Genomic DNA, 56,676 nt, shown 5'->3' with positions numbered 1-56,676 from the left:
CGCGCGACGCATGACACGCATGGCCGTCGAAGATGTTGGTCTCGCGGAGCCGCGCGCATGGCGCATGGCGCTGGATGCGTGGGATACCTACGAACGCCTTGGCAGTCCCGAAGGTGAGCTGGGGCTCGCGCAGCTTGCCATCTGGCTTGCCATCGCACCCAAGAGCAACGCTGCGTACAAGGCCTATAACCAGGCCCGCGCAATCGTGTGCGAAACCGGCACGCTCGACGTGCCCATGCACTTGCGCAACGCACCGACCAAGTTGATGAAAGGCCTCGGCTACGGCAAAGGCTATCAATACGACCATGATGTCGAAGGCGGCGTGGCACTCGGTCAGCAATGCCTGCCCGATGCGCTGGAAGGAACCGAGTTCTATCACCCCGTCGAGCGCGGGCTGGAACTGAAGCTGCGCGAGAAACTTCAGTCGTTACGCGAAGCGCGCAAACAGGCGCGGAAGCCCTAGCCGCATCATGCGGCGCGATCCCTTGCAGCCACCTGCGGGGGCGCCTAGATTGCATCTCACATCCAACCGGGGAGGGGCTGTCTATGCGCGTACTCGTTGCGGGGATCTTTGGCGGTATCGTCCTGTTCTTCTGGGGTTTCGTCGCCCATATGCTGCTTGGGCTAGGCAATCCGGGCATCCATCAACCGATCCATGAAGACGTTGTCCTCAGTTCGTTGCATGAGGGATTGGGTACGCAGCCCGGTGTCTACATCCTGCCGTCCATCGACCCGAATCAGATGGGCGATCCGGCGGTCAGGGCGGCATACGGCAAAAAAGCCGCGACTTCGCCTTACGCCTGGGTGGTTTACGAGCCGCAGGGCATCGATATGACGCAAATGGGCCCGCAGCTCGTACGCGAATGGGCCTCCGATACGCTGTCGGCACTCATGTTGGCTTGCCTGATGGGTATGGCCGCGTTCGGCTTCACCAAGCGCTTGGGTATTGCCGTGGTCGCCACGCTTTTCGCATGGCTAAGCATGATGATTCCCTACTGGAACTGGTATCGCTTCCCGACGGCGCTGGCGACGGCAGCACTCGTCGAACAAGTGATCGGGTGGCTGCTGGCGGGCGCCGTGATGGCCTGGTGGCTTGGGCGCCGCGAAACCAAGACGGCCTGATCGAGGCTATGGGCGCGGGCAGGGCGCTCCCGCGTTGCGGTGGCGCTAGCCCGGCAGCCATAATCCCCGATCCTTGTCATCCATTCGGATCCGAACATGCTGGACCCCGTATTGCTGCGTTCGCGCCTGGCCGAAACCGCCGCGCGCCTGAAGGAAACCCGAGGCTTCGCGCTCGACGTCGTCGCCGTGGAGGCATTGGAAAGCCAACGCAAGCAGCTGTCTACCGAAACGCAGGAATTGCAGAACCTGCGCAATACGCGTTCCAAGGCGATCGGTCAGGCCAAGGCGAAAGGTGAAGATGTCGCGCCATTGATGGCGGAAGTCGCCGGCATTGGCGACAAGCTCAAGGCAAATGAACAGGCCTTGGCCGATGTGCAGGCCAAGCTGTCCGACATCGCGCTGCGTATTCCAAATATTCCGCATGAGTCCGTGCCGGTTGGCAAAGACGAAAACGACAACCGCGAAATCAGCCGCTGGGGCGCAACGCGCAGCTTCGAATTTCCGGTCAAGGATCACGTCGAGCTGGGCGAGCGTCATGGCTGGCTCGATGGCGACGCCGGCGCAAAACTTTCCGGCGCACGCTTTACCGTGCTGCGCGGTCAGCTAGCGCAACTGCATCGTGCGCTTGGCCAGTTCATGATCGATCTGCACACGCGCGAGCACGGCTATCTGGAATGCAACGTGCCCGTGCTGGTCAACGCCGACACGATGTACGGCACGTCACAGCTGCCGAAGTTCGAAGAAGACCTCTTCGCTACGCAAGTGGGCGATTCCCGTCGTTATCTGATTCCGACTGCTGAAGTCTCGCTCACCAATCTCGTTCGCGACACCATCCAGGATGCCGACGCGTTGCCGCTGCGCCTCACCGCGCACTCGCTCTGCTTCCGCGCCGAAGCGGGCAGCTATGGCCGCGACGTGCGCGGGATGATTCGCCAGCACCAGTTCGAAAAAGTGGAAATGGTGCAGGTTGCGCGTGCGAGCGAATCGTATGCGCAACTGGAAGAAATGGTCGGTCACGCGGAAAAGGTGTTGCAGAAACTCGAACTGCCTTATCGCAAGCTACTGTTGTGCACGGGCGATATGGGTTTTCAGTCCACCAAGACGTATGACCTGGAAGTGTGGCTGCCTAGCCAGAACACGTACCGCGAAATTTCCAGCTGCTCCAATTGCGAAGATTTTCAGTCGCGCCGTCTGCAGGCGCGCGTGCGCAATGCGGAAACCAACAAGCCGGAACTTGTGCATACGCTCAACGGCTCGGGTCTAGCCGTAGGACGCACGCTTATCGCGGTGATGGAGAACTATCAGAACGCCGATGGTTCGATCACCATTCCGGCAGCGCTGCGCTCTTACATGGGAGGCGCGGAGAAAATCGCATGAACACCCAAGCCCGCAGCTCATGGGACAAGGTGGAGTTCTACACCAGCTACTTCCTCATGTTCGTGCTTGCGTCCGTGATCGGTACGCGGCTGAGCTTCGCTTCGGTATGGCAGCTGCCGCCGATCGATCTGGTGTTCAATGTCATTGCGTTGATACTGGTGATCGCGAGCTTCTGGATCGCTCGCCGTCGCCGTAGCTGGCGCCTTTGGATCATTGCTTTCGCGACGGCGACGCAGCTGATACCGATGGTGATCCGCTATCCCGCCACACTGTTTCCACTGCTTGGCGGCCTGATCCCGGTAGTCATCATGGTTTGGGCGCTCATCGCACTGTCCCGCAAAGGCTCGCAAGGTCCGCGAGTTCGCGGTTCCTGATACCATGTCGCCCTCGCTGGTGACGCTGATACGCGCTCGCCAGCCGCTAAATCCGGAGAGATGGCCGAGTGGTTTAAGGCAGCAGTCTTGAAAACTGCCGTAGGTGTAAGCCTACCGTGGGTTCGAATCCCACTCTCTCCGCCAGTAAAATCAAGGCCCTGATTTTTCAGGGCTTTTTTATTGCTCGGGAGAAAATCAATCTTAGCGTTTGGTCAATTCGAGCGATCACTTGGATCCGATTTCGCAACAATGAGTGGACAGCGATTGAGCGACTAAGCATGCGATGTGCGTTACGCCTTGAGGGTGAGCGGTGGGCCAAACATGGTGGGCAGGAATGTTTGCAAATCGGAACCTATGTTTGGCGGCCCTTGAGTAGATGTCAAAAAAAGGGCGCGGATAACCGCGCCCCTTCGTTTACTCAAAGTCCTCTTCGAATCTCTCGTTGGAACAATTACTGAGCCAGGTTGTTGATCAGCGCAGCTTGTGGGCTGCCCCATCCAGTGACGAGGTCATAGCCCTTTTCAGTCGAGAACTTTTCGTTCTTGCCACTCGTGATGTCGTGGAACGTTGTCGTATAGGTCGTTCCTTCGGGTGCATTGTTGGCATAGACCGTTGGGTTCAAGAAGCCCACATAGGCGGTGCTGCCGTTGTTGGCAATCTGTTGATCGGCCAACGCCACAAACGCGGCCCACATGGGTGCTGCGAAGCTCGTACCACCATACTCATTTGCCTGGCAGCTGCCGTCGGCGCAGGTATAGAAGGTGAAGTTTGCATTGGCCGAAATATCTGGACCGTTGCGATATTTCGTTGAGCCCTTATTGGTTGAGGTGATGACGCCGGAGATCTGCTGCCACGTGGGAATGGCGATGTCGTTGGGGGAAATACCACCCGATGAATCGCTCCACGCTGTTTCCGACTTCCAGGGACCTGCGGCGCTCGATGTCACCAGATCGGTGCCACCGACGCTGATGATGTGAGCATCGTCAGCAGGCCACGATTCTGCGTTGCCGGTCTTTGTCCATTCACCCGAATCGCCGGACGCGACAAAGAAGCTCTGGCCTTGTGCGGCCATCTTTTCAAAATAGGGATCGAGTGTAGTGGCGTCTTCCGGCGTCCAGCCCCACGAACAGCTGAGCGTCAGCGGCAACACTCCGTTGGAATCGGTTGTCGTTGTCATCGCGCTAATGATGGCGGTGTCGGTGGAGCCGACATACATGACGACGCTGGAAAGCCCTGGCGCCATGCCTTGTGCTTGCGTCACGTCGAGCGCTTGTTCGCCATCGTCACAGCTACCGGTGCAGCTCGTGGAGGTGCCGTCGGTAGAAACAACGGTGAGGTTATTCGGATTGGTTTCCTTGGCGTTCTTGTAATACAGCGTGATGTCCGCGGTATTGATGCCATAGTATTCAAAGAGACCCAACGTCTGACCTGCACCGGTAAGCGAGCCGTTACCGTAATATGCCGCGCGCATGTCGCTGCCCAGGAACGAAGAAGACGGGCCCGAGCCGGTGGTCGCATGCGACACCACGGCGTCTGGCGAAATGCCGTGTGCGGCGGCGTAATCGCTCTTCTTCTCATACTGCGGATGCGGAATCGAATAGTTGTCGAGGCCCGACACGTGCCACAACGAAATGGCAAGCGAAGTGGTCGGCTCACGATCTGGCGCGTAGAACTGGCGATTCTCAGTCGGATGCTGATACATGCGCATCTTGACGTTGAAGGCCGTTTCCACGGCAGAAACCGGACCTACAGCTTGCACGTCCATGCTGTCACGGGTTCCACCGGTCACCGTGAAACCGTTTCTCGTCAAGTATTGAACGACGGTGTCATAGTCACTTTGCGAAGGCCCAAAGCGTTCGGTGAACTCTTGTGGTGTCACGTATTGCCGATACTGCAGGCTTGCCGGGTTGCTGACGGCCGCCACGAACTGATCAAGGCTGGCCTGATCGCGTACGGGCAGCACAACATCAATGGCCATTAGTTTGCTGGAAGGAAGCGTGCCTACTTCTTGCGCTGTGGCCTGAGCGACTGCCGCTCTCACGTGATGCGTGTAGAACTGCGCTGCATTGGCAGCGCCGCTTGCGCCAACTGCCATCATGATTGCCAAGGGCAGCGCGCAGAGCTTGCCGCGCGAATTGAAAATCCCCTTCGCCGAAAACGATTTCATCAAATCTGTTCTATTCATTTAAACCTACTCCCAAGGTTAATAAGAAAGAAGAAAAGATTGTGAGGAAACTAAATTGATGCCCCCCTCCCCAGGGGTGCCAAGTGGCTGCAGGAGCGTAGGGTGATGTTTGTGCTCACGCGGTGAAAATTTGTGACTTGAAGTTCAGTCGCATGGTTGTTTTCTGCCGCTACGCAAACGGGAAGCCAATCGGAATGACTGACGCTTCCCCTATGTTGAAAACGTGATGTTGATCACGTGCACGCGACGTCGACATAAGCCTTCGCGAGAGTAGTGCAAGCCCATCGCTCGCTGTCTGACGTATGCAGAAGCAGCACGTGCTGCGCTGAGAGATAAAACCAAAGCGTATCCGTTGACGATGGTGCGTAGTGACTCGGTGGAGCAACGCGAACTCGACTATCTCGCGACGATGGTGCTCGAAGTTGCTGACCACCGCGGTCACATCCCGAAGTTCGATCGAATCCGGTAGCGCAAAAGCATCAAACCTGGTGCTTGCGCAAGAAAAAACGATTGTGTGCCTCAAGTGAGACAGGGTGCCCAGAACCGGCAGCTACATCGGGTTAGTAGGTGTAGGTGCTTGGCACGGCCTAGACGTATCTGGGGCTACCGTGCCGAGGGCAATCCGCACCACAACCCAAAAAGGGGATTTTTATGTTCTGCAAATCATCCAAATTCGTTTCTCGTCTGACCATCGCAGCAGGCGTCATGGCTCTTTCGCTTTCCGTATCGGCGCTGGCTCAAGCACCCACCACCGGATTGGGCCAATCGTGGCCGAACGCTACCGATGTGAGCGTCAGTCCGCACTATCACGTTTATGTGTTCGTGCGTGACGGGATCCGCTACATCCAAATCAACGACGCCAACGGCACAGTGCGTGGCGCTGTCGCGACGGCGGGAGGTCAGACGCTGGTGTTGCCGATCGGAACGGATGCTTCGTCCGTGCAGGTATCGCAGGGCAGTGTCCAGAACGCTGATGCTTCCACTGCAGCGACAACCGAGACGGTTTACAACGACAGTGCAACGCAGATCACGGCTACGCCTCAGAGCACTGGAGCAGTAACCTTCGCCATCTCCAACAGTGCTGGCCTGTGTTCTGACCCAACGAAGTGCAACATCGGGACGATCTCCATTAACCAATGATCGGCACTGTTTAACGTTGCCTGTCAACGTATGTAGAGTTCGCGTGCGGGAGCGCCGGTTGTGGCCTCCCGCAATGATTCGTAGGCGTCATGCATCAACGCGGTAATCTGGATATTGCCTTGCATGCGACGTACATGCAGACCGCCGTCATACAAGCGCACATGATCGCGCATAGCCTCGATGCCCATTCCGTTGGTGCCGAGTTTAAGTGCGACCTGACGGCTGTCGCATTTGGTGTAAAGAGGATCGTTGATGTCGGAAGGGTGCGTAGATCCTTCAACGCGCAGCGTCGCCCATTGCTGTCCGTTTGTAAGGCCGCCACGTAGTGTAATGGCTACCGAGGACCATTCTTGTTGTTCGCAGATATAAACGACCGCTTCGCATGCGAAGCGGTAGATGGCGGCGTGCACGCTGGACGAAAGTTGGCTCAGTCCACGACCTTTGAGTTGGAAGCGATAGGCAATGCCACTTTCATCCAGTGAGCGCGCTATGGTTTCTCCTAAGGCGGCGGGCAGACCACGTTCACGCCACGCTATCGGATGCATGGACTCCGCCAGTCGATAGACTTGGTTTTGTGTCGTGGCGACTTGCTTGAAATACGTCTGGCCTTCCGCCAGCGGGAGCATGTGTTTGAATCGGTTAAGCAACCTGGTTTGCGTCAGCTGTAGCGTACCGCCGATCTGTTCCAGCGCCTGGGCGGTTTGACGCATGCGTACTTCGCATGCATAGAGCCCTTGCTGTGCGAGTTTTACGGCTGCTTGCGCATCGAGTTGTTCTTGTTCCTCTCGCGCATTCTGCGCACTGATGCGCACACCCAGCGCAAATAGGCTGGTGGAGGCGAACGCGATGAAGGCCTGCGTTTCGACCAGACCCAGATTCGGGTCTGCCGCATTGCCTATGAAGATGCAGAACATCACAACCGTTGTGCCGATCGCGGCAGCTCGCCAGCCATGTTTGGAAGTGAGCCACGCGACAGGGAGAAACATGGCCATCTGAATGACCTGGCGGATGTCGACCGACACATCTCGATACATCCATACAAGTACTGCCAGCGTCGGCAGCAACAGCATGGCTGTATCCAGCGTCAGACGACTCTTGGTCCATTCATCCCATTGCGCACGCCACGGCAGAGGTTTGCGTAATTTGAACGCCAGGGCAAGCGGTACGATGGTGAGGATGCCCACGTATTTACCGAGCACTGCATAAGGAATTTCTATCCATTGGTAATGGTGGAGGGCTCTGGCGGAAGCAATGGCAGTGAGTCCGCTGGCATACCCCATCGCGACCCAAATCAGCGACAGCGTCGTAATGCAGATCAGCAGCGCCTTCAACTTGACTGTTCGCTTCGAGGGAAACATCCCGAGTTTGCGAGTACTCCACCAAACGATGGGCGCTGCAACAAGCATCGGAGGTATCGAGCTGACAATGACCCATAGCGTGCCAAAGCGTTCTGCCATGGGGTAATAAAAAGGAATGATGGCGGCGCATTCACCAACGATCAGCGCTGGCCAATAGCGAGGGGGAAATAACAACAGGCAGCTAAGACGCAGGCCGGCGGTCACCGTCCATACACCGCCCGAATAAGGCCGCAGCACGGTGTAGACGAGTGCATATCCGAGCGCCACGGCAATCTGGCGCACCCACCTATTTTCAGCGATTGATTTGATCATCCCCGCGTCCCCTGATGTCGAGATAACCGCACCCCAGCCATCCCTGAGCGGTGTAACTCGCCGATAACGCTGTAAGGCAATTCATGAAGCGTGCCAACCGTGCAGTTCGGTCAAAGACCAGGGCGGCAAGCGGTGACAGTCCTGAAACAAAGAATCGCAGCGTTACGCTCAGGCAATCATATGAAATGGCGTGATTCAAAACGTGAAGGGCGACACATCGGTTTTCCGCTTGTCTATCCGCGATATCGGCACGAGCTTGCCAATCATTAAGCCGTGATCGAGAAAACTTGCGCTGCCCATGGCTGGCGGCCCTAACAAGCCCAGCGTCTATGAGATAATCGGGGCTCCCTGCAGCACCCCCACGTTGCCATGACACTCCCCAAAGACGCCTTCCGCCGCTTCCAGGAAGAACTGGCAGCGCTCGACAAGCAGAACGAACAGCGCCCACCAAGCAAAAAACAGGCGGCCTTATCCGCTATGGAAAGGGCGAAAGGGGAATTTCTTGCCCTGAAAGAGCGTTACAAGCTCTCGGTTGCCGACGTGGTGTCCTTCTTTCCGGAGGAAGAAGGCATTGCCTACCTGCAGGGACTGATTGCCCAGGCAGAAGCCAAACCGCGCCGGGGGCGCAAGCCCAAAGCCAGCGTTTAACGCCTACGGCATCATCGAGCGGATTAATGCCACGAGCTGCTCACCCGCCAGCATGCCGAACAGGCCAACCAATGCCACGGTAGGCGGTGCCGGGGATTTGACGCGCAAGAAGCCGTAAATCAGGCCAACCAGTACGCCCACGGCTACAGATACGAGGTAAGGCTTCATCGCCGCTCCTGAATGATGGGGTGGGTGCTGACGCTCAAGGGACGATTACGACGCGCCCGGTCGTACCACGGGCCACTGCCTCATAAGCTTCGCGGCCCTGAGCCAGGGTGAACCGCTGGGCGATGACTGGGGCATCGAACTTGCCCTCGTCAAAACCAGTGGCAATCGCCTTCATCAGGCGCGCCGACTCGGCCACGCCCAGTTTGGCGCTGTCGGCGCCTAGCAACTGTGTTTCGTTGTGGTAGAAGTCGATCAGGTCGAACTCGACGCGGCGCTGGCCTGTTGCGCTGATTTCCACGACGCGGCCGCGCCGCTTCGCCAGCCCAAGCGCCATGTTGAAAGCGATGCCGCCTACGCTGTCAAAAACGACATCGGTACCGTCAGCCAAACCATCCAGTTGCCGTACGCGAGTGACGGTGTCGTCATCGAACATCACGAAGGTATCCACACGCCGGCCCGCAGGTGAATTCGGATCGAGTGGACCGCGATTGATTCCGATGACTCGGCATCCAAGCGATTTGGCGATCTGCGTCACTGCACCGCCCACACCGCCGCCTGCGCCGATCACGGCGATGGTTTCGCCTTGACGCAATTGCGCGAAATCGATGGTACCGAGCCATGCAACCACAAAGTTCACGCCTACCGACGCGGCTTCTTCATGACTCAAGCTCTTCGGTTTTCGCACCAGGGCCGCGACAGGTACTTTGATGTACTCGGCATGCGTGCCATCGCGCGTGAAGCCGATATCGCCGCCGGTTCCCCAGACTTCCGCGCTGATCCAGTCCTTTGGCCCTTGTTCCACCACACCGCTGAAATCTCGCCCGGGAATGCGGGGCAACGTCGTTTGCGAAAAATGTCCTGAAACGTTCTTCACGTCACTGGGGTTAACCGACGCCGCGCGAACGCGTACCAATGCGCTATCGGCATCGATAACCGGGGTAGGGACATCCACGTACTCCAACACATCGGGTTTGCCAGGATGGTCAAAGCGAAGCGCTTTCATAAATGTCTCCGTCATAACGAAGGCTTACGTTGAGGGGAAAGTGTAGATGACCGCCGCGCCGACGATCGGTCAAAAGCATTCGAATTTCGGCCAACTGCTGCAGCTTAAAAATACGTTTACTGAGCGGATGCCGCGGGTTGGTAGGCTACCGGTGAAACACCCAGCTCGCGACGGAACATGTCGCTGAAACTGCTGGGCGAATAGCCGAGCGATCGCGCAATGGCATGAACGGCGTGGCCTTCCGCAAGGCGCGACGTCGCAACGGCCAGCTGGACCTGCCGGCGCCATTCGGCGAAGCCCATGCCGAGCTCCTGTTGGAAAAGGCGAGAGAGCGTTCGTACGCTAGCGCCAGCCTGATCGCTGTAGTGTTCGAGTGGAATATCGAGCGATGGATGGTCGATCACGGCACGACACACCGTTTCAAGACGCCGATCGGTTCCGGCGGGAAGCATGATTCGCAACGTACTGGTCTTCGCCGCAGCGAGTTCCAGCACGATCAATCGGTTCGCTGCATCGATGTATTCCTGGCTACGATGCTCACCCTGTTCGGCCATCACCACAATCAGCTGCCGCAGCAAAGGACTGACTTCAAATACTTCGCCACGTTTACCAAGCGCTTCGGTCGCCTGCGGATGCAGATACAGATTGCGCATGCGCACCGCACTCATCATCTTGATCGAGTGCAATGTTTCTGGTGGCACCCATACCGCGCGCTGCGGCGGCACGACTAGCGCTTCAAACCCGATTTCCACCCACATCACGCCTTCGACGGCATAAAGCACCTGCGCCCACGTGTGGGAATGCGTTTCGACATACGTGCCGCGCGGATACTCACGTTGCAACGTAAGCAGGTGGCGACCGTCTTCGCCGAGTGGAGGAGGGGCTGCACGTGTCATCACGTGCATAGCATATGCCCGCGCGAGGCATGGTGCTGCAGAAGCAGCTGCCGGCTCGTGAGCCGGCAGCTGGATGGGCGTCAGGCTTTGCCAAGCTCCGCCTTGAGTTTTGCCAGTTCGGCGTCGATGGCGCTATTGCTGCGCATGGCGTCGAGCTCTTTTTCGCTGCTGCTTCGATGATCCAGCGGATCATTGAGAACGCCGGCTTTCAGCAAACCGTCCATTGCGTCGGCTTTGGCCTGGGCACCAGCAACCTTATCTTCGGCGCGACGCATGGTATCGCCGACATGGCTGAGGTGATCGCCCACCCCCGTCAACGACTCGGTGACCTTCACCTGCGCCTGAGCAGCCGCGTAGCTGCTCTTCATCACTTCTTTCTGCGTGCGGAATTGTTCGATGCGGCCTTCCAGTGTTTTCTGGTAGCCGATGAGCTTTTCGACCTGCGCGCTGATGTTGTCATGTGCCTTGCCAAGCGACTGCAATTTTTCCTGCGCGGCCTGACGTTTCACAAGCGCTTCGCGGGCCAGATCCTCGCGCGACGATTGCATGGCAAGTTTTGCATTGTCCTGTGCTTGATCGGCTTCCTGCGTGGCCTGGTCCATCTGCCGCTCAAGCAGCTTCTGTTCTGTCACGACTTCCGCCAGATGCTGCTTGGTTTCCTGCAGGCCGGAAATCATTTTTTCATACGAAAGATCGAGCTGCTCGTTCGGATCTTCCAGCTTGTTCAACAACGAATGCGTTTTGGCCTGAAGCAGATCGGCTACGCGTCCAAGAATGCTCATGTCTGTACTCCCGTTCAATTGTTGACGGACAACACCAATTGCGGATCGGGAATGGTGGAAGCATCCCGTTCGGTCGTAATCGGTGTCACCGCCGTGCCTACGGCAAAGAATTCGATTATATGCGGTTGCCAGTTGTGCGAACCCTCGTGGAGGTCGACGCCGACGACGCCTTCTGCCTTCACGGCGGTCGCTTCATGTTGCATGCGTTCCATGGCAATTTCGCGTGCGTCGTAGAGCGCTTGCGAGAAGTTGGTCAGCTCGGTGTTGTTGCCAACGTTGCCAAGCGCCTTGAACATGCCTTGATGTGCGACGTGATACACGCACGATCCCATCACCATTTCCAGCGGGCGATAACCGGCCTGCAAGAGTGTCCAGAAATCCTGCCCGGAAAGATCGGACGTAAAGGGTTTGCCGTTATGCCCTTTATAGCCCGGGTGTCCCTTGGCGTGTACCACGCCCGTTCCGATGGCGATGAATTCCAGGATCTTGTCATCCCATTCCATGCGCTTGACGGTGAGTTCCACGCCCACGATACCGTCGGCACCCATGCTTTCGGCTTCCGAGCGCATGCGCGACATCGCGAGTTCGCGCGCGTGATACATCGCTTGCGAAAGCACGTTCATTTCCTGGTTCTGGCTCCAGCTCGAATACTGGATGCCCAGGTGGTAAATGCATGAGCCGACGCACAAGCCGACCGGTTCAAAACCCGCCTTGCGCACCAACAGGAATTCGTTGACTGAAAAGTCCGAGGTGAAGATGCCACCCGGATGTCCTTCGCTGCGCAGGCCCTTGAGCCGTTCAAGCGCGTGTTGCGGAATCGCCGTGCCGTCACTCATATCGAACCCTCTTCCTGATTGGTGTCATAAGCGTTGTGTCCATGCTGGCGTTCTTCGAGCATCGGCGAAGTGCCATCACACATATCTACAACATGTCGGATGTCATGCGGCACAGCGCCGTAGCGTTTGCTATCCACCACGGTGCCGATCACGATGTGCCGGCCCAGGTAACGAGCGGCGTTCTGCTCTTCAACTTTCAGCAATTCGCCGAAATGCGTATGTGCAAGCACGCCATTGCCATCGCGCTGCGTGTCCTGGCGAAGCTGGAGAAGTGCCTTGCGCCGTACGCGTTCCCAGAAGTTACCCAGTTCGGTAAGCGGCTGATTGATCCAGCCGCCCTTGGCGTCGAGATTGGCCCATGAGTAAGAATTCAGCCATTCGTAGTGCGCGCCAATCGCAATGCCCGTCGGCACGATGTCGGCCTCGAGCAAGCGCATGAATTCAAGCGCGGTCACCGTCGCGACCACCGGCTCGGGATTGGGCGGCAGGCCTTCGACGCGAATCGCGGTGCCCATCACGGTGAAGTCCATGCTCGCGCCCACGTGCAGATTGATTTTGCGCATACGCACGTCGACGATGGCGTTGGCACCGGCAGCGACGGCTTCCTGCTGCATGCGCTTGAGCGCCTGATGCCACCCTGCTGTGTGTCCATTCGTCCAGGAATAGCCATAGTGATACCAGCATGTGCCGGACACCATCGCGATGGGGCGAACCTTGTAGCGATGCGTTTGCGCAAGCTCCGCAGGCGTCATCGTGGAGATCCACGGAAGTTTCCCGCTGGATGCGTCACTCAGACGCTGTTTGACGAAGGCGGGAAGGCGATGATGATGCAGCGCACTTTCCCATTCCGCCTGCCGCTCGGCATTGCTGCCGGCAAAATCTTGTTGCGGTGCGCCCTGGGAGGACGGGGAAGGGGTATTACCTTTGAACCGATCAAACCATGACATTCGAAACTCCAGGCTGTAATCCTTGCAGCGGGATTCGAGCGATAAACGGTTGAGCCGCCGGACACGCGGACATCATCGTCAGGACATCAGGAAATCGTGTAGTACGTTTTGCGCGGAACCGGCGTGTTCGGCGAGCGCCTGAATTTCGTCGTGGAGAGCGGCAAGCCATGCCGGCACATCCATCTGTTCGGTACTTAGCGTCACACCGTGTACGCTCTTGCTGCGCTGTGCCAGAAGACGGCTCTTCTGCAGCGCAAGCACGTATGTGTGGTTATGTGCATCGACCGAGATCTTGACGGCGTGACTGATCTTGGAGAACAGGCCGTCCTTCTGGCGCTCTACCGTCACGCGTCCGGGAATGGCGCCTTCCAGTCGCACCGCGAAGGCCTCCATGAATGCCTTCAGATCGCCTTGCGACTTGCGAAACCATGCCGCATTCAGATCGAAATCGTTTGGAAAACTGCTCAACGCCCACGCCCCCGCAGTGCCGTTTTACACCACGTGACGCCTTGCCGCGGCCATCCGTGGTCCGTGAAGCCGTATCACTATGTTCGCGATACCGAAATAGCGTAGCACGGCTTCTTCCGGCTCGGCATGGGTCGAAAGAAAGGCTGCTTTTTGCGTCTGGAGGGCTTGAGAAGTGCGTTGCTTCCAAAGCGAGGTCTACTTCGATGACGCCTTGAAAATGTGTGGCAGGTTTGTGTCACGTGCTTGAATCGCCAGGGTGTTTTGAGCCCTTCCGATCGTCCTTAAGTCTCATTGGTCCGCACGCGACCGTTGGGCTGCTCATGCTCCTTGTTGTTTCGGAACATACAAGCCTTTGGAAAATCTCGAATAATCGCCGGCAGAAGCTCGTCTTGGCCAATTAGGGGCGTGACTGGAGAAAGGATAAGTAAGACCACCCTAAGTTAATCTCTGCACAATCGCTTGCGAGGGTACGCCCGGCGATAGGGTTCAGAAGGTCATAACGGTATGCACATCATCCTGGTCGAAGACGACCTTCAGCTCGGCACCGCGATTCAGAACGCGTTGGAAAAGCTTTCCTACGCGGTTACGTGGTTGCGCGATGGCCGCGAGGCGCTGGTGGCGTTGCGCGATCAGACGGCGGACCTCGTCCTATTGGATCTGGGCTTGCCGGGCAAGGACGGGCTGGACGTCTTGGCCGAAGCGCGCCGCGCGCATGTCAACACGCCGGTGATCGTGATGACGGCGCGCGATGCGCTCGAAGCACGCGTTCGCGGTCTGGATGCAGGTGCGGATGACTATCTGGTGAAGCCGTTCCATGTCGATGAGCTTAGTGCGCGCATTCGCTCGCTGACGCGGCGCGCACAAGGATTAGCCGCCAACCGCATCGACGTCGGTGTGATCAGCCTGGATATCGGAACATCCGAAGCGGAATATCGCGGCAAACGCATCGAGCTGACGCGTCGCGAGTTCTCGTTATTGCGCATACTGATGGAGCGGGCGGGGCGCATCGTGCGGCGCGAGCATCTGGAGAATTCGCTTTACGGCCTCGACAACCCCGTGGGCAGCAGCGCCTTGGAGGTTCAAATCCATGCACTGCGACGCAAACTCAGCTTCGATGCGATCCGCACGATTCGAGGCGTCGGCTACATGATTCCAAGAGACCCAACGTGAAGCCACTAAGCCTGCAGGGACGCCTGCGTTGGATGATCGTCACTTTGCTGTTCGCGGTGTTGCTGCCATTAGGCCTCTACAGCTTTCGGCGTACGCTGATCGAAACGCACGAACTGCTGGATGGCCGTCTTGCCGAATCCGCACGCACGCTCGATGTATTGATGCAGCACGAGGGCATCGATGCATTGCGCCGTCCGGAGCAGGGGCCACTTATCGTACCCGTCATCGGCCGCAAAGCCGAAGAAGAGCTGATGCATGGGCGAACCTACGAGTCCGAAGTGGGCTATCAAGTGTTCGACATGCACGGTCACGTACGCCTGACAACCGCCAACCTCGCGCAATTACCGCTGCCGCAAACACCGTTATCGGGTTTCGAGAACTATCAGTTCGATGGTTACGGATGGCGCGTGTTTACCTTCGTGGATGATGCCAACGGCTTTGTCATTCGCATGGGCGAGCGCGATGACAGCCGCCGCGGTATTTCGCATGCCTTGTGGCTGGATCTTGGCATGCCACTGCTTATCGGGCTCCCGTTGCTGGCACTGCTGATCGGCTGGGCTGTGCGCCGCGGGTTGCGTCCGCTGGAACGTCTGAGGCAAGCGCTTGCATCGCGCGCACCGGGTAGCCGCCGGCGCATCGAGCTGGAAAGAGCGCCGCAGGAATTGCAACCTGTTATCGAAGCGCTCAATGCGCAGTTGGAACGTCTGGAAGATGCCCTGGAACGCGAGCGGCGTTTCAGTGCCGACGTCGCACATGAATTACGCACGCCGTTGGCATCGACGATGATTCACCTGGACGGCGCGTTATCGACGAGCGAGCTTCCGGCGACCAAGGCTTCTCTCGCTAGCGCTCAGGTTGGTCTTTCAAGACTTGCCCGGCGTATCGAACAACTGCTTGCCTTGGCGAGATTGGAAGCGGGCGCTGCAGCAGGACAGCGCAGTGAGGTCGATCTTGTTGTCGTGGCGATGAATGTCATCGATGAACTGGCGCCTTTGCTGGGCGAAAGTGGCGTCGAGTTCGCGTTTGTCGGTCACGAAGATACGTTGAAAGTACAAGGATACGAAGCGGCTTTGGCCGCATTGCTGCGTAACCTTATCGAAAACGCGATGCATCATGTTCCCGCCGGCGGCAGCGTTCAATTGTTGTTGAAGCGAGCGACGGAAGCGGCCGTGATCGAGGTGATCGATAACGGACCTGGCATTCCTGCGGAGCGTCGCGCCAGCGTCTTTGCACGCTTCCATCGTGAGGCGAGCAGCAGCGGAGACGGCTACGGACTGGGACTGTCGATCGTGCAACGCGCCGCGCAGTTGCATAACGCTGCGATCGAACTGCTCGATGCGCCTTCCGGTCGTGGTCTACGAGTAAGCGTCGTGATTCCCACACATTTTGTGCGTGGCGCATCTACGGAATCGGTATGACGGTTGCCTAACCGCCGGTGTGCTCAGGCACTACCGGCGGTTATTCAAGCGATGCTTTTAGGGCTTGCCGACGGTAAGAATGGCAAAGCTATTCGCTACAGGTTGCTGGCGACCATGCGCATCTTTGTCGGTGCCGAGCTTGGCCGATGACAGATATACGCGGTGCTTTTGTGTATCCAGTGCCTGCGTGCGAGCACTGATCTGTGTAGGAACATTGGCGACGACCGAGTAGTGATCGGGATCGTCTTCATGCACAACCGTCAACGTACCGCTTTCGCCATTCGAGCTGTAAATAAGCGCTTGCTCAGGATCGAAAGTCACTGCATCTGGGCCATCACCGATGGGTAAGGTTGCGACGACGTGACCATTCGTTGCGTCAAGTACCGCCATCTTCTGGTTATCGCAGACCGAGAAAAGCCGCTTATGTACAATATCCATGGCCAGACCGCTGGGCGATTCGCACGGTGCGAGCGACCATGTTTGCAGCACTTTGTTCGTGCTTGTGTCGATCTCTGAAAGCTCGGATTTGTCTTCGAGGTTTACATAGACATGGCCCTGACCATCGGCGGCCGAGAACTCCGGTTTACCGGGTAGCGCGATCGTGGCGACAACTTTGGCGGCGGTGGGATCGATAACGCTAGCATCACCACTTTTACCGTTGAACGTCAGCACATGATGCGACGCGCTGTCATAGATGATCGAATCCGGCTTCTGCCCCGTGCCAGCAATGGTGCCGACAGTCTTGAGCGTATCCAAATCGAAAACGGTCACAGAATTTGCCTTACCGTTGCTGGTAAAGCCACGATGCAAATCCTGCGCGATGGCAATGCCATGCACACCACTGGTGCCTGGAATCTCGCCAATCTGCTTATTGCCATCGACATCGATAACCAACACGCGATCGCCGCGACTAACAAATAGATGACGACGTTGTGAATCAAAGCTGAGGTAATCCCAGCCGCCGGTGCCGCCAAGCGTCAGGCGACCGATCACTTTATAGGGGGATTGTGCGGCTGCATCGGCGGCTGTCGCAAAAGGAGCGGCAGCAACGCAGGCTAATGATGCAAGCAAGGCGATGGCAAGAGATTGGCGCATGGGCAAGCTCATGATGAGGGGTTTGCCAAGCTTGCCCGGTGTTACTTATTGCTTGCTTAGGGACGCTGGTGAGCGTTCCGTTGTTTCAGCACGTCAGCGGCCTTCTCGTCGGCAAGGTCTTCGGTCATTTTCAGGCATTCCTGTTGAACTAGCTTCGGGTCGCTACCGATCAGCGCCCGGGCATAACCCGTCACGACTTCGCCCACGATGTATTGCGGCCGTCCTGTGTTGTTATAGGTGTTGCTGAATGCAAGGGGCGTGGAGCGGGGCGAGCTGTCCCCGTAATACCATTCAAAGACCGCGGCTTTCCGGGCAGTGGCATCGCTCTTTACCTGTCCCTGGCTGGAAGAGGTAATGCCGTTGTCGGCGTAATTGACGGCTTCCCCACAAAACACAAATCCATTGGCGCGGTTGGACGATGATTCCATCAACAAGCGTGCATCCAATCCGTAGCCGCCGGCATTGCAGAATCGAAATTCACCCTCGAATAGGCGATAAGCCGCCATCGACGTGGCGACTTCCCTGGTCGCGTCCGTGCTTAGCGACTTATAGATAGGCCAAGCCGGTGTGTCGGCCGGACAGCTATTCGTGGGTGTCGTCGCCAGGGTGGCTACCCCGGGCCGGTCCGTTGTGTCAGAAGGAGCCTGCGCCGAGTACGACACGGAAATCGCACAACAAAGCATTAGGTAAACGGTGGCAATAACGGCGAACTTATTCATCGAGTAGACCCCTGCCTCCAGTCAGGCACGCTATCGATAACGCACCGCTGCCCTTTTCGACTACACGAGACTGGGACTGTCAACCACGCTTCGTTGATGGCATGCATATGAACAGCCGCTCATTGACGTCGATGCGTTTTTCACATGAGCACGACTTTGAGATGGCGGTCCTTCCTGCACCATGAACCCACCTCCACGAACAGAGAGCACGACCATGGATAAGCATCGCACTGAAGGCACCAAGCATGAGATCAAGGGCGCTGTGAAGGAAGGCATCGGCAAGGTCACCAATAATCCGGCACGCGAGGCCGAGGGCAAGATCGAAAAGCATGCTGGCAAAGCCGAGAAGGAATACGGCAAGGCCAAGGACGAAGCTCGCAAGAATCACTAAGCATGATGGGCAGATGTTAGAAGTCCGGATATTTCGCTATGGACGGATGAAGAAAAGACGCTAGGTGGCGTCTTTTCTTTTTACATGCCTGTAACACGCGCCCGGACTGTCAAGCGATCGGAATAATCATCCCTGCACAGTGTGAATGGGTCGACGAATAACCTGTGGCACAGCTTCGGACCCGCCTTTGGATCTGAACTCTTCAAATGCACTTCCCACGAGGCCGAGGACTTCCATTCGTCCACAGGGCTTGCGCAACATTCGGGTGTCGGGAATGGTTTTTTCAAGCGCTTCCCAGTCGCCGGATATGAGAATGAATTGGGCGAATGGCAGCCGATCGCGCAGCGATTTTAGGATTTCCAATCCCGTCAAACGATCGCCCAGATGAACATCCACCAGAACGACGCCGATGTGATTATTGAGTCGTGCTAGTCGCAGACCGTCAGAGACCTTCGACGCTTGAAGTACGGTGTAGCCTGCATCTTCAAGCATGCAACTAAGGACATCACGCGTATCGCGGTCATTTTCAATGACCAGCACATGCATAGTTCGCTCCTATGCGGTAACCCCCGACCGCATTGTCAATGCTTTCACAGAGCGGATGAGACGAGCGTGAAGCGTATTTGGCTTGCCAACGCGTCCATGTGATCTTTCATCGAAATATCTGCGCCGGTGCGCCGTCGATATGGGTTGACATAAAAAAGAGGGATCCTGGCTCCCTCCTTGTGCAAGCTGCACCTAAGTACTCGAGGCCCGATGAGTTGAAGACTGACGAGATCGCGACCATGCGAAATTCTCATCAAGTCCCGGTTACTTTTTATTAGCAGTTGCTTCCTGTTTATACAAACTAGAAAAAATATAGAACGAAAAGCAAAAAAAGCGTGCGCATCTGTCGAATAGCTGAAGATCGATTTTCTGACTCACGCCGCTGTCACGCTCTCCCCCTCTAGCCTGAGAAGCGGACGGGCACGCCCGTGGAGGACGAATGATGGAAAACGAAAGCACAGCGACGATTCTGCTCGTTGAAGACAATATCGAAATCGCTAGCGTCATTAGCGAATATTTGGAAAAGATTGGCTACCGTGTAGAAGTGGCCCATGATGGTATTACCGGGCTGCATCTCGCGGTCAGTAAACCCTACGACATCATCGTGCTCGATTTGATGCTTCCGGGTATCGATGGTATCGCTGTTTGTCGCAAGCTTCGTGGCGACGCAAAAAATTCGACACCTTTGCTCATGCTTACTGCTCGCGACACCATCGAGGAAAAGCTGGAAGGTTTGGAAGCTGGCGCTGACGACTATATGGTCAAGCCCTTTGAGCTTCGGGAGCTGGACGCGCGGCTTCGTGCCCTGATTCGCAGACAGCGTCGTCAGATGTCTTCCGAGACGCTGGTCGTCGGCAATCTCAAATTCGACAAAGCGTTGCTTAAGGTCTCCCGCAACGGCAAGGAGATCAGTGTGTCGCCACTTGGATTGCGCCTTCTGGAGATATTGATGCGGGAATCGCCCCGCGTTGTGGGGCGTGCAGAGATAGAGAAGGAGATATGGAGCGATACGCTGCCTGATTCGGACACGTTACGTTCGCATATGTACAACCTGCGCCGTGTCATCGATAAGCCCTTCGATTATCCGTTGCTGCATACCATTCCAGGCACGGGATATCGTTTAGCCGATATGGGTCCGCATGTATCGGAGCCGGATCCGACCCCGGGTTAGGGCGACCAGTAAATATCTTCCAGGCAACGTGCTTGTTTCGGCGAGGGCCCCATTAATGGCCCTCGCGCGCATGTAAGAACATCAGTGAATGTAGTAGTGCCTGACCTGATCGATGAATGCGGTATCGGCAAAGTTCGGCCAATGATCCTTGTCAAAGCCCGGGGCATCTTTGAGCCGTTCTTTTTCCACGTCGAGAATCAGCTCTTTTTTTCCGCCATCCACTTGCAGCGCTTCCCACGGCACAGCGAATAGTTTTTCGCCTAACCCCATCACACCACCGAAGGACAACACGCCATAGGCGATGTGGCCGGTGGTCGTGTCGATCATGATGTCTTTGAGGTCGCCCAGTGACTCGCCCTTGCGATTTTTGACTTTATCGCCGGTCAAGGTTGAGGCGGAGAGGAAATGGGGTGATTGAGTCATGGTATGGATTCCTGGCTATGAGTAGAAAATGAAACAGTGTGCCCGGACGGCAAACACAGGATGTTCCAAGCCGCGTGATTGAAGTGACCCCGTCGAGTGATTTTAGAGTCATCGGCAAGACGAGGTCAGGCACAACGCGTTGGGCGTCCACGGATGCGAAACCGGGTGCCAGATGAGAAATCGTGGTTTAGGCTGCCGTTAAGCGATGAATCGCCACCGAACGCTTGCATCGTGTGGCCTACGAACACTGCGCATATTTCGTCACGCGGTCTCCCGTTGGCGCTTGTTATAGTCTCAAAGTACCCGCGGCGCCGCGAGGAGCAACCTATGGTCGCCAAAACGAGTGAGCGTCATTCCCTGGAATTCCTTTCTGCGCAGGAATACCGGGCGCTAGTGGAGGCGATTGCGGATTTTGCCATCTACATGCTCGACCCCCGCGGCAACATCATCAGCTGGAATCTCGGTGCCGAACGCTTCAAGGGCTATCAGGCTGACGAAGTTCTGGGTAAACACTTCAGCATGTTTTATACCGAAGAAGATCGCGCGGTAGAGTTACCTCAGCGAGCTTTGTCCATTGCGCATCAGGACGGCCGTTTTGAGCATGAAGGTTGGCGGTTACGCAAGGATGGAACCCGTTTCTGGGCACACGTCATCATCGATCGCATCACCAACGATGAAGGCGCCGTTATCGGTTATGCCAAGATAACGCGCGATGTCACGCCTCAAAAGGAAGCCAACGAGCAACTTGAGCGCGCACGCGAAGCACTATTCCAGTCGCAAAAACTCGAATCGATTGGAAAACTCACAGGTGGCGTCGCGCACGATTTCAATAATCTGTTGATGATCATCCACAGCTCGCTCGAGATGATGGAGATCAAGTGCGAACAACCCGATCAGGTTGTCAAACTGGCGAGCCATGCCAAGGCCGCCGTCAAGCGAGGCTCGGCTCTGACGCAGCGTATGTTGGCTTTTGCACGCAAGCAGGAGCTTCGCCTCGAGGTGATCGACCTCAAGGATCTCATCGATGGCATGACCGATATGCTGCAACGATCTCTTGGGCCAAGAATTCGTCTCACCACGAATTTTCCAAACGCGTTGGGCCAAGTATCTGTCGACGCCAATCAGTTTGAGCTGGCGGTGATGAATCTGGCGGTGAACGCACGCGATGCGTTACCTGACGGCGGTAACGTGACATTTTCCGCTCATAGCGTAACGATCGATCGCGCACATTCAACGAAGCTCGAACCTGGCGACTATGTTTGCGTGGCGATATCCGATGACGGAATCGGCATGGATGAAGTCACCATGGGTAAAGCAACGGAACCGTTCTTTACGACCAAAGGCATCGGCAAAGGAACGGGACTGGGTCTGTCGATGGTGCATGGCCTGTTAGAGCAATCCGGTGGCCGCATGGTGATCAAAAGCAGCAAAGGCATCGGTACGCGTGTCGAGTTGTGGCTCCCAAGCACCAAAGTTGATCGCGTCCGGGACCTCAAGCCGCCGACTACTGGCAACGCTTCTCTATCATTGGCTAACAATTCGCTTTGCGTGTTGGTCGTCGACGACGATTCGCTCGTTCGTGCAACCACTGGCGTGGTGCTCGAGAGCCTGGGACATAAGGTGATCGAGGTGTCTTCGGCGGAGGAGGCGATTGCCGTTCTCGAAGGTGTCAACGATGTCGATGTCCTTTTGACCGATCATGCGATGCCCGGCATGACCGGTGCTCAGTTGACCAATGAGGCGAACATCCGCTGGCCAGCATTGCCGGTTGTGCTCGCCAGCGGCTACGCAGAAATTCAGGAAGATCTCTCGGACGGTGCAATACGGCTGACTAAGCCGTATGGACGCGACGATCTGATCCGAGCCATCAACGAGGTTCTCAACAAAAGCGTAGCGTGAGCATACGGTATGGGTGACCGCTTTCTCTTCGGCGCGGTATGTCGTCTGTACGCAATCGAATAGATGGTCTTATCGGCCACGGAAGATCACTATCGGTTACGGCAGTGCTGCGCCTGGTCTATTAGCGAATTGGGATAATCGGAGCCATGGCGTTGCCATGGAGACCTGGTGCGAGCAGGGGCTGGAAGCTTGCCGAAATGCCTTAAGAGATTGGTGCTCGGAGCCGGAATCGAACCGTCATAACCGTGCATTTGAGAGATTTTAAATCTCTCAGTATCAAGTTCGAAGCGATCTATGCTTATCCATGGCTAACGTTTAAATGCATAAAAGGCTAGTTTTGTCCTCCGTATCAATCCATCCTAGTCCCGGCGAATACTGCAGCACTGTCCGCTCCGGCAACGCGATGTGCCGCTGTATGAAGACGGGTTTTACTGCCAGGGCGGCGCAGCGGTGTTGTTGAAGTACGCACCCACCACCCACCAACCAACTGGATAACTCCAGCTGCTGCTTCCTGCGGAATAGTCCACGGGAGTCGTTGGCGCGTTTCCTGTTTGAGCAGGCACGCTGCTGTTGTACAAGCCCCCGGTGTGAACAACCATGTTGGTGGGGTCGATGTCATAGACACCGGTGTTGTTGAGTTTGTTGCTGACGATCACGTAACCGGCGGCGGCAATGCGAGTACTGCCTTGCGTAGCGATCGCGGAATCCTTCCAAGTGACGCCTGTCTGATTGCCGCTGGCATCAAATGTTCGCGAAAAAAGCCAGCCACCTGCTACCGCCAAGCCGCCTTCGGCACCTTGCGTGGTGTTGAACTGCACACCGATATTCTGTCCCTTATAACCGCCACCCATCGACGTAAAGTGGCTGCCTGCCGGTAAGCTGTTATTGAGGCCAGTGGTCAGGTCGTAGGCCTTGAATGTGCCATCACCGTTGCTATCCCAGATATACAGATCATTCGCCGGACTCGTCCAGATAATGCTCAATCGATTTGATGGCGAGTAATAACCAATGCTGATTGGGTAATAGCCACACGCAACGTTGACGGTGTGATAGCCCGTGACCGTACTTCCGTTCATCGTCCAATAGCCGAATTCGCAGTCGGACGGATCCAGCCACAGCAGATCGTCGTAACCATCCCCATTGACATCACCGGCGCCGATCAACTGCCACTGGCTCGGATAACTGCCACCGTTGATGCGCGAGGACGTCCAACCCCCTTGCTGGTTGTTCGTCCACAACCACAGATCGCGATTGGCGCTGGTAAATACCAGATCGGCGTAGCCATCGTTGTTGAAATCGCCAACCGCCCCGACGAAATAGCCCGGCGTGACGTCGTAACTGCTAAGCCCGGTACGCGTGACGTTGCCGGTGGCCGTGCCAGTATTCGACGTTGCATTCATCGTCCAATAACCGATCTGGCTGGACGTCGGGTTGAACCACAACATATCGGATATGCCGTCGCCGTTGAAATCACCCGGCGTATGTGTACTTCCCGGAATCGGCGTCGTAGCTTGCAGCGCGGGCAAGGTACCAAACGATACGGTCGGTGCACTGGCATTGACAGCCGCCATGCTGGCGAACTGGTTCACCACGATGCTGCCCCAACCGGTTAGGTAATCCCATCCCAAGCCCGCGTTCTTTGTATTGTTCGTGCCGGAGACAACATCGTGAAAGGCATTGCTGTAGTTGATTTGCGACGACTGCGCCACTTGGTAAATGACTGGCGATGCAAAGCCTAAGCTGAGACCATCGGCCTGCAACACACGAGCCCAAGCACCGGCGGCGAGCGGCGCGGACAAATTCGTGCCAGCGCCCTGATGATTTGCCTGACCATCTACTGTGATCAGAATGCCGGGAGCGGCGTCGAACGCGATATCCGACGTGGCGCGATAGGTAAAACCTTGGTCGTAACCGTTGTCGTAAGCAGTGACGTTTTTCTGCCAGCTCGGTAGCGGCTCGAATTGGCTCTGAGCACCACTCGTGGCACCTCCGTGTTGCGGGATATCGTCGAACGCCACTTCGCCCTGCCACGTGGTGTTGGAACTGGTATAGAGCTCGGTGCCGCCCACCGCCGTGACGTACTGCGAACTCGCCGGCCACTCTGGCATGGTATAGGTGATGCAGCCGTCTCCGGATGACGCAAAGAACGTTTGTCCCTGCGCAACGGCTTGCTTGAACGAGGTGTCCATGGCTGACACCGCGCCATCCTCCTCCGCGGAACTTTCGCATTCGCCGAAGGATAGGGCGATCACCTTCACCAGGTTATCCGACACGACTTGTGATATCGCCGTTTCCAGACTCGCATCCGTGTTGTAGGCGGCAACATAGAAGTAATACTGCGAGGCACCGGTGAAGGCAATGATGGCTTGGCTATCCATGTCCCATAACGCATCGCCACCGCTGTTGTCGCTGCCATAACCGGCGCTGGTGTCACCCTCCAGGGTGACCGTGACATTGGGATACAGCGACTTCAAATCCGCCAGCACATTGGTCATCGATCCGACAGAAATGGAGCCCACCGGAACGGAGGTGACGGCGGGCATGCCGCTGGCACCGTAAATCATCGGGAAGTCGGAGGGTTGATGTGCCACCGCCGATCCCGCGGATAGGTCCATGGGCTGCATGGCATGGGGAATAAGCGGGTCGGGCGCGCTGGCAGAGCCGCTGACGGCATGCACGGTTTGCAGGCCGAGCACCGCGTGCACCGTGTCTTGCAGAGCTACCGGAATCTGTATCGCACTGTTGTTGGCAAAGGCATCGCGACCATCGTGGGTGGCCACATGCACGAGCGACGTATGAAAAGCTGCCTGCACCGTGTCAGCACGGCCGTCGGCTTGCACCAGTGCATGATCGCGCGAAATGGTTACATTGCTGAAGCCGGCCTTCGTCAAGTAGTCGGCGACGGTCTGGGCCTGTTGACTCGTCGGGCTGTACAGCAACTGGAATTGACCGGATGTCAGTGGCCGAAAGCCGGGCTTCGCAATGTAATCATCAAGCTGTTGCTCGTTGCGCAGCTTTAGCGTTACGACAACATGTATCGGCTGCGAAACGGCCACCGGTCCGAGCACTGTATCGCCTGTCTGCAGACTGACTGCGGGATGCAATGTTACTAGCGGACTGCTAGCGGCTGTCTTCGTGCCGCGTGCCGCTTGTGCCATAGCACTGGTGGATATGCTGCACGCAGCAAGCATCATCGCCGCCGCGAGTTTCTTCATGCGCAGATTATTTCGCACACCTCGTCCCCTTAGCTTTGTCTCACATTCGGAATCGCTTCCGAGCCCCATTTACGAGCTTGCAGACTGCGTCTACAAGCTCTCCCTGTTTTTAAAAGCGCTCGACGTGTCGCCCGTTATTTTTACATGAGCGGTTGCGCGCATGGTACGAGTAACTATCCGACAGCTTCGCGATAGATGCGTTGGTGTTTGTCACTTTGGCGCGATCAGATGGGTACCGCTGATAAACACGCTCGCCTAGCGCTGCGGCAAGTTCATTTACTTTGCATCTAGCTGCAAGGGTAGGGCTCAATAGCGTGAGACCGAATCGTGCCTACTTAGCTTGACGCCAAAGGGATTTACTCTGATTTGCCCGATGAAATTTCTGCAGGCCCCATTGATGCCACATATCAAACGGCAAATAAGCCACAAACAGCGAAGTGGTATGGCAAGAGATCTGGCCGGCGGCGAGGCTAACTTATTGTTTTTATTGGTGCCCGGAGCCGGAATCGAACCGGCATAACCTTGCGGTTGAGAGATTTTAAGTCTCTTGCGTCTACCTATTTCGCCATCCGGGCGGGGATACTTGCCGGACGACCGGCTGCAGGCGCGCGATCGTAGCATGTGAGGCCGATTCCAACGAGCGAATGGCCTGATTGATATCGATAACGTCAGGCCACAGCGCTTTCGATCGGCATGCCGGGGCGTGCGTACTGGGCGAGACGGATCGTGGAACTGGGGCCAGGCATTTCAACGCAGGTGCTGCGGCCGGAACGCGTGTGTTCGTCGCGGGCAGCTTCACGAGCTAATTGAATGGCAGGACCCAGGCGAAGCTGGCTAAACAAAGTTGCCGAATCTCGGCGGATGCTCCAATCACCATCGGGCGATTGTCTGAGCGAGTAGATCACCATCGAAACGCTCCATTCCGGTTAGTACGACTAGCCTTACTGGGGTGTGCGATACGAGCTACAACTGTGTTACTTCGCTAATAATGACATTGATTTTTAGTACTTGCATGTAAGCAATTTCTGATTTGTTTTGTGAGCTTAGGAGTTATATAAAAAATCCTTTTAAAACTAGAGCTTACGAGCTTGCAATGTGTCAGTGACAGGCCTACTTTGCGTAGGCACATTACCTTTTTAGGAAGAGCGCGAGATGATCGACGTCGTACTCGTGGACGATCACGAGTTGGTTCGCACCGGTTTCAGGATGATCCTGCAGCAACCGGATATACGTATTTGCGGCGAGGCTGGGACCGCTGAAGAAGGGCTACGTCTCATCCGGGCGACCAAGCCGCATATCGCGCTGGTCGACGTCCACATGCCAGGGATGAGCGGTATCGAGCTCACCGAGCGTGTGGCGCGCGCCAACCTGCCCACGCACGTGATCGTGGTGACCGTGGTCGACGATGCCCGCTTTCCCAAGCGTCTGCTGGATGCCGGCGCGCATGGTTACCTGACCAAGAGCTGCGCTGCTGAAGAATTGCTCAACGCGGTTCGCCAGGTGGCTGGTGGGCGCCGCTACCTGGCGCCTGCTGTGGCGCAGCAGCTGGCATTAGCCACGCTGGATGGCGAAGGTTCGCCGTTCGACGTGCTTTCCAGCCGCGAGCTGGAAGTGGCGATGATGCTGGTGCGCGGCAAGGCGCTGACGGCTATCGGCGAACAACTCAATCTCAGCCCGAAAACGGTGTCGACGTACAAGCAGCGTCTGATGGAAAAGCTGCAGGTAGATCACGTGATCAGCCTGGCGCATCTGATGACGGTGCATGGCTTGCTGGATACGCACAACAATCAGGTCGGAAACTGACTCCGTTCTTCGACTGCGACAATGCAAAAAGGCCGCACATGATGCGGCCTTTTCTTTGCGTCGCGTACGGAGTTTCCCTTACGAGAGACGACTATCCCGATGTTCGGAATGCGTATTCTCTTCGTCAGACTCCGGTTCTTTCGTTTCCTCGATGTGTTCGGCCGGGGAAGCGTGATGCTGCAGCGGCGAGGAGAGCAGGTCACCTTGTTCCGGCTGATGAATCAGCGGCGTGGGTGCAACGACAACCGCCTCGGGTTCCGGATGGTGAATCACCGGTTCCGCAGCGGTTGTTGCAACTTCCGGCACAACGATCGATTCGATGGGTGCCGTAACGTTCGCTTCGTTGGCGGCCGGTTCGGCGTCCTGATGCACGGTCACCGTGACGGTCTGCGTCTGTGGCGCAGGTGTCTCGACATGTGCAGTGGCTTCAACGCTGCTTTCGCTTTCAGATGTCGCGACCGTTTCGTGAATCACCGGAATCGGCGGCAAAACGGGGAGATTGAACGAAGCGGGCACCGGCGCAGGGGCGATGATGACCGGCGCCGCGGGGTTTTCCTCCGCGAGGATCGACGGACGCACACCTGGTTCGACCGAAACCGTAAATGCATCGGTTTCCGTGGTCGGCTTGGCGAAATGCTCATGATTTTCATGGGACGGCGCTGAGAACGACGGCGCAGCGATTTCCGGTTCCGGTTTGAACACTGGCGCAGGCGAGAGAGCGACAGGCGTCGTTTCGACAACGTGTGCAGTTTCCGGCTCGCGCTTTACTTGCGGCGTTTGTTCGATGGCGAAAGGTGCGTCGTCATCGCGATCTTCGTCATCGACTTCAGCCGCGTTGATCTGTTCGTTCGTCTCCATACCGGGTGCTGCGACGGCACCATCGTGACGGCGACGGCGACGGCCACCCCGGCGACCGCGGCGGCGGCGCGACTGACTGCTCTCGTTTTCAGCCGTAGCAGCGGCTTCAACGCCTTCCGGCACGGCAATCACGGGCGTGCTTGCTTCGGCAGGTTTCGGCGCTTCGGCTGGCTTGTTCGCGGGCTGCACAGCGGCTTGCTGGGGACGCTCACCTTGCGGTGCGCGTTGTTGTTGTTGCTTGTTGGCGTTCGGCTGTTGCGACTTGTTGCGCTCGGTAGCTGCTGCGTCAGTCGCCGGCTGTGCTTGCTTGGGCTGACGCGGTTCCTGCTTGTTACCGGGCTGCTGTTGTTGCTTGTTCGGATTCGCCTGCTGCTCGTTGCGCTGACGCTGATTCGGGTTCTGATTCTTGCTTTGCTGCTGGGCACCGCGCGTATTGCCATGCTGCGCATCGCGATCACGCTGCTGGCCTTGACGCTGCTGCTGGCCATCGCTGCGCGTACGATCGTTGCGGCGGTTGTCCTGCGGCTTGCCGCGCGAGGAGTCCTGACGATTTGCAGCAGGGGCCGGTGCAGGGGCGGGCGCTGCGGCAGGTTCACTGCGGAACATGCCGAAGAGTCGGGCAAGGAAGCCGCCACTTGGCGCGGGCGCTGCGGCAGGCGCTGCAGCGGGTTGACGCTTCGCGACTGGGGCTGCGGGAGCCGTAGCAGTGACATCTTCTTCGCGCACAGGGGCCGGACTTGCCGGCACGATGCCGCTGACAGCCGGTTGCTCGTTGCTGCCGAGCATCTGGCCCATCTTCGGCACGGCCGTTTCTTCCTGCGCGGTGAGGCGCTCGTAGCTCGGCTTGCTGTGCTCGCCCATGTCCGCTTCGCGGATGCGCTGGATTTCGATGTGCGGCGTGTCGAGCTTGTCGTCCGCCACGATCACCACGTGCACCTTGTTGCGCAGTTCGATCTCGACCACGCTCGCACGCTTTTCGTTGAGCATGAAGTTGGCGACGGTCGGCGGCGCCTGCACCAGCACCTGGCCGGTGTTGTCCTTCATCGCGTGTTCTTCGATCAGACGCAGTGTCGACAGCGACAGCGATTCCACGCTGCGGATGTGGCCGTGGCCATCGCAACGCGGACAAACGATCTGCGTGGCTTCGCCCAGCGACGGGCGCAGGCGCTGACGCGACATTTCAAGCAGCCCGAAGCGCGAGATACGGCCGATCTGCACGCGGGCGCGATCCAGTTTCAGCGCGTCCTTGAGGCGCTCTTCCACCTCGCGCTGATGCTTGGGGCTGTCCATGTCGATGAAATCGATCACGATCAGGCCGCCGGCATCGCGAATGCGTAATTGGCGCGCGATTTCGCTCGCGGCTTCGAGATTGGTGTTGAACGCGGTCTCTTCGATGTCGCCACCCTTGGTGGCCTTCGAGGAGTTGATGTCGACGGCGGTGAGCGCTTCGGTCTGGTCGATCACGATCGAACCGCCGGAGGGCAGGCGCACGCTGCGGTCGAAGGCGCTCTCGATCTGCGTTTCGATCTGATAGCGCGAGAAGAGCGGGGTGTCGTCCTTGTACAGCTTCAACTTGCGCAGGGCATTGGGCATCACCTGCTGCATGAAGTCGCGCGCGTCCTGATACAGCGACTCTTCGTCGATCAGGATCTCGCCGATGTCGCTGCGCAAGTAATCGCGAAGCGCGCGGATGAACAGCTTCGATTCCTGGTAGATCAGGAACGGCGCTTTCTGGGCCTGAGCGGCGCCAGAGATCGCCTTCCACAACTGGAGCAGGTAATCGAGGTCCCACTGGAGCTCTTCGGCATCGCGGCCCATGCCGGCGGTGCGCACGATGAGGCCCATGTCGTCCGGAACGGTCAGGTGCTCCAGCGCTTCCTTCAGCGCCTGCCGGTCTTCACCCTCGATGCGACGGGATACGCCGCCGGCCTTCGGGTTGTTCGGCATCAGCACCATGTAGCGGCCGGCCAGGCTGATGAAGGTGGTCAGGGCGGCGCCTTTATTGCCGCGCTCTTCCTTCTCGACCTGAACGACCACTTCCTGACCTTCCTTGATCAGGTCACGGATGTTCGACTTGTAGGGATCCAGACCCGGCGTGAAGTACTCGCGGGCGACTTCCTTCAGCGGCAGGAAGCCATGGCGCTCGGCGCCATAGTCGACAAAGCAGGCTTCAAGGGATTGTTCTACGCGAGTGATGCGGCCTTTGTAGATATTGGCCTTTTTTTGTTCGCGGGAAGGGATTTCGATATCAAGATCGTAAAGCGTTTGGCCATCCACGATAGCCACACGCAACTCTTCACGCTGAGTTGCGTTGATCAGCATTCTTTTCATTGTAATTCCTCGGCTTGGCCGCTCGTCGCGCGCCGCGGTGGCGCCTGGTGTGGCGGCCGTTCCGGGGATCGCGCCGCTGCGGTAAAGCGGCAAATAAACGGTAACGTTCCCGATACCGGGGGTGATTCTTGGGCACGCACGCCGATTTGTCTGTCTACATGAGACCGGACAAGCGGCTACCCGAACCGTTACGATACATAAGGTGTTTGCAAACCGGCTGCCGTGATGGCGACCGGCCCAAACCTCGCCGGTGTAACAGGCGGGCGCCAGGCCCTAACAACAACGTCAGCGGACCCGGCTGAGCGCTGTACGAGTATCCTCTCTACCCAGGTTTTTTTCAATGCAGACGGCAACTTCCCCCGATGTACCTCATGGGGTGCGTCAAGTCGAGATAGGCCCGGAACGCGACGGCCAGCGCATCGACAACGCATTGATGACCATACTCAAGGGCGTGCCCAAGAGCATGATTTACCGCCTTTTGCGCACCGGGCAGGTGCGTGTGAACGGCAAGCGGGCCAAGCCCGATACCCGTCTCACCCAGGGCGATATGCTGCGCATTCCGCCGGTTCGGGTGGCCGAGCGTACGGCTGAACAGGAGGCCTCGCAGGGGGCCATGGCCGCGGCCGCCGAGGCAGTCATCTTCGAAGACAAGCACTTCCTGGTCATCGACAAGCCGACCGGGATGGCCAGTCACGGCGGCAGCGGGGTGAGTCACGGGGCGATCGAGTTGCTCCGGCAGGCGCGCCCGAAAGAGCATCTCGAACTCGTTCATCGGCTGGACCGGGACACCAGCGGCGTGCTGGTTTTCGCAAAAACTCGCGCCGGGCTGACCGGTCTTCAGGCTGCGATCCGCGCCAACGAGGTGACCAAGCAGTATCTCTGCCTGATGGTTGGGCATCCGCCCAAGGCACGTTTTGACGTGAATGTACCGCTGCAGAAATCGATCCTTCAGGGCGGCGAGCGGATGGTTAGGGTCTCCGAGGGCGGCAAGCCATCGCTGACTTTTTTCCATGAGATGGAGCAGTACTCGGGCGCCCGTCTGATGCAGGCGACGCTGGGTACCGGGCGCACGCATCAGATTCGTGTCCATGCTGCCCATATCGGCCACCCGCTCGCGGGCGACCCAAAGTACGGTGACAAGGAGGCCAACAAGCGCTTCCGCAAGCTGGGCCTGAACCGGCTTTTTCTGCACGCCTCGCACATGTCGTTCGAGTTGGATGGCCGTGCGTACGGGTTTTCGGCGCCGCTGCCCGACGATCTGAAAGACTTCCTCGATGCCTTGGCGGCTAAAGGAAGAAGCGGGCGCTGACTTCCAGCGAGCGCACCAGTCCGCCCACCAGTCCCGATTCGACCAGCAACGCGCAGGCCGCATGCGCCAGCGCGATGGGCAGCACGCTGCGCGAACGCAGGAAACACCACGCCCACCAGAGTTCGCCAACGAAGCACAATTGCATCAGCATGCCGTTGGGCGTGTGGAGCAGCGCGAAGACGATCGCTGTTGCGATCACCGCCCAACCGGGGCGATAAAGCACTTGTTCGAAGCGCCGCATGATCACGATCAGCATCAGCCATTGCTGCACCCATGCCCAGCCGAAATAGGCGAACGTATGACCAAGCGGCAGTAGCGACAGCGTGTGACCGTAAAGAATGGTCAGCAGCACGGTGAGGATGAGGGGCGCGAAGGGCCATAGCCAATCGCGCCATGACGATGGCCATCGCCACAGCCGAGGCAGATGCCGGCGTTCGATAACGAATGCAAAGAGCAAACCCGCACCGAATGCGGTAAATCCGAGCGGCGTGGGATAAAGCCCCCAATGCACGCCCGCGATCAACCACAACGGACCCAAAAGGCATCCGGCGATTTCAAGCCATGCGCGCCAATTCCCTTTGAAGGGTCGGAAAGCAAGCCAGACCAGCGTCAGCACGTAAACGACGCACGCAGCCCACCAGATGGAATGGTGCGATGAGGGCGTGACTGCTTGCGGTGTTACACCTGCGGGCACGATCAACGCAGCCGGCCAGCGCGTGCGCAGCTGATCGCGCAAGGACAGCATCGCTTCGGCATCGATGCCAGCGGGCAAATGGAACAGCGGCATGGCCACGTTTTGTGCGCCATCGACAAATCGATCAACGCCCGTGCCCGTCGCTTCATCCGGCAAATCGATGGTGCTTTGTTGCGACAGTTGCATCGGCTCGGTCGTCAGCAGCGACACCGACGCAAGTCGTAGCGTTGCGTGTTCGGGTGCCTGAATGCGTAGGCGCAACATCTGCACGACGCCAGGCGTTGGACACGGCGCGCCGCTGGTGTTCTTCCATGTCAAACCACGCAAATCGATACGCAGTGAGGCGGTGTCTGGTGAAAGCGCACCAGCAGTGAGCGCCATGCACGATACGCCGGAAGGGTTCGTTACCACCAATCCAAGCTCGCCGCGATCGGAACTTTTGAGCTCGAGTTGCAACAAGGGCCAATGGGCAAGGTCCAATGACCACGCGACAGGCAGGCCAAGTTCGTAAGGCGTGCCGTCGCTGCTGGTGATCGTCAGCGCATCGTCGTCGACGGAAACCTTTGCGTTTCCGAATGCGCGACCCGCGATCAGATCGTGCGGTTTGCGAAACCGCCATTCCCAAAGCGGTTCACTGGCTTGAACGCGTGCAAGCTGCCATTGCGCCTGATCTTGCAATTGCCCGGCCGTCATCCGCGCTGCCAATACGCTGAGCGCCACACAAACAATAACCGCAGCCAGCAGATAACCGGCTGCGGTCCATACTGTCGACAGGCGCCGCGTCGCGTTCAACGGGCGAACAGGGCGTCAACGCGCGCGGCGCAAATGAAATCGTTCAACGACAAGCCGCCGACGTCGTGCGTCGACCAGCGCAACTTGCAATGGCCGTAGCCCGCCTCGATATCGGGATGATGATCTTCGTGATTGGCCATGAAGCCGACCGCGTTGATGAATCCCAGTGTGTGATGGAAGTTTTCGAAGCGGTAATCCTTGACCAGCGCATCGTGCTGCTCCGACAGTTTCCAGCCGGGAACCATTGGTAACAGCGCGCCTACAGCAGCCTCGTCGAGCGCGTGCTCCTTCCCCTTGCGTGGCTGGCAGTGTTGGGCGGCGAGCGGAAGGGCGGTCATGGTGGTCTCCATTGGCAGGCGCTAAAGCGCCGAAACTGTACGCGAAAAATCGGAAATCGAACATTCGTCGCGAAACAGGACTAAAATGGTGCTGTATGGCCCGGCACACCGGGCAATGATGGCAGTTCCGGAGCAGGCATGATCGAGATTTCCCAACGCGCACAAGACCATTTTCTGCGCCTACTTTCGCAACAGGGTATCGAAGGTTCGGGTATCCGTTTGCGGGTGACGTCACCGGGAACGCCTGCAGCCGACTGCGAGCTGGAATTTTGCGAGCGTCATGAGCTGACCGGCGGCGAATGGACGATCGAGTGCAAAGGCTTCGAATTCCACATCGACGGAGATAGTGCGCCGTGGCTCGAAGGCGCGACGATCGATTACGAACCGAATCAGACGGGTGGCCAGCTAAATATTCGCGCGCCACGGATCAAAGGCGAGATTCCAGGCATGGAAGCGGGTTTGGTCGAGCGCGTGCGTTACGTGCTCGAAGCCGAAGTCAATCCGCGCATTGCTGCACACGGCGGTCGCGTGAGTCTGCTGGAAATCGATGCAAATGGCGTCGTGCTTCTGCAATTCGGCGGCGGTTGCCACGGCTGCGGCATGGTGGACGTCACCCTCAAGCATGGCGTGGAAAAAACGCTGCGCGAGCGCGTGCCGGAAATTACCGAAGTGCGCGATGCCACCGATCATGCGGGTGGCAGCAATCCGTACTACAGCAAGAAGGAAGGCCAATCCGCGATGGGTTGATTGCGCGATGGTTGATTACTTACCGCGTCGAATCAGCCAGATAAACACGCCGGCTGAAACAACGCCGAGTAACAAGCCGATACCCGATCCCCACAGCATGCCGTTGTCTCCGCCGATAAAGCGGCCAATCAGCGCACCCAGCACAAACAGGATGGGTAAAGGTAGGCAACCCATTCGGGTGTTCTCAAGGAAATTCCGCAGGAATCATCGCCCGGAAACACAAAAGCCCGCAATGTGAGTTGCGGGCTTTTGCTTTTGAGTGAGTGATTCGGGTGGAATCAATCGCCCTGGATATGTCCCTTCAGCGTATCCAGCTTCGTTGGCATCGCGGAGAAGTAAGCAGCGATGTCTTCGATATCCTGATCGGAAAGATTGGCAACCTGCGTTTTCATGACGGTGTTATTGCGGCGGCCGTCTTTGTATTCGTGCAAGGCCTGCTGGATGTATTCGTTGTACTGACCGGCCAGCCGTGGATATTGCGGGTCGATGGCGTTGCCATCGGCACCGTGGCAGGCCACACAGGTCGCTGCCTTGGTTTTGCCGTTGTCGGCATCGCCGCTGGCAAATAACGGAGCCGAAGCGAATGCCAGGGCGATACCAAACGAGAGCAGCGTAATAGCGCGTTTCATGCAGTTGGAATCCTTGGCAATTACTTCGGACTGATGCTCGACAGGTAGGCGGCAATATCTTCGATCTCTTGATCGGAGAGGCTTTGCCCCTGCGCCATCATGGTCGGATGCGTGCGATCGCCCGACTTGTATTCATGCAGCGCGCTGATGATGTATTGCGCGTTCTGGCCGGCGATTTTCGGCACAGGATACTGCGGGTACGCGTTGTTGGTGCCCGGCACGCCGTGGCAACCATTGCACGTATAAACGAGTGTGCGGCCATTGGCTTTGTCGCCAGCGGCATGGGCGGTGCCCGTTAAAGCAAACGCAGTGGCTACAGCCACGCCAACCAATTGCAATCGAGTCATCAAGAGGATCCCCACGGTTCCAGCGGACGCATGCAACGTATTCCCCGGAGTATAGAGGTTGCCACAGAGCGCTCACAATATCGCGCGACAGTGGGTCGCAGGCCCCGCCCGCGAATGATCAGAAAATGCTCTTGATGATATGGATGCCGGCGGCGTACTCGCCGATCACCGTGCCCAGGCTGACCAGGAAGAAGTTCAGCAGCGTGCGCGCCACGCGGTTCCTCCACCAGCCGCTCCAGTGCACGATGTCGTCGCGCAGCGTTTCGAAGTCCACCACGCGCGGGCGGCGTACCCAGGCTTCCACCATGGCGCTGATGCCACCAGCGGGAATGCCGGGCCGGAACGGCTTGATCGGTGCGGCAATAAACGCCGCGAGAATGCTTAAAGGATGAGCGCCAGCCACCACAGCGCCCAGCGCGGCAAAGCCGCCGGTGAACAGCACCCAATCGCGCAGTGCTTGCGCGCCCAGCGCTGTGTTGCGATGAAAGGCGTAGGCAATCGCGCCGAACACGGCCAGCACCAGGGCGACCGCCACCCATTTGGGCCAGCGCGCTTTCGGTGGCGTGCGCGCGAGTTCTGCCGCGGTGTCCGCGGCGTCGCCTTGCTGCACGCGTAAGTTTTCGCTTAGACCTTTGAGGTGTCCGGCGCCTATCACCACCAGCACCTTGCACGGATTGGCAGTGATGGAGCTACCCGCTTCCTGACGCAGACGCGCCGCCATGAATGCGTCGCGTTCGGCGATCAGGCTGCGATAGAGCGGTGCGGATTCGCTGGCGAACTCGCTGAAGGCGCTTTCGAGCATGTCGCCTTGCTTGAGCTTTTCGATCTCTTTTTCGTCGATCGTCTCGCGCTCGAACACACTGGCCAGCATGCCGCCAAGCAAGCTGAAACGCTGCCAGAAGCCGACGCTGTGCCACGCGCGCTTAAGCGTGGTGCCCACTTCGCGATCGATCAGCCACAACGGCACATTCCGTTGCTCTGCGCCTTCCATCGCCGCTTTCATTTCGGCGCCCGGTTCGATGCCGTATTGATCGGCCAGCCGCTTCTGGAAGGTCGACAGCACCAGGCTGGCCGCCACCATGCCGGCTTTGCCTTGGCGAATCACGCGAAACAGATCCATCTGTTTGAACGCTTCCGGATCGCGCATGCCCTGGGCGCGGCTTTCGCACAGTTCCACGGCGATGGCGTCGAACTTCTCTATTGAAAGTAGCGTGTGCACCGCTTCCACGCTGCTGCGCGACACGTGCGCGGTGCCGAGCACGACATATTCCACCCCGTCGCGATGCACGCGTTCGATCGGCTGGTCGCGCAGGTCGTGCGAGGGAAGGAGGTCGGACTCGGTCACGCTCATGCAGTGGTTGCGTCGGCTATGGGGATAGGTCCCAGCATGGGGATACCGGGGATGGGGTGCAAGCCAGTCGATTTTGACAGGTTTGAGCCTGAACGCTTAATCGCGGAAACGACGCAGCAGATCGTTGTAGGCGTCGATGCGACGATCACGCAGAAACGGCCAAATTCGGCGAACGTGCTCGCTACGTGCCATATCGATCTCGGTCACGAGCAATTCGCGCTTGTCCGTATTCGCCTTGGCCAGGAACTCGCCTTGTGGGCCGGCCACGAAACTGGTGCCCCAGAACTGAATGCCGGACCCTACATTCGACGGATCGGCCTCATAGCCCGTGCGATTGCAAGCCAGCAGGGGCAAGCCATTGGCCACCGCATGACCACGCTGCACCGTGACCCACGCTTCGCGCTGGCGATCTTTCTCGGCCTGATCGTCTTTCGGATCCCAGCCGATAGCCGTCGGATAAAGCAGTAACTCCGCACCGGCCAGCGCCATCAGGCGAGCGGCCTCCGGATACCACTGATCCCAACACACCAGCACGCCCAGACGGCCCACCGAGGTATCAATCGGTTCAAAACCAAGATCGCCCGGCGTGAAGTAGAACTTTTCGTAGAACGCAGGATCATCCGGAATGTGCATCTTGCGGTACTTGCCGGCGATGTTCGCCGAGCGGTCAAACACCACCGCGGTGTTGTGATACAGGCCCGCCGCGCGTTTTTCGAACAGCGACGCAACCACCACCAGCTTCAATTCCTCGGCGAGTTTGCCGATGCGCGCCGTGCTGTGCCCGGGAATGGTTTCCGCCAGATCGAATTCGTCGACCGATTCGTGCTGGCAGAAATACGGACCGTTATGCAGCTCTTGCAGCAGCACCAGCTCGGCGCCCGCGGCCGCCGCTTCGCGCAAACCTGCCTCGATCGCATCGAGATTCGCATCGCGGCTTCCGCGATGGGTTTCTTGGAGCAGGGCAACTTTGAGGAGCTTGCGAGTCATGGGAACGTCCTGAAGCGGGCTTTTTATCTGTGCAACGCTAGTAGATGGGGGTTGATGGGCTTTTAGACCAGCCCGGCGGGAAGCTGCATGGTGATGCAGTGCAGGCTGCCGTTCTGCCAGATCAGCGGGCGACATGGCACCTGTACGACGGTGCGTCCCGGGTAAGCCTCGCCGATGATGCGCGCGGCTTCGTCGTCAGCGGCATCGCCATACGCCGGTACGAGTACGGCGCCGTTGACGATCAGATAATTGGCATACGAGGCGGCCAGACGGCGACCTTCATCGACGATCGGTTTTGCCCACGGCAACGGATAAAGCGTGTACGGCTTTCCATCGGCCGTGCGCAGTGTGGCGAGTTCTTCGCCCATGCGCTTCAATTCGTCGTAGTGCACGTCGCTCGCATCGTCGCACGCCTGATACACGATGCGATGATCCGGCGCGAAACGCGCCAGCGTATCGATATGCGCGTCGGTATCGTCGCCTTCCAGATAGCCGTAATCGAGCCATAACACGCGCTGCGCGTTGAGACTGTCGCGCAGGATAGTGCTCATCTCATCGCGCGACTGTTCCGGATGACGCTGCACCAGGCAGCGCCACGTTGTCAGGATCGTGCCGTCGCCATCGCTTTCGATGCCGCCACCTTCCAGCGCCCAATCGATGCGCTTGTGCGCGGCCGATCCAAACACGCCTGCATCGACCAGGCCTGCGATCAACGCATCGTCCTGCTCGGCGCCGAATTTGCCGCCCCAGCCGGTGAATCGAAAGTCGGTGAGCTGAAAGCGATTGCCGTTGTTACGCAATGTGATGGGGCCGGAATCGCGCAGCCATGTATCGTCGTACGGGAGTTCGACAAAACGGATGCGCGAAAGATCGGCATTCGTCGCTTGCAGTTGGCTCATGACATGCGCGCGCAGCGTTTCGCCCGCGACGACGATGATCAGCGGCTGGAAGCGCGTCACCGCGGCGGCAAGCGCGACATACGTGGACTCGACCGCTTCAAGGCGTTCGGCCCAGTCGGTGTCGGCATGCGGCCACGCTATCAATACGGCAGCCTGAGGCTCCCATTCGGCCGGCAGGCGGAGGGTGGAATCGGTCATTGGGGCAACACTCGCGCAACGGAACGCGCCCAGCGTTCGCCGGGCAGGCAAGGGCGCAAGTTTAAGGGAAGAGCGCGTACGGCGGGTGACAGCTGGGCTGAATCACCCGCCGGGTGTGGCGAGAATCAGTTGGCCGAAGCCGGATTCGTGTTGTTTCCAGCCGGCGTATTGAGCACCGCGTGGATCACGTGACTGTTTTCGAAATACACGATGAAAGTCGAGTATTCCCAGCGGTTGATCGTCGGGTGCTTGGAGCTGTCGCCGCCACGCGGCGACAGCTTGCGCAGCGGCGCCCCGTACCGCTTCTCGACCTGGGACATGCTCAGGCCGCGGGCAGGCAGGTTCATGCCTTTTTCGTCCTGCACGCGCTGCTGGATCGAGTCCTGGGCGTGTACGGTCATCCCGGCCATGCCGGTGCCGATAGCGATGGCTGCCAGCAAAGGCAGGCTGTAACGGTGCTTGAACATGGTCCCCTCTCCGCGCGAAGCGTTTGCTGCGTCGTTGTAGCAGAACTACCAGCACCATGCTATCCGCAAAATGGCCAGATGTGACCCGATCAACCGTTATCACCCGGTATCATGTGCGGCTGCGGGTATCCCTTGCCCGGTTTTTACTCAGGTCCTCATGATTGCCTTTCGCCACTTTGCTCTGCGCCGCGGCAGCCGTTTGCTGCTTTCCGATATCGACCTGGTAATCCAGAGCGGCTGGCGGCTGGGTGTCGTCGGCCGGAACGGTTGCGGCAAGTCGAGTCTGTTCGCGGCACTGCAGGGGCACATCGAGTCGGATTCAGGCGAGCTGGATATGCCGGCGAAGTTGCGACTGGCCTCCGTAGCGCAGGAAACGCCCGCGCTGCCTGACCCGGCCATCGAATACGTGATGGGCGGCGACGTCGAGCTTGCGGCGGCCTTGCGCGACGAATTCGACGCGCAGGCGCGTGGCGATACCGAAGCGATGGCGCGCGCGCATCACCGCATCGAAGAGCTGCATGGCTACGATGCACGCGCACGCGCGGGCCGTCTGTTGCACGGCCTAGGCTTCAAGGCGGAAACACACGAGCGTGCCGTGCGCGAATTTTCCGGCGGCTGGCGCGTACGCCTCAACCTTGCGCGTGCACTGATGGCACCGTCCGAATTGCTGCTGCTGGACGAGCCGACGAATCACCTTGATCTCGATGCCGTGCTTTGGCTGGAAGAGTGGTTGCGCCGTTATCAAGGCACCTTGCTGGTCATTTCGCACGATCGCGAATTTCTCGACGGCGTGATCACGCATACGCTGCACCTCAACGAAGGCAGGGCGAAGCTTTACGCCGGTAATTACAGCGCGTTTGAGCGGCAGCGTGCCGAGCAGCTGCGTCTGCAGGCTATCGCGCACGAGCGTGAGCAAGCCGAGCGTGCGCATCTCCAATCGTTTATCGATCGCTTCAAGGCAAAAGCCAGCAAAGCCAAGCAGGCGCAATCGCGCATGAAGCGCCTGGAAAAAATGGCCGGAACGGAAGCGGTTCGCGCCGAGCGTGCGTTCCATTTCCAGTTCGCCGTGCCGGATCGTCTGCCTGATTCGATGCTGCAACTGGAAGAGGTGGAAGCCGGTTATCCGGGTGAAGCAGGGCAGCTACCGGTGTCGATTCTGCACGACGTGCGATTCCGTCTGGAAGCCGGCGAGCGTATCGGTTTGCTTGGTCCAAACGGCGCGGGTAAATCCACACTCGTCAAAACGTTGGTGGGTGAGTTGGCGCCGCTCCATGGCGAGCGCAAAGCGCATAAGGATCTGAAGATCGGCTACTTCGCGCAGCACACCGTCGAAAGCCTGCACGAGGGTTCCAGCCCATTCGATCATCTGCAGGAAAAAGCGCCGGGCGTCGCAGCCCAAGCATTGCGCGATTTCCTCGGCGGCTGGAATTTCGCCGGCGATCGCGCATTCGAATCCGTCGACGGGTTTTCCGGTGGCGAGCGTGCGCGTCTAGCATTGGCGCTGATCGCGTGGGACAAACCGAACCTGCTGTTGCTCGACGAACCGACCAACCATCTCGATCTCGACATGCGCGAAGCACTGGCTGACGCACTCGCAGATTTTGACGGTGCGCTGGTGCTAGTTTCGCATGACCGCCACCTGCTGGGCATGGTTTGCGACAGCTTCTGGCGCGTCGCAGACGGCAAGGTCGAGTCGTTCGACGGCGATCTGGACGACTACGCACGCTGGTTGCGTGCGCGTGGCGCGGCCCCTAAGAAAAACGCAGAAGCTGCCGCGACACCCATCGAATCCGCCGCCGACCGCCGCCGTGCTGCCGCTGCGCAGCGTGAAAACGAGAAGGTCACGCGTCAGCGTGTCAAGAAAATCGAAACGCGCGTCGCAGCGATTGATGAAGAGCTGACCACGCTGGAGCAAAAGCTCGCCGAGCCCGGAACCTACAACGGTCCGACGGCGCAGTTGATGAAACTTGGTCAGCGTCAGGCCGAGTTGCGCAAAGAAAAGGAAACGCTCGAAGCCGAGTGGCTTCAGCTTTACGAATTGCTCGAAGCCTGAGTCGATGACCGATACATCATCCAACTCGATCGAATGCTGGCTGCCGAACTTGCAGCGCTTCGATCCTTCGCATCCTTTGCGCCTATTGCTTGCACGTGGCGATCGTCTTGAAGACGGCGCCGTGGGTTATCTTGGTGGTCTCGCCGATTACTTTCCGTGTCGTGGTGGTATTCCCGCAGCAGCACTCACGCGCGAGCATTTGCTTGGCGACGCCGGAGACGCCAGCTGGCTTAGTGCCGATCCGGCATGGATACAACCTGATCTCAGCGGTGCACGGCTGCTCGCATGCGGTCAATTGCAACTCACCATGGACGAGGCGCAATCGCTGGCGAGGCCTTTGAAGCCCGTTTTCGGCGACGCCGGAATGATCCTGGAGATTTCATCGCCCGATCGCTGGCATCTGCGTTTGCTTTCGCAATCGCCGTTGCCAGAATTTGCAGCGCCAGAACAGGCGCTCGGTGAAGACTTATACGAACATCTTCCGCAAGGACACGATGGCAGACGCTGGCGTGCGTTGTTCAATGAAGTGCAGGTGATCCTGCATCAGCATCCCGTCAACGCAGAGCGTCGTGCGCGCGGCCTGCCGCCGGTTAACAGCCTATGGTTGTGGGGTGGCGGCCCGTTGCCGCAACGCGTTACAACACGTTTGTCGGGCGTCATCGGGGATGACCTCCTTCTTTCGGCATTGGCAAGACGCGCGGGCATTCCCGTTGAATCGCGCGACGTTGCTTCGGTCAATGCTGCACGCCCCGGTTGGTTGATCGATCTGCAAGACCAGAGTGCAGAAGAAATCACCGCAACTTGGTGGCCATCGTTGCAAGCCCTGGCAAAGCGACAGCCATTGAAGCTGTCTTTCGCGAGCGGTGAACGGTGGCTGCATCGCCCGTGGCATCGCCTGCGTTTCTGGCGGCGAGGCGTTCGATGAGTTCGTTGCAGCTGCGTCGTCGTCCTCTGCTGGGCGAGCCGGCGGGATGGGGCGACTCGCTGCATCCGCTTTTGCAACGCATTTACGCAGCGCGCGGTGTTTTCGGTCCGGATCAGGCCGAGCATCGGCTGAATCGTCTTTTGTCGCCGCAACAACTGGGCGGAATCGAGCGTGCCGTTGCTTTGTTGGCGGAAGCGATACGCGACGATGTATCCGTCATCATCGCCGGTGATTACGATTGCGACGGCGCAACTGGCACCGCCGTGGCTATCCGTGGATTACGGCTGCTGGGCGCCAAGCGTGTTGATTATGTGGTGCCAAACCGCTTCGTGCACGGCTATGGACTTACGCCGGAACTCGTTGCATCGCTGCCATCGCACGCTCAACTAGTTGTAACGGTCGATAACGGCGTTGCGAGCGTCGCCGGTGTTGCTGCGGCGAAGGCACGCGGCATGAAGGTGATCGTCACGGATCATCATCTGCCGGGCGAGCAATTGCCGATGGCCGACGCCATCGTCAATCCCAACCTTCATGAGGATGGTTTTCCCAGCAAGGCATTGGCTGGTGTTGGCGTGATGTTCTACGTGCTGCTCGCGCTGCGCGCGTACATGCGCGAGCAGGGGAGTTTCGCGTCGGGCGCCGAACCGGATCTTTCGTCGCTGTTGGATCTTGTGGCGCTAGGAACCGTTGCCGATCTCGTGCCGCTGGATTTCAACAATCGCATTCTTGTCGAGGCTGGCATGAAACGATTGCGCAGCCGCCGCGGCTGCGCAGGTATCACTGCATTGGTCGAAGCAAGCCAGCGTGCTGTGTCGACCGCGTGCACCAGCGACCTGGGTTACGCGGTGGGACCACGTTTGAACGCTGCCGGTCGCCTGGAAGATATGCGGCTTGGCGTGGAATGCTTGCTCACCGACGACCCCGTGCAAGCGCGTCGCTATGCCGAACTGTTGAGCTCGATCAACCAGGAGCGCCGCGAGCTGCAGGCCGCGATGGTGGCCGAAGCCGAAGTGATGGTCGCAAGCGCATCGCATGTCGACGCGCAAACGCTAGGCGTCACCCTGTTTGAGCCGAGTTGGCACGCGGGCGTGGTGGGGTTGGTGGCATCCAAGTTGAAAGAGCGGTTGCACCGGCCCGTCATCGCATTTGCACCGGCGGGCGAAGACGACCCCGATCATCTTCGCGGTTCGGCGCGTTCCATTTCCGGATTTCATATTCGCGATGCATTGGCGGCTGTCGATGCGCGCCATCCGGGTCTTATCGAGCGCTTCGGCGGTCACGCGATGGCTGCGGGTCTCAGCTTGCGCACAACCGACTATCCGCGATTTGCAGAAGCTTTCGATGCGGTTGCGCGGGAGTGGCTGAACGAGGAACAGCTGCAAGCCGTGCTTTATACCGATGGCGAAATGCCGGCAGGCATGTTTACGCTCGAAACGGCCCGACTTTTACGTTTCGCCGGTCCTTGGGGCCAGGCCTTTCCGGAACCGGTCTTTGAAAACCGCTTCGAATGCTTCAGCTGGAAACCGATGGGCGAACGGCATCTTCGATTGAGCCTGCGCGATCCGCGCGATGACGGCTTGTACGAAGCCGTCATGTTCAATGCCTATGACGGCAAGCCGCCGCCGACCATGCTGCGTGCCGCCTACGAGCTGACCATCAACGACTGGCAAGGACGCGAATCACCGCGCTTGTTGCTCCGCCATATCGAGTCAGTCTGAGCGTTTGAGTGCCGTAGGCGCGTATTCACGCGCTGCAGCTTGCGCCCGTGCGTTAATAGCGCTTGGATGGTGCAACCCGCAACGAAGGAGGCGCGTCATGATCGAACAACTTCCCACTCTGCCGGCCGGTGTGCTGGGCTTTCGGATGCGCGGGCTTGTGACGGCTGCCGATTACGAGAACGTCATGGTGCCGGATATCGAAGCAGCGTTCGCGTTGAATCCTAAATTACGCATCGTGGTGCATGCCGGTGATGACTTCACCGGCTTTGCGCCGGGTGCGATGTGGGACGACGTGAAACTCGGATTTCGCCATTGGTCGGGCTGGGAACGTACTGCGCTGGTTACCGACGTAGGCTGGATACGTGTCATGTCCGGTATGTTCGGATTTGCCATGCCGACGCATTTCAAGCTTTTTTCCAACGCCGAACTCGATGACGCACTGCGCTGGGTGTCGCAACTGGATTAGTCGGCGCACTACATCCATGCACGCTTGCTGGTGAACATGATGTTCAACCATTCGGCCCGGATATCCCCGCCCAGACGCGCAGCGATATCCGCGCGAATGTCGTCGACCGAGGCGATGGTTCCCAATTCGGCATCCGGCGCCAGAAGAATATGGATGTCGATAAAACGCATGCGTCCGATTTTTGCGACGTAACTGGCGAAATCCAGGTAACCGCGCTCGCTCACAATGGCGCGCATGACGTTTTGTACCTGCTGATCCAGCGCATTGGGCGCCAGTTGCAACACTTCGCGCATGGCTTGCCACAAGCTACCCAAGGGCAGCGGTAATAGGGCGATCGTAAGCAGCAATAACACGCTGGAATCGATATACGGAGTCAAATGATCGAAGCGTCCGCCGCGGATCAGGGCCGCGATACCGAAACCAACCAGCACCGCGATACTGATGCTCGCGCCGATAAACCAGCCCTTCGCGTCCAGATTCAACAGCGCCGAGCCAAGTGTTTGCGCTTTGCGCCGCAGATTCAGCGCCATGATCATGCTGAAAACGCCGATCAGCGCCACCCACGCGGCACCGATGCCAAACCGGATTTCGTGACCGCCGTCGGACAGATCGTGTACCGCCGTGATCGCGGCGTAGGCACATGTCGTTGTCAGGACGGCAGCATTTAGCACAACCACCAATGGCTCCAGATGCCAGTAGCCAAACTGAAAGCGGCGGCTGCCGTCCTGCGAGATAAGACGCGATACCGCGAGCGATCCGGTAGTCAGCACCACATCAACCAGCGAATAAAAGCCGTCGAACGCGATGGATTGCGAGCGCAGAAATAAACCAATGGCAATGCTCGATGCGCCGACGAGAAACGTGATCGCTATCGAGAAGCGTAATTGTGCCTGCTCAAGAGTGGTGTCCATGCCGGTTATGTCGGTGCTCCCTTATGCATAGCTGACTTAGCTGTTACGTCATTTGATGAAGCTGTATTGCACCGAACCTTGGATACGCGTGTCATCGTTGGAGCGATTGTTCTGTTCCATCAACCGCCCGTGCAACAACTCGATGCCTGCGGTGAACGTAGGCGCTGGCGTCCAAAGCAGGTTGATCGCGCCGTAGTTGGCATCGTGGTACGCATCGTAGGAAAGCAACGGCGAATGCTCGATGCGCGCAATGCCGTAGACCAGATTGCTGCGCCAGTTGCTGCTCCAGTAGTGCGTATAAGCCAGGTGCGCACCGATGTCGTCGAGTGTGTGCAGCTTGCCGTCCGGGCCGACCAATGCATCCAGGTTAAGCCCGTCGGTGTCGGCCATGTAGCGTGCGATGCCCTTGCCCCAGCCTGCGGCGAACATCAGCAGATCGCTATACGGATCGGAGGGACCGAGCTTGAACGAACCGCTCAATTGCGCGCCGCCCGCCACTATGCGGTCGCTTTGTTCGTAGTTGGTGTAGCCAAGCTGGCGCAGTACGCCACCCAGTTGCAAATGACCCCATGTATGCTCGGTGCGCAGGGCGACGATGATGTCCGGTACATGTTGCGTCGCGTGCACAGTGTCGACGATGACGTCAGGCGTAACGGGCTGATAAGCGCTGACTTGCGAGGTGGGATTCTCAGCGGCAATCGTCAGGCTGTTGCTTTCATCAAGGCGGATGAACTGGTGGATACCGGCCTGACGTGGCGCGATGGCGCCGGGTGGACCTTCGAAATCCAGTGTGTCGGGGAGTGCGTCCAAATCCGCAAAGGACGACCAGCCAAAACCTGCATAGGTGTTGCCGAGTTGTCCATACGCTTGACGCAAACGCAGCCCATAGTTGCCAGCCCCGCCGCCAAATAGATCGGTTTCGAAATAGAAGCGCAGACTGTCGTCGAAGACCGTGGGTCGTCGTATTTCCAGGCTCAGGCGAGTCTGGCGCGCTTGCATCGTGAAATTGCCGGCGTCGTCGCGCGGCCGGGGTATCGGTATTGTCGAGGTCACAAACGCATCGGGGTAGCCGATGGCGCCCGTGTCGTAGATAGTGTCCAGCTTGGCGTAGCCGCCTAAACGCACAATCGTCTGTGTGCCAGGTATTTGTATGAAGCCTTTCAAATCCGGATTAGTCGGAGGCGCTTCGTTATCGACGCGCGATGCGGAGTCGGCATTCTCCGAAACGCTCTGTTGCGGTGGTAGCGGTGAGGCTTCGCCATCGCCCATCTGGATCGCATTGACTTGCAAGCTGGGTACAGCGGTAGTTGCAGTTGCAACTTGTTGCGCAGGTGCCGATGACGGCGTTGTCGGAGCACTTGTCGTTGGCGCAGCGGTGACCGCGGGCTGTTGCGCCGACGTGGCGCGCTCGGACTTCAATTCCTTGACCTCGGCCTGCAGTTCCTTGACCGTCGTCTTGAGGTCATCGACTTCCTTTTGCAGGGTCTGCGTGCCGGTCTGCGCATAAGCAGGCGACAACGCGGTCAACATCAGCAAACCACTCAAGCATTTCATCCGTCTCATCGTTCGCTCCCCAAGAACGGACAGCCCGGTTAGCGGGCCACTAGACGATGCCTTATGTCGGTTTTGCGAAAGCTTTGATTGTCCCCATGGACCTGATGGCTAGCCGGTCGAACGCTAAGGTTCCCGTTGGATATGAACAATTTTCAGGATAAGCGGGTGTGAAAATAGGCCGGTGCGTCTGGCGTCACAAGGGCATGTATCGAAGTTGATACAGCTTGCGCCCCGCACCGGCTTGTGATTAAGTCCGAGTCATGAACGCTTCCGTCGCCAGCTTCGCCATCGCCATCGCCGCCATTCTGGCCGGCGTGGTCGTGGCTGCAAACGGTCTGAATAACAACGCCAATAATAATACCTGTCACTACGGGTGGGCCGGCGTGTAGACGAAAGCAACAAACATACACACGCAAAAGGGCCCGCCAAAAGCGGGCCCTTTTGTTTTTCACGTTTGATCTGCCAAAGGGAATCTGACATGTGCGCCATATTTGGAATGTTCGATCTGCAGCCGGGCGATGACCTGGCTGCGTTACGTCTGCAGGCACTGGAACTGTCGCAACGTCAGCGGCACCGTGGACCGGACTGGAGCGGTGTCTTCGTGGACGCGGGGGTGATCCTGGTGCACGAACGTCTTGCCATTGTCGATCCGGCCAGTGGTGCGCAGCCGCTGCGTTCGCGTGACGGGCAACTTGCGCTGGCGGTGAACGGCGAGATCTACAACCACCGCGAGCTGCGCGCAAAGAGCAGCTATGACTTCACCACGGGTTCGGATTGCGAAGTCATCAATGCGCTTTACAAGGAACATGGAGTCGATTTCCTCGGCAAGCTCAACGGCATTTTTGCCTTCGCGCTGTGGGATGGCGCCGCGCAGCGATATGTGATTGCCCGCGATCCCATTGGCGTTTGCCCGCTGTACTGGGGGCACGATTCACACGGTCGTCTGTGCGTTGCATCGGAGATGAAGGCCCTCGTTGGCGTATGTGCGGATGTCGCGCCATTTCCGCCCGGACACGTCTACGACAGCGCCGATGGCCGCTTGCGTAGCTACTACAGCCGCCCGTGGCGCGACTACGGCGTAACGAAAGGGCAATCGCCGGGTCCAGGTGAATTGCGCGAAGCTTTCGAGAAGGCCGTACATCGTCAACTGATGACGGACGTTCCGTATGGCGTGCTGCTGTCGGGTGGTCTGGATTCCTCGCTGGTTGCCGCATGTGCATCGCGTTTCGCACGCGAACGCGTTGAAGACGACGATCGCAGCGAAGCATGGTGGCCACGGTTACATTCCTTCGCCATCGGTCTGGAAGGTTCGCCCGATCTGGCCGCGGCGAAAGTGGTGGCCGATGCCTTGGGCACCGTGCATCACGGTTTCATCTACACCTTCTGGGAAGGCCTCGACGCGCTGCCGGAAGTGATCCGGCATATCGAAACCTACGACGTCACCACCATCCGCGCATCGACGCCAATGTACCTGCTTGCGCGACGGATCAAGGCAATGGGCGTGAAGATGGTCTTGTCGGGCGAAGGCTCCGACGAAATCTTCGGCGGCTATCTGTATTTTCACAAAGCGCCATCTGCCGAAGCGTTTCACGAGGAAACCATCCGCAAGCTCGATGCCTTGCACAGCTACGATTGCCTGCGCGCCAACAAGTCGATGATGGCGTGGGGTGTGGAAGCGCGCGTGCCGTTCCTGGACCTCGAGTTTATGGAAGTCGCCATGGGCATGGATGCCAAACACAAGATGGCAGGCAACGGGCGGATTGAAAAAGCCGTATTGCGCGAAGCCTTCGATGGCGCCTTACCCGAATCGATTCTCTGGCGGCAGAAAGAACAATTCAGCGACGGGGTCGGCTACGGCTGGATCGATGGATTGAAGGCACATGCCGAACAGGCGATCAGCGATCGCGAATTTGCCGCGGCCGCGGCGCGTTATCCGTTCAACACGCCGGCGACCAAAGAGGCGTATCTCTACCGCCGCATCTTCGAAAAGCACTTCCCGGGAGAAGCCTGCGCAGCGACGGTGCCGGGTGGCAAATCGATTGCCTGCTCGTCATCGGCTGCGCTGGCCTGGGACCCGGCGTTTGCGAAGATGGCCGACCCGTCCGGACGCGCCGTGCGTGATGTGCACAGCCATGCGTTGGAAACGGCGACATGAGTTAAGCGCCTGCAACGTGATCCGCATGTTGCAGGCGTCGCTGCGTCTACGGAATCAATGCAGGCGCTTGTGCAAGAGCAGGCACGTATGCCGATTGTCGAAATCGAAGAAGAAATCCATATCCTGCAGGACGAGATTGCCTAATACGTAACCCCACGGGAGCGTGTCGTCTTCGAATACGACAAACGTCATCCGGATCGGCTGATGACCGATAACGACGGTTTCCGTTGCCAGTCGCGCCCGGGTTTCCTGGGTCTGCGAACTGATGTCGCGCATCATGAGATGACCGCTTATCCCACTCTTGTATTGAGACAGGACGGCGGCGTTACCGCTCAAATACGTACTGCTGCCAGTGTCGAGCATCGCAGGTTGCACATTGCCGTTGATAGCAATGTTGGTGAGTAGTCGCAGGAAATTTCCGTTGTATTGGCTGGATGCAAGCAGCGCATCGTTGCACGGCGGCTTTACATCGCTGGCGGCATAGATGGTCAGCTCATCTTTGCTGATACGCAAAGCGCCAAGCCGGCGAAGCAAATCGATGCCAATGATTCTAGGCGCGTGTGGAATCACATAGACCGGCACGTTTTGCATCGTGATGCCGCCAAGTTCCAGGCTGTCGAGCCATCCTTCCTGCACCTGAATCTTCTTCGCGAAATAACCCTGGATATAGCTGGGATGATGGTCTATGTAGCGCACATTCCATTTGCGGGCCGCCCGTTCATCCAGCACCAACCAGGATGCGCCGGTGTCGAGCGCCAGCAGCATCGATTTGCCATTGGCCTGAGCGCTGAGATAGACCGACGTGCTATCGAAGTCCGTCGTGAGTGGCAGCACGAGGGTGTGATCCGGCCGCTGCACCTGAAATTCCGGTAGCTGTGCGCGGTGTGTCGCGTTGTCGGCGAGCGTGGTCAAAATCGCCGCACCGATCTTGCCTTGATACCGCTGGGCGATGGACAGATCCATGTTATCGGCGCGCTTTTCCTGACCAGACAGGCGCACGTCGCCGCTTTGAAAAAGCGCGCAGTAATAAGCGACGTCAGGTTGCGAATCGAACAACACCTTTTCGCATTGGCTGGCGTCACGCGTGGCGTTGTCCAGATGCAGGTTTAGGCGTTCCAGCGCCATCGCGGCGAGCACGTGCGTGACCGCGTCCGGGGACGTGTTGTAGAGGCGATAGAGTCCCAGTACGTCGCCTTTTTCCATCGCCGTTTCCACGCGCTGCATGGGATTGGGCCTGCTGGCTTGCGGTGTGCCGGCGGCGCTGGAGGAGGGGGTAAGGTCGGCGGGTGTGCTGCTCGGAAACAGGCCAAGGCCGAGCATCAGCCATCCCCGACCTGATGAAAGGCCCGGGTGTTTCACCGTGAATAGCCTCCTTCTCAAGCGGATGCGATCCCTCGCGAGGGTGCGATCCCGGCAAGGTCGTCTAGGCCTTACTCACCCGGTTTGCTACGATAATCGTTTGTTTCGCGCCTGTCTGGCGCCACAACATCGGGTTTTACGCCACATGATTGAGACCAATCCGATCCTCGCGCAGATTGCGGACCTCACGGGCCGCATCGAGTCGCTTAGGGGGTATCTTTGACTACGCCACCAAGCGTGAGCGTCTGGAAGAAGTAAGCCGCGAACTGGAAAGCCCCAACGTCTGGGACGATCCGCCGCGCGCGCAGGAACTGGGCCGCGAACGCGCCCGCCTCGACACCATCGTCAGTGGCATCGACCGCATCACTGGCGGCCTCAATGATGCCGGCGAGCTGCTGGAAATGGCCGCCGCCGACGGTGACGAAGCCACCGTCAACGCGGTACTAGGTGACGTCGCCAAGATCGACGCCGAAGTCGGCAAGCTGGAATTCCAGCGCATGTTCTCCGGCAAGATGGACTCGGCCAACGCCTTCGTCGACATCCAGGCTGGCGCCGGCGGCACCGAAGCGCAGGACTGGGCCGAAATCCTGCTGCGCATGTACTTGCGCTGGTGTGAATCGCGCGGCTGGAAGGTCGAGCTGATGGAAGCGAGCGCGGGTGAAGTGGCCGGCATCAAATCCGCCACGTTCCGCGTGGAAGGCGATTACGCCTACGGCTGGTTGAAGACCGAAATCGGCGTGCATCGCCTCGTGCGCAAAAGCCCGTTCGACTCCGACAACCGCCGTCACACCAGCTTCACCTCGGTCTTCGTGGCGCCGGAAGTCGACGACGATATCGACATCGAGATCAATCCGGCCGATTTGAAGACCGACGTTTACCGTTCGTCGGGCGCCGGTGGCCAGCACGTCAACAAGACCGAGTCCGCCGTGCGTATTACGCACGTGCCTAGCGGCGTGGTGGTGGCATGCCAGACCGAGCGCAGCCAGCACGCCAACCGCGACCGCGCGATGAAAATGCTGAAAGCCAAGCTGTACGAAATCGAGATCCAGAAGCGCAACGCCGAGAAAGATGCGCTGGAAGCCACCAAGTCCGATATTGGCTGGGGCAGCCAAATCCGCAACTACGTGCTCGACCAGAGCCGCATCAAGGATCTGCGCACCGGCATCGAACGCACCGACACGCAGAAAGTGCTGGACGGCGATCTGGACGAATTCGTGGAAGCCAGTTTGAAATCCGGCCTGGATGCCGGTGCCAAGCGTTTAGACGCTTAAGTGACGGATGTGCTTGACCACCGAACACGGAGTCATCGCATGAACGGCAAGAAGATTTTCGTAGTGCTACCGATGTGTGCGTTGTTCGCGTCGTTTGCCAGTGCGGCGAGTGCCAGTGTCGGCCAGGACATCAAGCAGGACACGAAGACGGCAGGACAGGGCATCGGCAACGGTGCCCGCGACGTCGGGCACGGCACGGCGAACGCGGCGCGGGCAGTCGGACATGGCACGGCGAATGCAGCCAAATCGGTTGGTCATGGCGCAGCGCAAGTCGGTCACGGCATCGCGCATGGCGCGCATGAGGGCTGGAACGCCACCACGCACGCGGTCAAGCAAGTGTTTCACAAAGGCGATTGACGGTTAGTCTTGCTTGGCAAGTGAACCATCAAGCGGTGTCAGGACATCAAACCCTCTATAAAGCAGTACTCGACGCCCCGATGGCGTGTCGACATAACACGGACTATCCATGACTGAACCCACCGACACCCCGATCGACGAAAACAAGCTGATCGCCGAGCGCCGCGAGAAACTGCGCGCGCTGCGCGAGAGCGGTATCGCGTTTCCGAACGATTTCAAGGTCGATGCTTTCGCGGGCGATTTGCAGGCCGAATTTGCCGACAAAGACACGCACACGGCAGAAGCGGTCGAAGCGGCTGCGCGTCATGTGAAAGTCGCCGGCCGCATCATGATCAAGCGCGATCAGGGCAAAGTTGCGTTCGTGCCAATCCAGGATTTCAGCGGCCGTATCCAGCTGTTTATCCATCAGGGCACGGTTGGCGAGGACACCTACAAGGCCTTCAAGGGCTGGGACGTCGGCGACATCATCGGTGCCGAGGGCGTGCTGATGCGCACCAAGACCGGTGAACTGTCGGTCAAGGTCCATAGCGTGCGCCTGCTCACCAAGAGTCTGCGTCCGCTACCCGACAAGTGGCATGGCCTTGCCGATGTCGAGCAGCGCTATCGCCAGCGTTATGTCGATCTGATCGTCACCGAAGAAGCGCGCCGCACGTTCGCATTGCGCTCGAAGATCATCGGCTACATGCGTCAGTGGCTGGAAGCCGGACCGCGCCGCTTCATGGAAGTGGAAACGCCGATGATGCATATCATCCCCGGCGGTGCCACGGCGCGTCCGTTCATCACGCATCACAACGCGCTGGATATCGATCTGTTCCTACGCGTGGCGCCGGAGCTTTATCTGAAGCGCCTGGTGGTCGGCGGCTTTGATCGCGTCTACGAAATCAACCGCAACTTCCGCAATGAAGGTGTGTCCACGCGACACAATCCTGAATTCACCATGCTGGAGTTGTATCAGGCATACGCGACCTACCACGAGATCATGGATCTCACCGAGTCGGTGATTCGCGATACGGCGCAAAACGTGTTGGGCACGACACAGCTGGAGTGGGACGGTGAGGGCATCGATGTCGGCCCGGCCTTCCGTCGCTGGCGCATGGAAGATGCGGTGCTGGAACTCAATCCGGAGATCAAGCGCGAAGAACTGCGCAATCGCGACGCTATGGCCACGCACGCCAAACGCCTGGGTGTGCATGTGAAGGCGGGTTACGGCTGGGGCAAGCTGCTGCTGGAAATCTTCGAGAAGACCGTCGAGCACACGCTGATCCAGCCGACTTTCATCATCGATCATCCGGTGGAAGTGTCGCCGCTTGCGCGCGAGAACGATACGGACAAGGGCATTACCGATCGCTTCGAGTTGTTCGTCAACGGCAAGGAGATCGCCAATGGCTTCTCCGAATTGAACGATCCGGAAGATCAGGCCGCGCGCTTCCAGGCGCAGGTGGATGCGAAGGATTCCGGCGATGACGAAGCGATGCACTTTGATGCGGATTACATTCGTGCGCTGGAAGTGGGGTTGCCGCCGACGGGTGGATTGGGGATTGGCATCGATCGCTTGGTGATGCTGCTGACCAATTCGTCGTCGATTCGGGATGTGCTGTTGTTCCCTTATATGCGTCCCGAAGCGTGATTAAAAAAAGCCCGCAAAAGCGGGTTTTTTTAATGCGCACACTCAAGCGACCACCCTCTTTGCCGTCATTCCGGCGCAGGCCGGAATCCAGTGTCGTCAAGCTTGGATAGGGCGACGACTGTCACACGCTCTAGCCACTGGATTCCGGCCTACGCCGGAATGACGAGCGGGGTGAGGTGGATTTGTCAGAAATCAAGCTCCTGCGACGCACACAAATAATCAATCATCGGCGCAATACGCTTGTAGCTAGCCACCATATACGGCAACAACTCCGACGAGCACGCCAGCTTCTCGTCAAAGGCTGCACCCGCCGCGAAATCCTTGCGCTTCAAATCCTCAATAAGCTCGTGATTCGCATCGAACCCACGCGGCGGCCGCGTCAACGATTCGCCCCAGAACTCGAAATGATCCTTGAACGCTTTGCTTTGCGTAGCGCGTTTCCAAGCTGCCGGGTTGTCGGCAAGAAAGGCACGAATACGCTTCAACGGATCTGCATCCGGCCGCCACATGCCGCCACCGATAAAGCAATCACCGGGCTGGATGTGGATGTAGAACGACGGCGCCGAAATCTCGTGCCGGCGCTCGTGATAAAACCGCGCGCTCGCCCACGGCTTGTAAGGCTCCTTGTCGCCGGAAAACCGTGTATCCCGATAGATGCGAAACAGCGAGCCACCATTCTTCTTCGGCTCGGCACGATAGTGCGAACTGATTTTCGCCAGCGGGCCCTGCATATCCGTGATCAGTTCAAGAAACGGATCGCGCACATCGCGTTCGTAATCCGGTTTGTGCGCTTGAAACCATTCGCGATTGTTGTTGCGCGCCAACGCGCGCAGAAAACGAAATGTGGCAGGTGAAAAATAAGCACGAGGCATCGGGTTCGGTTCCGTGTGTCAGGCGGCAATACCAGCTTCGGCGGCGAGTTGTCCGCCCCAGGCTTGCAGTTGATCCAGCAAAGGCCATTTATCGCTTCTGGCCGGGTCGTTGCGCAAGGCCGAGACTTGCGCGAAGTAATCGGGCAAGGTCAACACGGTAAGCGGTGTCGGGCGCGTTAGACGCTGTTGCCGGAATGTTTCCCAGCGCTCGCGTTCTTCGACAGATAGCGTGTCTGGCCAGTTTCGTGCGCGGTAGCGGAACAGCAGCTCCGCATAGCGCGGATCGCGGAACGCGAAGGTCTTCTGTCCCAACTGATCGGGCGGCGTTCCACGTACGTCGCGCAGCAGTTTTTTGTCGGAGTCGGGAAGAAAGCCGCTGTACAGGGCAAGCTCAGGGTCTTCCGGTGGCGGCAGGTCGGCCGCGTGCTGAAAAATGCTGCGCAGTTTCTCGCCGAGTCCTGTTGCCGCACGCAGTGTTTCCGCATGGGCGAGGCAGCGATCCATATCCAGCTGAAGCCGCTGCATATCGACGCCTTTCAGCACCGATAAGGGCGCCAGTGCAGGCGAGCGATTGGCATGGATCGTCTTCAGCGCAATGCGCTCGATGCCCTCTGGCAGATCGGCGCGCGGCGTAAACATGCGGTCGGCGATGTCATCTGCATCCAACGAAAGCAGATCGGCAGGGTCCTGCGAAAGGTCGTAGACAATGATTTCACCCGAACGGTTCGGATGCACCGCGAGCGGAATGATCACCGCCAGACAATGCCGGCTTGCCGGATAGCGCGACGACACATGCACGACAGGCGTCATGCTCGTCAGATCGAGCAATTCGAAGACGCGTTGCTTGCGGCGCAGGCCGTAATGCCAATCCCACAGGCGCGGTTGGCGCACGCGAATCAGGCGCGCGAGATCGATCAAGGCATGCACGTCCGACAAGGCATCGTGCGCGCGTTCCTGCTGCAGGTGATTGGCCCGCGCAAGGTGTTCCAGTTTGAAGCTCGGCGCGCCGTCGTCGTGCGTCGGCCACACGATGCCTTCGGGACGCAGGGCTTCGCACATGCGCACCAGGTCGATCAGATCCCAGCGCGAGTTGCTGTTTTCCCACTCCCGAGCATAGGGCTCAAAGAAGTTGCGATAGAGCAGCTGCCGTGTGAATTCATCGTCGAAGCGGAGCGAGTTATAGCCAACACCGCACGTGCCCGGCGCCGCCAGCTGTTCGTGCACGCGCGCGGCAAAGTCGGCCTCGATCACACCATCCCGTTCGGCCTGCTGCGGGGTAATACCGGTGATCAGGCACGATTCCGGGCTGGGCGGCATCTCGCGGGGCGGCTTGGCGAAGAACATCACCGGCTCGTCCACCACTTCCAGCTCCAGCGTGGTGCGGATACCGGCAAATTGAATGGGCCGGTCTCGCCGCGAATCCGTGCCGAAGGTTTCGTAGTCGTGCCAGAAGAGGGTCTGCATCAGCCGATCATCGCATGCGAAGCCCTGTGGCGGCCTCTGCTAGACTTCGCGCCGGGAGGGCGCATGAGCCAAGTCAACGAAGACAATCTCGTCTGGATCGACCTCGAAATGACCGGTCTGGATACGGACAACGACTCGATCCTCGAAATCGCCACCATCGTTACCGACAAGGACCTGACCATTCTGGCCGAAGGTCCCGTGTTCGCTATCCGCCACGAGACGGAGCGGCTGGAGGCGATGGACACCTGGAACCGCAATCAGCACCGTCGTTCGGGGCTGTGGGATCAGGTGATCAATTCCTCGGTCAATCATGCCGCGGCAGAGCAGGCGACGGTGAGTTTCCTCAAGCAATGGGTGATGCCCGGCAAATCGCCGATGTGCGGCAACTCCATCTGCCAGGACCGCCGTTTCATGCATCGGCAGATGCCGCAACTGGAGCGATTTTTCCACTATCGCAACCTGGATGTGTCCACGCTCAAGGAGCTGGCGCGTCGCTGGGCGCCGATGATCGGTCGCGGCTTCAATAAAGAG

At 58.5% G+C, this 56,676-nt stretch carries 54 protein-coding genes and 2 tRNA genes (2 of these 56 running past the window's edge); 25 read left to right on the top strand and 31 right to left on the bottom strand.

Annotated features, from left to right (window positions below):
• From EKH79_RS05105 to EKH79_RS05085, 5 genes are all read left to right on the top strand, one after another.
• A protein-coding gene (locus tag EKH79_RS05105; RefSeq protein WP_325050578.1) for a replication-associated recombination protein A crosses the window boundary here: on the top strand, positions 1–463 show its final stretch. Its footprint begins 896 nt before the window's first position; the window shows 463 of its 1,359 coding nt (coding positions 897–1,359); its start codon lies off the left edge, out of view; its stop codon occupies positions 461–463.
• Positions 464–546: 83 nt separating this feature from the next.
• Entirely contained in the window at positions 547–1,122 is a 576-nt protein-coding gene (locus tag EKH79_RS05100; RefSeq protein WP_126672700.1) for a hypothetical protein, read from the top strand.
• 96 nt (positions 1,123–1,218) lie between these two features.
• A complete protein-coding gene (gene serS, locus EKH79_RS05095; RefSeq protein WP_126672699.1) occupies positions 1,219–2,499 on the top strand; it encodes a serine--tRNA ligase in 1,281 nt (426 codons plus the stop codon).
• A complete protein-coding gene (locus EKH79_RS05090; protein ID WP_126672698.1) occupies positions 2,496–2,873 on the top strand; it encodes an LrgA in 378 nt (125 codons plus the stop codon). Before serS ends, EKH79_RS05090 begins: the two co-directional genes overlap by 4 nt.
• 54 nt (positions 2,874–2,927) lie before the next feature.
• Positions 2,928–3,017: transfer RNA gene (locus EKH79_RS05085), tRNA-Ser, on the top strand.
• Positions 3,018–3,324: 307 nt separating this feature from the next.
• Here the strand turns inward: EKH79_RS05085 and EKH79_RS05080 are convergent.
• Positions 3,325–5,058: a S53 family peptidase gene (locus EKH79_RS05080; RefSeq protein WP_126672697.1), complete on the bottom strand. Its 1,734-nt coding sequence runs from the start codon at positions 5,056–5,058 to the stop codon at positions 3,325–3,327.
• Between the two features lie 705 nt (positions 5,059–5,763).
• On the opposite strand from EKH79_RS05080, the gene EKH79_RS05075 reads away from it, so the two are divergent.
• Positions 5,764–6,198, top strand: coding sequence for a hypothetical protein (locus tag EKH79_RS05075; RefSeq protein ID WP_126672696.1), 435 nt, complete (start codon positions 5,764–5,766; stop codon positions 6,196–6,198).
• A gap of 23 nt (positions 6,199–6,221) precedes the next feature.
• Here the strand turns inward: EKH79_RS05075 and EKH79_RS05070 are convergent, their stop codons facing one another.
• On the bottom strand, positions 6,222–7,868 hold the full coding sequence (locus tag EKH79_RS05070; protein ID WP_126672695.1) for an MASE1 domain-containing protein: 1,647 nt from the start codon (positions 7,866–7,868) through the stop codon (positions 6,222–6,224).
• A 369-nt stretch (positions 7,869–8,237) separates the two neighbouring features.
• On the opposite strand from EKH79_RS05070, the gene EKH79_RS05065 reads away from it, so the two are divergent.
• Positions 8,238–8,516 (top strand): 2-hydroxyacyl-CoA dehydratase, encoded by a 279-nt coding sequence (locus EKH79_RS05065; protein WP_126672694.1) that lies wholly within the window; start codon positions 8,238–8,240, stop codon positions 8,514–8,516.
• Between the two features lie 3 nt (positions 8,517–8,519).
• Here EKH79_RS05065 and EKH79_RS05060 read toward each other — a convergent pair whose 3' ends face one another.
• The 7 genes from EKH79_RS05060 to EKH79_RS05030 form a co-directional block, all read right to left on the bottom strand.
• Positions 8,520–8,684, bottom strand: coding sequence for a DUF1427 family protein (locus EKH79_RS05060; protein ID WP_126672693.1), 165 nt, complete (start codon positions 8,682–8,684; stop codon positions 8,520–8,522).
• A gap of 34 nt (positions 8,685–8,718) precedes the next feature.
• Entirely contained in the window at positions 8,719–9,687 is a 969-nt protein-coding gene (locus EKH79_RS05055; RefSeq protein ID WP_126672692.1) for a quinone oxidoreductase family protein, read from the bottom strand.
• A gap of 116 nt (positions 9,688–9,803) precedes the next feature.
• The gene (locus tag EKH79_RS05050) at positions 9,804–10,583 is read right to left on the bottom strand and encodes an AraC family transcriptional regulator (protein ID WP_126672691.1); all 780 of its coding nucleotides are present in this window, start codon (positions 10,581–10,583) and stop codon (positions 9,804–9,806) included.
• Positions 10,584–10,663: 80 nt separating this feature from the next.
• Complete coding sequence (locus tag EKH79_RS05045; RefSeq protein ID WP_126672690.1) at positions 10,664–11,365, bottom strand: PspA/IM30 family protein; 702 nt, start codon at positions 11,363–11,365, stop codon at positions 10,664–10,666.
• 14 nt (positions 11,366–11,379) lie between these two features.
• Positions 11,380–12,201: a heavy metal-binding domain-containing protein gene (locus EKH79_RS05040; protein WP_126672689.1), complete on the bottom strand. Its 822-nt coding sequence runs from the start codon at positions 12,199–12,201 to the stop codon at positions 11,380–11,382.
• Entirely contained in the window at positions 12,198–13,148 is a 951-nt protein-coding gene (locus EKH79_RS05035; RefSeq protein ID WP_126672688.1) for a heavy metal-binding domain-containing protein, read from the bottom strand. The genes EKH79_RS05040 and EKH79_RS05035 overlap by 4 nt, the downstream gene beginning before the upstream one ends.
• A 78-nt stretch (positions 13,149–13,226) precedes the next feature.
• Positions 13,227–13,616 carry a hypothetical protein gene (locus tag EKH79_RS05030; RefSeq protein WP_126672687.1) on the bottom strand — a complete coding sequence of 130 codons (390 nt, stop codon included), beginning with the start codon at positions 13,614–13,616 and terminating at the stop codon, positions 13,227–13,229.
• Between the two features lie 504 nt (positions 13,617–14,120).
• Between EKH79_RS05030 and EKH79_RS05025 the strand changes: the two genes are divergently transcribed.
• Together EKH79_RS05025 and EKH79_RS05020 are read left to right on the top strand one after the other, a co-directional pair.
• Positions 14,121–14,786 (top strand): response regulator, encoded by a 666-nt coding sequence (locus tag EKH79_RS05025; RefSeq protein ID WP_126672686.1) that lies wholly within the window; start codon positions 14,121–14,123, stop codon positions 14,784–14,786.
• Positions 14,783–16,204 carry a sensor histidine kinase gene (locus EKH79_RS05020; protein WP_233590191.1) on the top strand — a complete coding sequence of 474 codons (1,422 nt, stop codon included), beginning with the start codon at positions 14,783–14,785 and terminating at the stop codon, positions 16,202–16,204. The genes EKH79_RS05025 and EKH79_RS05020 overlap by 4 nt, the downstream gene beginning before the upstream one ends.
• A gap of 57 nt (positions 16,205–16,261) precedes the next feature.
• Here EKH79_RS05020 and EKH79_RS05015 read toward each other — a convergent pair whose 3' ends face one another.
• Both EKH79_RS05015 and EKH79_RS05010 read right to left on the bottom strand, forming a co-directional pair.
• Entirely contained in the window at positions 16,262–17,299 is a 1,038-nt protein-coding gene (locus tag EKH79_RS05015; RefSeq protein WP_325050577.1) for a YncE family protein, read from the bottom strand.
• Between the two features lie 56 nt (positions 17,300–17,355).
• Positions 17,356–18,018, bottom strand: a complete 663-nt coding sequence (locus EKH79_RS05010) for a hypothetical protein (protein ID WP_126672684.1) — start codon at positions 18,016–18,018, stop codon at positions 17,356–17,358.
• Between the two features lie 214 nt (positions 18,019–18,232).
• Between EKH79_RS05010 and EKH79_RS05005 the strand changes: the two genes are divergently transcribed.
• A complete protein-coding gene (locus EKH79_RS05005) occupies positions 18,233–18,409 on the top strand; it encodes a CsbD family protein (RefSeq protein ID WP_126672683.1) in 177 nt (58 codons plus the stop codon).
• A gap of 126 nt (positions 18,410–18,535) precedes the next feature.
• Here the strand turns inward: EKH79_RS05005 and EKH79_RS05000 are convergent, their stop codons facing one another.
• Positions 18,536–18,955 (bottom strand): response regulator, encoded by a 420-nt coding sequence (locus EKH79_RS05000; protein WP_126672682.1) that lies wholly within the window; start codon positions 18,953–18,955, stop codon positions 18,536–18,538.
• A 442-nt stretch (positions 18,956–19,397) separates the two neighbouring features.
• On the opposite strand from EKH79_RS05000, the gene EKH79_RS04995 reads away from it, so the two are divergent.
• Positions 19,398–20,126, top strand: a complete 729-nt coding sequence (locus EKH79_RS04995; protein ID WP_199754180.1) for a response regulator transcription factor — start codon at positions 19,398–19,400, stop codon at positions 20,124–20,126.
• Between the two features lie 81 nt (positions 20,127–20,207).
• Here the strand turns inward: EKH79_RS04995 and EKH79_RS04990 are convergent, their stop codons facing one another.
• On the bottom strand, positions 20,208–20,549 hold the full coding sequence (locus EKH79_RS04990) for a PRC-barrel domain-containing protein (RefSeq protein ID WP_126672680.1): 342 nt from the start codon (positions 20,547–20,549) through the stop codon (positions 20,208–20,210).
• 327 nt (positions 20,550–20,876) lie between these two features.
• On the opposite strand from EKH79_RS04990, the gene EKH79_RS04985 reads away from it, so the two are divergent.
• Positions 20,877–22,448, top strand: coding sequence for a PAS domain S-box protein (locus EKH79_RS04985; RefSeq protein WP_126672679.1), 1,572 nt, complete (start codon positions 20,877–20,879; stop codon positions 22,446–22,448).
• 428 nt (positions 22,449–22,876) lie between these two features.
• Here EKH79_RS04985 and EKH79_RS04980 read toward each other — a convergent pair whose 3' ends face one another.
• The 3 genes from EKH79_RS04980 to EKH79_RS04970 all read right to left on the bottom strand — a co-directional run bounded on the left by EKH79_RS04980 (position 22,877) and on the right by EKH79_RS04970 (position 26,571).
• Positions 22,877–25,681: a protease pro-enzyme activation domain-containing protein gene (locus EKH79_RS04980; protein ID WP_158621203.1), complete on the bottom strand. Its 2,805-nt coding sequence runs from the start codon at positions 25,679–25,681 to the stop codon at positions 22,877–22,879.
• Between the two features lie 470 nt (positions 25,682–26,151).
• A tRNA-Leu gene (locus EKH79_RS04975) sits at positions 26,152–26,238 on the bottom strand.
• A gap of 93 nt (positions 26,239–26,331) precedes the next feature.
• Positions 26,332–26,571 carry a hypothetical protein gene (locus tag EKH79_RS04970; protein ID WP_126672677.1) on the bottom strand — a complete coding sequence of 80 codons (240 nt, stop codon included), beginning with the start codon at positions 26,569–26,571 and terminating at the stop codon, positions 26,332–26,334.
• A gap of 244 nt (positions 26,572–26,815) precedes the next feature.
• Between EKH79_RS04970 and EKH79_RS04965 the strand changes: the two genes are divergently transcribed.
• Entirely contained in the window at positions 26,816–27,466 is a 651-nt protein-coding gene (locus EKH79_RS04965) for a response regulator (RefSeq protein ID WP_126672676.1), read from the top strand.
• Positions 27,467–27,544: 78 nt separating this feature from the next.
• On the opposite strand, the gene EKH79_RS04960 is transcribed toward EKH79_RS04965, so the two are convergent.
• Positions 27,545–30,655: an Rne/Rng family ribonuclease gene (locus EKH79_RS04960; RefSeq protein WP_126672675.1), complete on the bottom strand. Its 3,111-nt coding sequence runs from the start codon at positions 30,653–30,655 to the stop codon at positions 27,545–27,547.
• A gap of 340 nt (positions 30,656–30,995) precedes the next feature.
• On the opposite strand from EKH79_RS04960, the gene EKH79_RS04955 reads away from it, so the two are divergent.
• The gene (locus EKH79_RS04955; protein WP_126672674.1) at positions 30,996–31,964 is read left to right on the top strand and encodes an RluA family pseudouridine synthase; all 969 of its coding nucleotides are present in this window, start codon (positions 30,996–30,998) and stop codon (positions 31,962–31,964) included.
• Here EKH79_RS04955 and EKH79_RS04950 read toward each other — a convergent pair.
• Together EKH79_RS04950 and EKH79_RS04945 are read right to left on the bottom strand one after the other, a co-directional pair.
• Positions 31,942–33,450 carry a CPBP family intramembrane glutamic endopeptidase gene (locus EKH79_RS04950; RefSeq protein ID WP_126672673.1) on the bottom strand — a complete coding sequence of 503 codons (1,509 nt, stop codon included), beginning with the start codon at positions 33,448–33,450 and terminating at the stop codon, positions 31,942–31,944. The two genes, EKH79_RS04955 and EKH79_RS04950, sit on opposite strands and share 23 nt — an antisense overlap.
• Complete coding sequence (locus tag EKH79_RS04945) at positions 33,447–33,788, bottom strand: 4a-hydroxytetrahydrobiopterin dehydratase (RefSeq protein ID WP_126672672.1); 342 nt, start codon at positions 33,786–33,788, stop codon at positions 33,447–33,449. Before EKH79_RS04945 ends, EKH79_RS04950 begins: the two co-directional genes overlap by 4 nt.
• 138 nt (positions 33,789–33,926) lie before the next feature.
• Here EKH79_RS04945 and EKH79_RS04940 point away from each other — a divergent pair, with 138 nt between their 5' ends.
• On the top strand, positions 33,927–34,535 hold the full coding sequence (locus EKH79_RS04940) for an NfuA family Fe-S biogenesis protein (protein ID WP_126672671.1): 609 nt from the start codon (positions 33,927–33,929) through the stop codon (positions 34,533–34,535).
• A 15-nt stretch (positions 34,536–34,550) separates the two neighbouring features.
• On the opposite strand, the gene EKH79_RS18935 is transcribed toward EKH79_RS04940, so the two are convergent.
• The 7 genes from EKH79_RS18935 to EKH79_RS04910 all read right to left on the bottom strand — a co-directional run bounded on the left by EKH79_RS18935 (position 34,551) and on the right by EKH79_RS04910 (position 39,356).
• The gene (locus tag EKH79_RS18935) at positions 34,551–34,709 is read right to left on the bottom strand and encodes a hypothetical protein (RefSeq protein WP_199754146.1); all 159 of its coding nucleotides are present in this window, start codon (positions 34,707–34,709) and stop codon (positions 34,551–34,553) included.
• Between the two features lie 104 nt (positions 34,710–34,813).
• Positions 34,814–35,164 (bottom strand): c-type cytochrome, encoded by a 351-nt coding sequence (locus EKH79_RS04935; RefSeq protein ID WP_126672670.1) that lies wholly within the window; start codon positions 35,162–35,164, stop codon positions 34,814–34,816.
• Positions 35,165–35,184: 20 nt separating this feature from the next.
• Positions 35,185–35,511 (bottom strand): c-type cytochrome, encoded by a 327-nt coding sequence (locus EKH79_RS04930; RefSeq protein ID WP_126672669.1) that lies wholly within the window; start codon positions 35,509–35,511, stop codon positions 35,185–35,187.
• A gap of 118 nt (positions 35,512–35,629) precedes the next feature.
• The gene (locus EKH79_RS04925) at positions 35,630–36,862 is read right to left on the bottom strand and encodes a TraB/GumN family protein (protein WP_126672668.1); all 1,233 of its coding nucleotides are present in this window, start codon (positions 36,860–36,862) and stop codon (positions 35,630–35,632) included.
• A 96-nt stretch (positions 36,863–36,958) separates the two neighbouring features.
• Positions 36,959–37,849, bottom strand: a complete 891-nt coding sequence (locus EKH79_RS04920; protein ID WP_126672667.1) for a carbon-nitrogen hydrolase — start codon at positions 37,847–37,849, stop codon at positions 36,959–36,961.
• A 62-nt stretch (positions 37,850–37,911) separates the two neighbouring features.
• Complete coding sequence (locus EKH79_RS04915; RefSeq protein ID WP_126672666.1) at positions 37,912–38,946, bottom strand: agmatine deiminase family protein; 1,035 nt, start codon at positions 38,944–38,946, stop codon at positions 37,912–37,914.
• 125 nt (positions 38,947–39,071) lie between these two features.
• Positions 39,072–39,356, bottom strand: coding sequence for a hypothetical protein (locus EKH79_RS04910; protein ID WP_425478478.1), 285 nt, complete (start codon positions 39,354–39,356; stop codon positions 39,072–39,074).
• A 214-nt stretch (positions 39,357–39,570) separates the two neighbouring features.
• Here EKH79_RS04910 and EKH79_RS04905 point away from each other — a divergent pair, with 214 nt between their 5' ends.
• The 4 genes from EKH79_RS04905 to EKH79_RS04890 all read left to right on the top strand — a co-directional run bounded on the left by EKH79_RS04905 (position 39,571) and on the right by EKH79_RS04890 (position 44,575).
• Positions 39,571–41,466 (top strand): ABC-F family ATP-binding cassette domain-containing protein, encoded by a 1,896-nt coding sequence (locus EKH79_RS04905; protein WP_126672664.1) that lies wholly within the window; start codon positions 39,571–39,573, stop codon positions 41,464–41,466.
• A 4-nt stretch (positions 41,467–41,470) separates the two neighbouring features.
• Entirely contained in the window at positions 41,471–42,391 is a 921-nt protein-coding gene (locus tag EKH79_RS04900) for a phosphoglycerate mutase (RefSeq protein WP_126672663.1), read from the top strand.
• Entirely contained in the window at positions 42,388–44,109 is a 1,722-nt protein-coding gene (recJ, locus tag EKH79_RS04895) for a single-stranded-DNA-specific exonuclease RecJ (RefSeq protein ID WP_126672662.1), read from the top strand. Before EKH79_RS04900 ends, recJ begins: the two co-directional genes overlap by 4 nt.
• 97 nt (positions 44,110–44,206) lie before the next feature.
• Complete coding sequence (locus EKH79_RS04890; protein ID WP_126672661.1) at positions 44,207–44,575, top strand: SpoIIAA family protein; 369 nt, start codon at positions 44,207–44,209, stop codon at positions 44,573–44,575.
• A gap of 8 nt (positions 44,576–44,583) precedes the next feature.
• Here EKH79_RS04890 and EKH79_RS04885 read toward each other — a convergent pair whose 3' ends face one another.
• Both EKH79_RS04885 and EKH79_RS04880 read right to left on the bottom strand, forming a co-directional pair.
• Entirely contained in the window at positions 44,584–45,486 is a 903-nt protein-coding gene (locus EKH79_RS04885; protein ID WP_126672660.1) for a cation diffusion facilitator family transporter, read from the bottom strand.
• A gap of 48 nt (positions 45,487–45,534) precedes the next feature.
• Positions 45,535–47,049: a DcaP family trimeric outer membrane transporter gene (locus EKH79_RS04880; protein WP_126672659.1), complete on the bottom strand. Its 1,515-nt coding sequence runs from the start codon at positions 47,047–47,049 to the stop codon at positions 45,535–45,537.
• Positions 47,050–47,300: 251 nt separating this feature from the next.
• Here EKH79_RS04880 and EKH79_RS19135 point away from each other — a divergent pair, with 251 nt between their 5' ends.
• Both EKH79_RS19135 and asnB read left to right on the top strand, forming a co-directional pair.
• Positions 47,301–47,429 (top strand): hypothetical protein, encoded by a 129-nt coding sequence (locus EKH79_RS19135; protein WP_267900440.1) that lies wholly within the window; start codon positions 47,301–47,303, stop codon positions 47,427–47,429.
• Positions 47,430–47,518: 89 nt separating this feature from the next.
• Positions 47,519–49,195, top strand: coding sequence for an asparagine synthase B (gene asnB, locus EKH79_RS04875; RefSeq protein WP_126672658.1), 1,677 nt, complete (start codon positions 47,519–47,521; stop codon positions 49,193–49,195).
• Positions 49,196–49,249: 54 nt separating this feature from the next.
• Here the strand turns inward: asnB and EKH79_RS04870 are convergent, their stop codons facing one another.
• Positions 49,250–50,515 carry a retropepsin-like aspartic protease gene (locus EKH79_RS04870; protein ID WP_126672657.1) on the bottom strand — a complete coding sequence of 422 codons (1,266 nt, stop codon included), beginning with the start codon at positions 50,513–50,515 and terminating at the stop codon, positions 49,250–49,252.
• A gap of 184 nt (positions 50,516–50,699) precedes the next feature.
• Here EKH79_RS04870 and prfB point away from each other — a divergent pair.
• From prfB to lysS, 3 genes are all read left to right on the top strand, one after another.
• A protein-coding gene (gene prfB, locus EKH79_RS04865) for a peptide chain release factor 2 (RefSeq protein WP_126672656.1) occupies positions 50,700–51,825 on the top strand; the annotation gives its coding sequence in 2 pieces (ribosomal slippage) (positions 50,700–50,774 and positions 50,776–51,825; 1,125 coding nt in all).
• 39 nt (positions 51,826–51,864) lie between these two features.
• Positions 51,865–52,182 carry a hypothetical protein gene (locus EKH79_RS04860; RefSeq protein WP_126672655.1) on the top strand — a complete coding sequence of 106 codons (318 nt, stop codon included), beginning with the start codon at positions 51,865–51,867 and terminating at the stop codon, positions 52,180–52,182.
• Between the two features lie 109 nt (positions 52,183–52,291).
• Entirely contained in the window at positions 52,292–53,809 is a 1,518-nt protein-coding gene (gene lysS / locus EKH79_RS04855; RefSeq protein ID WP_126672654.1) for a lysine--tRNA ligase, read from the top strand.
• Positions 53,810–53,994: 185 nt separating this feature from the next.
• Here lysS and EKH79_RS04850 read toward each other — a convergent pair whose 3' ends face one another.
• On the bottom strand, positions 53,995–54,681 hold the full coding sequence (locus tag EKH79_RS04850) for a DUF2461 domain-containing protein (RefSeq protein ID WP_126672653.1): 687 nt from the start codon (positions 54,679–54,681) through the stop codon (positions 53,995–53,997).
• 18 nt (positions 54,682–54,699) lie between these two features.
• A complete protein-coding gene (gene sbcB, locus EKH79_RS04845) occupies positions 54,700–56,145 on the bottom strand; it encodes an exodeoxyribonuclease I (RefSeq protein ID WP_126672652.1) in 1,446 nt (481 codons plus the stop codon).
• Positions 56,146–56,208: 63 nt separating this feature from the next.
• Here sbcB and orn point away from each other — a divergent pair, with 63 nt between their 5' ends.
• Positions 56,209–56,676: the 5' portion of an oligoribonuclease gene (orn, locus tag EKH79_RS04840; protein ID WP_126672651.1), read on the top strand. 93 nt of this gene lie beyond the right edge of the window; the window shows 468 of its 561 coding nt (coding positions 1–468); it begins with the start codon at positions 56,209–56,211; its stop codon lies off the right edge, out of view.

It is taken from the genome of Dyella dinghuensis (genome assembly GCF_003977615.1).
GTDB lineage: Bacteria > Pseudomonadota > Gammaproteobacteria > Xanthomonadales > Rhodanobacteraceae > Dyella_B > Dyella_B dinghuensis.
The sequence above is the reverse complement of the archived record's forward strand: the minus strand, read 5'-3'. Positions and strand labels throughout refer to the sequence as shown.

Excerpts from the sequence above, each read along its gene's own strand:
- EKH79_RS05100 (WP_126672700.1), top strand. The coding sequence starts at position 547 with ATGCGCGTACTCGTTGCGGGGATCTTTGGCGGTATCGTCCTGTTCTTC.
- serS (WP_126672699.1), top strand. The coding sequence starts at position 1,219 with ATGCTGGACCCCGTATTGCTGCGTTCGCGCCTGGCCGAAACCGCCGCG.
- EKH79_RS05090 (WP_126672698.1), top strand. The coding sequence starts at position 2,496 with ATGAACACCCAAGCCCGCAGCTCATGGGACAAGGTGGAGTTCTACACC.
- EKH79_RS05080 (WP_126672697.1), bottom strand. The coding sequence starts at position 5,058 with ATGAATAGAACAGATTTGATGAAATCGTTTTCGGCGAAGGGGATTTTC.
- EKH79_RS05075 (WP_126672696.1), top strand. The coding sequence starts at position 5,764 with ATGGCTCTTTCGCTTTCCGTATCGGCGCTGGCTCAAGCACCCACCACC.
- EKH79_RS05070 (WP_126672695.1), bottom strand. The coding sequence starts at position 7,868 with ATGATCAAATCAATCGCTGAAAATAGGTGGGTGCGCCAGATTGCCGTG.
- EKH79_RS05065 (WP_126672694.1), top strand. The coding sequence starts at position 8,238 with ATGACACTCCCCAAAGACGCCTTCCGCCGCTTCCAGGAAGAACTGGCA.
- EKH79_RS05060 (WP_126672693.1), bottom strand. The coding sequence starts at position 8,684 with ATGAAGCCTTACCTCGTATCTGTAGCCGTGGGCGTACTGGTTGGCCTG.
- EKH79_RS05055 (WP_126672692.1), bottom strand. The coding sequence starts at position 9,687 with ATGAAAGCGCTTCGCTTTGACCATCCTGGCAAACCCGATGTGTTGGAG.
- EKH79_RS05050 (WP_126672691.1), bottom strand. The coding sequence starts at position 10,583 with ATGACACGTGCAGCCCCTCCTCCACTCGGCGAAGACGGTCGCCACCTG.
- EKH79_RS05045 (WP_126672690.1), bottom strand. The coding sequence starts at position 11,365 with ATGAGCATTCTTGGACGCGTAGCCGATCTGCTTCAGGCCAAAACGCAT.
- EKH79_RS05040 (WP_126672689.1), bottom strand. The coding sequence starts at position 12,201 with ATGAGTGACGGCACGGCGATTCCGCAACACGCGCTTGAACGGCTCAAG.
- EKH79_RS05035 (WP_126672688.1), bottom strand. The coding sequence starts at position 13,148 with ATGTCATGGTTTGATCGGTTCAAAGGTAATACCCCTTCCCCGTCCTCC.
- EKH79_RS05025 (WP_126672686.1), top strand. The coding sequence starts at position 14,121 with ATGCACATCATCCTGGTCGAAGACGACCTTCAGCTCGGCACCGCGATT.
- EKH79_RS05015 (WP_325050577.1), bottom strand. The coding sequence starts at position 17,299 with ATGCGCCAATCTCTTGCCATCGCCTTGCTTGCATCATTAGCCTGCGTT.
- EKH79_RS05010 (WP_126672684.1), bottom strand. The coding sequence starts at position 18,018 with ATGAATAAGTTCGCCGTTATTGCCACCGTTTACCTAATGCTTTGTTGT.
- EKH79_RS05005 (WP_126672683.1), top strand. The coding sequence starts at position 18,233 with ATGGATAAGCATCGCACTGAAGGCACCAAGCATGAGATCAAGGGCGCT.
- EKH79_RS05000 (WP_126672682.1), bottom strand. The coding sequence starts at position 18,955 with ATGCATGTGCTGGTCATTGAAAATGACCGCGATACGCGTGATGTCCTT.
- EKH79_RS04995 (WP_199754180.1), top strand. The coding sequence starts at position 19,398 with ATGGAAAACGAAAGCACAGCGACGATTCTGCTCGTTGAAGACAATATC.
- EKH79_RS04990 (WP_126672680.1), bottom strand. The coding sequence starts at position 20,549 with ATGACTCAATCACCCCATTTCCTCTCCGCCTCAACCTTGACCGGCGAT.
- EKH79_RS04985 (WP_126672679.1), top strand. The coding sequence starts at position 20,877 with ATGGTCGCCAAAACGAGTGAGCGTCATTCCCTGGAATTCCTTTCTGCG.
- EKH79_RS04970 (WP_126672677.1), bottom strand. The coding sequence starts at position 26,571 with ATGGTGATCTACTCGCTCAGACAATCGCCCGATGGTGATTGGAGCATC.
- EKH79_RS04965 (WP_126672676.1), top strand. The coding sequence starts at position 26,816 with ATGATCGACGTCGTACTCGTGGACGATCACGAGTTGGTTCGCACCGGT.
- EKH79_RS04960 (WP_126672675.1), bottom strand. The coding sequence starts at position 30,655 with ATGAAAAGAATGCTGATCAACGCAACTCAGCGTGAAGAGTTGCGTGTG.
- EKH79_RS04955 (WP_126672674.1), top strand. The coding sequence starts at position 30,996 with ATGCAGACGGCAACTTCCCCCGATGTACCTCATGGGGTGCGTCAAGTC.
- EKH79_RS04945 (WP_126672672.1), bottom strand. The coding sequence starts at position 33,788 with ATGACCGCCCTTCCGCTCGCCGCCCAACACTGCCAGCCACGCAAGGGG.
- EKH79_RS04940 (WP_126672671.1), top strand. The coding sequence starts at position 33,927 with ATGATCGAGATTTCCCAACGCGCACAAGACCATTTTCTGCGCCTACTT.
- EKH79_RS18935 (WP_199754146.1), bottom strand. The coding sequence starts at position 34,709 with ATGGGTTGCCTACCTTTACCCATCCTGTTTGTGCTGGGTGCGCTGATT.
- EKH79_RS04935 (WP_126672670.1), bottom strand. The coding sequence starts at position 35,164 with ATGAAACGCGCTATTACGCTGCTCTCGTTTGGTATCGCCCTGGCATTC.
- EKH79_RS04930 (WP_126672669.1), bottom strand. The coding sequence starts at position 35,511 with ATGACTCGATTGCAATTGGTTGGCGTGGCTGTAGCCACTGCGTTTGCT.
- EKH79_RS04925 (WP_126672668.1), bottom strand. The coding sequence starts at position 36,862 with ATGAGCGTGACCGAGTCCGACCTCCTTCCCTCGCACGACCTGCGCGAC.
- EKH79_RS04920 (WP_126672667.1), bottom strand. The coding sequence starts at position 37,849 with ATGACTCGCAAGCTCCTCAAAGTTGCCCTGCTCCAAGAAACCCATCGC.
- EKH79_RS04915 (WP_126672666.1), bottom strand. The coding sequence starts at position 38,946 with ATGACCGATTCCACCCTCCGCCTGCCGGCCGAATGGGAGCCTCAGGCT.
- EKH79_RS04910 (WP_425478478.1), bottom strand. The coding sequence starts at position 39,356 with ATGGCCGGGATGACCGTACACGCCCAGGACTCGATCCAGCAGCGCGTG.
- EKH79_RS04905 (WP_126672664.1), top strand. The coding sequence starts at position 39,571 with ATGATTGCCTTTCGCCACTTTGCTCTGCGCCGCGGCAGCCGTTTGCTG.
- EKH79_RS04900 (WP_126672663.1), top strand. The coding sequence starts at position 41,471 with ATGACCGATACATCATCCAACTCGATCGAATGCTGGCTGCCGAACTTG.
- recJ (WP_126672662.1), top strand. The coding sequence starts at position 42,388 with ATGAGTTCGTTGCAGCTGCGTCGTCGTCCTCTGCTGGGCGAGCCGGCG.
- EKH79_RS04890 (WP_126672661.1), top strand. The coding sequence starts at position 44,207 with ATGATCGAACAACTTCCCACTCTGCCGGCCGGTGTGCTGGGCTTTCGG.
- EKH79_RS04885 (WP_126672660.1), bottom strand. The coding sequence starts at position 45,486 with ATGGACACCACTCTTGAGCAGGCACAATTACGCTTCTCGATAGCGATC.
- EKH79_RS04880 (WP_126672659.1), bottom strand. The coding sequence starts at position 47,049 with ATGAGACGGATGAAATGCTTGAGTGGTTTGCTGATGTTGACCGCGTTG.
- EKH79_RS19135 (WP_267900440.1), top strand. The coding sequence starts at position 47,301 with ATGAACGCTTCCGTCGCCAGCTTCGCCATCGCCATCGCCGCCATTCTG.
- asnB (WP_126672658.1), top strand. The coding sequence starts at position 47,519 with ATGTGCGCCATATTTGGAATGTTCGATCTGCAGCCGGGCGATGACCTG.
- EKH79_RS04870 (WP_126672657.1), bottom strand. The coding sequence starts at position 50,515 with ATGCTCGGCCTTGGCCTGTTTCCGAGCAGCACACCCGCCGACCTTACC.
- EKH79_RS04860 (WP_126672655.1), top strand. The coding sequence starts at position 51,865 with ATGAACGGCAAGAAGATTTTCGTAGTGCTACCGATGTGTGCGTTGTTC.
- lysS (WP_126672654.1), top strand. The coding sequence starts at position 52,292 with ATGACTGAACCCACCGACACCCCGATCGACGAAAACAAGCTGATCGCC.
- EKH79_RS04850 (WP_126672653.1), bottom strand. The coding sequence starts at position 54,681 with ATGCCTCGTGCTTATTTTTCACCTGCCACATTTCGTTTTCTGCGCGCG.
- sbcB (WP_126672652.1), bottom strand. The coding sequence starts at position 56,145 with ATGCAGACCCTCTTCTGGCACGACTACGAAACCTTCGGCACGGATTCG.